Genomic DNA, 53,820 nt, shown 5'->3' with positions numbered 1-53,820 from the left:
TCAGAAGTGAAACGCAGTAACGCCGATGGTAGTGTGGGGTTTCCCCATGTGAGAGTAGGGCACCATCAGGGTTTTATACCAAAGAAAACCGCAAGTTAGAGATAGCTTGCGGTTTTTTGCGTTTGGAGAATGGGGATTTAATTGTTGTAGTATATAAATTAATTTGTTTTGTTATATTTATCACAAATTTATTAAAAAAATGTTACAAATATTTTTAAGCTGTATTATACTCATCTCCTATCAAGGAAAGTATAAAGAGTAATCACATGATTATGTTTTGGAGTATAGTGTCAGAAATTCTGATATAGTAAATATCTTTTTATATTATAGGAGTAACCTGATGTTTGGTTTTGATCCAACGACAACAACATTCCTGATTTATATTATTGGAATGGTCTTAATTGGCTTTATCGCCTATCGTTTTACGCATAATTTATCAGACTATATTTTAGGTGGCCGTCGATTAGGTAGTTTTGTGACTGGGCTATCAGCGGGTGCATCTGATATGTCTGGCTGGTTATTAATGGGGTTACCTGGTGCTGTCTATGCAGCCGGTTTAGTAGAAGGCTGGATTGCGATTGGTTTAACTATCGGAGCTTACTTAAACTGGTTATTTGTTGCTGGACGTTTACGTATGCATACTGAGTACAATGCAAATGCATTAACGTTGCCTGATTATTTCCACCACCGTTTTGGTGATAAAACCAAAATTCTAAAAATAGTCTCTGCAACGATTATTTTATTTTTCTTTGCAATTTATTGTGCATCAGGTGTTGTAGCTGGAGCAAGATTATTTGAAAATCTCTTTGGTGTTCCTTATGCAACCGCCTTATGGTACGGTGCTCTGGCAACTATTATCTATACTTTTATTGGTGGATTTCTTGCAGTAAGCTGGACAGATACTATTCAAGCAAGCTTGATGTTATTTGCGCTTTTCTTAACTCCTATTTTTGTCCTTATTCATTTAGGTGGCTTTGATGATACCCACGCGGTGATTGTTGCAGCAGGACAGGCGGCTAATAAAGATTTCACTGATTTATTTACTGGTACAACATTCATTGGTTTATTAAGTCTTTCTGCGTGGGGGCTTGGTTACTTTGGACAACCTCATATCCTTGCTCGCTTTATGGCTGCAGATAGTGTGAAATCAATTCCGAATGCACGTCGTGTAAGTATGATTTGGATGATTATCTGTCTATTTGGGGCTGTTGGTATTGGTTTCTTTGGTCAAGCCTATTTCTTTGCGAATCCAGAACAAGCAACAGTCGTAAACCAAAACCATGAGCAAGTATTCATTGAGCTTTCTCGTCTATTATTTAATCCTTGGATTGCAGGTATTCTCCTTTCTGCGATTTTAGCTGCGGTGATGAGTACCTTAAGTTGCCAATTATTGATCTGTTCTAGTGCGATTACGGAAGATTTCTATAAAGGGATGATCCGCCCTAATGCAAGCCAAAAAGAGTTGGTTTGGTTAGGTCGTCTTATGGTGCTTGCAATTTCAGTATTAGCGATTATGTTGGCACAAGATCCGAATAGTAAAGTGCTTGGTTTAGTTTCTTATGCTTGGGCTGGCTTTGGTTGTGCTTTTGGACCAGTGGTAATTTTATCTCTATTTTGGAAGCGTATGAATGCACAAGGAGCAATGGCTGGTATGCTCACTGGAGCATTAGTGGTTGTATTCTGGAATGATTTAGTACCAAATAGCGGTATTTATGAAATGATCCCAGGCTTTATTCTTGCCTTTATTGCGATTATTGTTGTGTCATTGATTACACCTGCGCCACGTGCTGAGTTAGTCGAGACATTTGAGAAAGCAGAAAAAGCATATGCTGATGCAATGAAAAAATAGTGAAAAAGACGGTAGCTTGTTTTGGCTACCGTCTTTTTTGTATTAACGGTGAATACAAGCGGCAAGATTTTCTCTATATTTTACGCCTGTATTTTTTGTTGATAACGATATTAAAGTGAGAACTTATCATGTCAAACACACAAACTTATCAATTATTTCCGCAAACAACAGGAGTTCGTCCATTACTTAGCGAACATTATCGTTATGATGAAGAGCCGCTTGTTAAACAGTTGATGGCTCAAGCTCGTGTAGATGAATGTGCAGATGACATCAAAAAACTAACGAAAAAATTAGTCGAAAAGGTTCGTGTTGCTCGTAAAAAAGCCAGTGGTGTAGATGCCTTAATGCATGAATTTTCTTTATCGAGTGAAGAAGGTGTTGCATTAATGTGTTTAGCGGAAGCACTCTTACGTATTCCTGATAAAGTTACAGCGGATAAATTAATTCGAGATAAAATTTCAAAAGGTGACTGGCGTTCCCATGTAGGTAACAGTCCATCACTTTTTGTAAATGCTGCAGCTTGGGGGTTAGTTGTTACAGGAAAACTAGTTTCAACCCATAGTGAAAAGAGTCTTTCTTCTTCTCTTTCCCGCTTGATTTCAAAAGGTGGGGAACCTTTAATTCGTAAAGGCGTGGATGTCGCCATGCGTTTACTGGGTAAACAGTTTATAACGGGTGAAACGATTCAAGAAGCGATTAAAAACGGCGAAAAACGTTTTGATATGGGGTATCGCTACAGCTACGATATGCTTGGTGAAGCGGCATTTACCGAAGAAGATGCTAAACGTTATTATGATGACTACGTTTCATCTATTCATGCCGTGGGTGCAACATCACGTGGCTTAGGTGTTTATAAGTCATCTGGTGTTTCCGTTAAACTTTCTGCAATTCATCCACGCTATAGCATTGCACAACATAAACGTGTAGTTGATGAGCTTTATCCACGACTCAAACAACTCTTTTTATTAGCAAAACAATATGATATCGGTTTAAATATTGACGCAGAAGAAGCTGATCGTTTAGAAATCTCTTTAGATTTAATGGATCGCCTATTAACCGACCCTGATTTAGCAGGCTTTAATGGCGTGGGTTTTGTGGTTCAAGCATATCAAAAACGTTGCCCGTATGTGATTGAATATTTAATTGAAAAAGCCCGTGCAAACAATCGTAAGTTGATGATTCGTTTAGTGAAAGGAGCTTATTGGGATACCGAAATTAAACGTGCGCAAACCGATGGTGCAGAAGGTTATCCTGTTTTCTCACGTAAAGTACATACAGACTTAAACTACATTGTGTGTGCGAAAAAATTATTAGCCGCACAAGATGTGATTTACCCGCAATTTGCGACCCACAATGCACAAACGCTTTCAACCATTTACCATTTAGCGCAAGGTAAACAGTTTGAGTTCCAATGCTTACACGGTATGGGTGAAACCTTATACGACCAAGTTGTTGGCACCAATAATCTCAATGTGCAATGCCGCATTTATGCGCCTGTTGGTTCTTACCAAACGTTATTAGCCTATTTGGTGCGTCGCTTATTGGAAAACGGGGCGAATAGCTCGTTTGTAAACCAAATTGTCGATGAAAATCTCAGTATTGATGATCTTGCTCGTGATCCAGTTGATAAAGCAAAAGAGACAGACGGCACAATGCATCCGAAAATTCCATTGCCTGTGAAGCTCTTTGGCGAACAACGTCAAAATTCGAAAGGCTATGATTTGAGTGATGCGATTCATCTGCGTGATTTAGAAGCTCAGTTGAATCAACTTGCGACAAAACAATATCGTGCAGAGCCACAAGTAGCGGGCTTAACGGCATTTAATGGCGAAGTGCGACAAATTCATAATCCTGCGAATGTGTTTGAGCTTGTAGGCGAAGTGGTTGATGCAACAGGAGCGGATGTGGCAAAAGCCTTTGATGTGGCTGAACAGTTCAAAGCACAATGGCAAAATACCTCACCGATTGTACGAGCGGAAGCATTAGAAAAAATGGCAGATTTAATGGAAGCCAATATACCACAGTTGTTCGATTTAGCGGTGCGTGAAGCGGGTAAAACCTTAAATAATGCGATTGCTGAAGTGCGTGAAGCGGTCGATTTCTGCCGTTATTATGCAAAAGAAGTGCGTCAAAATCCTGAAGGTTATCGCAATCCACGCGGTATTGTGGTGGCAATTAGCCCTTGGAACTTCCCACTGGCGATTTTTGTTGGTGAAGTCTCTTCGGCATTGGTGGCAGGTAATGTGGTGCTAGCGAAACCCGCTGAACAGACATCGTTAATGGCTCATTATGCGGTGAATTTATTCTATCAAGCAGGTATTCCAACCGAAGCCCTTCAATGCTTGCCGGGTAGTGGTAAAGTCGTGGGCGCATCTTTAGTTGCTGATCCAAGAGTAAATGGTGTGATCTTCACGGGTTCAACCGAGACAGCGAAAAACATCAACCGTAATTTACAAAAAAGTGAAAAAATCGTACCGCTTGTCGCCGAAACGGGCGGACAAAATGCGATGATTGTGGACAGCTCTGCCCTTGGAGAACAAGTGGTGGCTGATGTGTTGAACTCTGCCTTTGACTCTGCAGGACAACGTTGCTCTGCTCTTCGTGTGCTTTATCTACAACGTGATGTTGCCGATCATATTCTGACCATGCTAAAAGGGGCGATGGCGGAATTGAAAGTTGGCAAACCGCAATATCTCAATACCGATGTGGGGCCTGTGATTGATAAAGTCGCTCAAACACGCCTACTCAACCATATTGCTGAAATCAAAAAAGTGGCGAAATCGTGCTATCAAGTGCCGATTGATGCAGATGTTGAAAGAACAGGGATTTTTGTTCCACCAACGGTGTTGGAAATCGACAATATCAGCCAATTAAAACACGAAGTATTTGGACCAGTATTACACGTCATTCGCTTTGATGCGGATAGATTGCCGCAAGTGATGGCAGATATTAACTCCACAGGTTTTGGCTTAACTAGTGGCTTGCATAGCCGTATTGATGAAACTGTGGATTTATGGTTGGATAGCATTCATGCGGGCAACCTTTATGTAAATCGCAACACTGTTGGTGCGGTTGTTGGCGTTCAGCCATTTGGTGGAATGGGCTTATCAGGAACCGGACCAAAAGCGGGCGGACCGTTGTATTTACAACGTTTAGCCAATCGTACCGCTTGGACATTACCAAACTTAGAAGGTGGACAAGGTGTCGATACTAATGCATTAGTCAATGGCATTAAGCTGGTGTTACCTGGCACGGAACAACAAAATGCCCTTGATTTAGTGACAAGTTTATCTCGCCAATCACCATTAGGTAAAATCTTCAAAATGCAAGGGATTACGGGTGAAAGTAACTTTATGTGTTTAGAAGCTCGATCTGTAGTTGCGATTGGAAACGGCTCACTTTACCAACAAGTGCAAGCGTTAGTGGCAATTACCGTTTGTGGTGCTAAAGCCGTGGTAGAGCGTAGTAGTGAGTTAGCAAAACACGCTGTTCATTTTGATGGATTACTGATGGTTGTTGAAGATTTCAATAGCTTAGCGAATTTGAGCGTCTTAGTGGTGTTAGATCCGCTTTCTGTTGAGCAAAAACAACACCATGCAGAACGTTCAGGAGCAATTTTAACCTACATTGAGAATCTCGATTTAGCGTTGTCACTGTTCCCATTAGTGCATGAAAAAGCGATCAGTATCAATACAGCAGCAGCTGGCGGTAATGCAAGTTTGATGAGTGAAATGGACTAATCTTTTCCTAAAAAGTGATAAATAGGTGGGATTTTTGTAAAAAAGTAAGTAAATCTCACCACTTGTAAACCACTATATCTTGTGTTTGATGTTTGTTCAAAACACAAGATATAGTTTTTTATATGTAAAAAGATTTACAAAAAATTTTTCCTTTTAAAATCAAAGACTCCGACGGAGCAATCAGGGATAGCCATTTGTCAAGATCTTGTAGAATGAAAAAATATCACTAAAATACCATCCCACTGAATAACTACAATAGCTTGCCTAATCACTATGTCTCGCAATCTTTTTGAAAAACGCATTCAAATTAAACCATATGAGTATCCTGAGCTTCTTGAATTTAAAGATGCTATTCGTCACTCTTATTGGTTACATACAGAGTTCAACTTCACTGGGGATATTCAAGATTATCGAACAAATATTAACGATCATGAGCGTCATGTACTTACCCGTACGATGTTGGCGATTTCACAAATTGAAGTGAATGTGAAACGTTTCTGGGGCGATTTGTATCGTTATTTCCCAAAACCAGAAATTGATGATGTTGGTGGTACATTTGCTGAGTCTGAAGTTCGTCACAAAGATGCTTACTCATTTTTACTTGAGAAATTAGGTTTAAATGAAATGTTCTCTCAAATTACAGAAATCCAGCCATTGATGAATCGTATTCGTTATATGGAAGATTTCATGAGAGAAAAAGATGATGGTAAAGATCGCTTTGTTTTATCTTTGGTACTGTTTTCTTTATTTGTTGAGCATATTTCTTTGTTTGGACAGTTTCTTGTGATGATGTCATTTAATAAGCACCGTAACTTGTTCAAGGGGATTTCTAATGCTGTAGAAGCAACCTCTAAAGAGGAAGAAATTCATGGACGCTTTGGTATTGCTTTATATGAAATCTTACGTGAAGAACATTCAGAACTGTTCACACCAACATTCTATGAAGAGTTAAAAATGCTTTCAAACCAAGCACTTGAAGCAGAAAAGAGTATCTTGGATTGGATTTTTGAAGAAGGTGATCTCAGCTTCATTTCTCGTAAGACAGTAGAAAATTATATTATGAGCCGTTATAACAATTCATTGATGGCGCTTGGATTGGAACCTCCTTATAACGTGGACCCCGCGTTATTAAAAGAAACTGAGTGGTTTGATATTGAAATTCTGTCAACAAAAGAAACAGATTTCTTTAACAAACGTAGTACCGATTATAGTAAAAAAATGAAACAGATTACCGCAGATGACTTATTCTAATGATTATTACCAACCTAAGTTATTTCAACTAGGTTATACGGATGTAAACCGCCCCGACTTTGAATGGCTAAATGATGATAGTCGCCTTTTCTTACAACGTGGCTATTTACTTGAAGGAACAACAGCTTTAGAACGTATTCGTTTTATTGCAGAGCATGCCGAACGTAAATTAGGTATTGAGGGCTATGCAGACAAGTTCTATTACTACATGGGACGTGGCTATTTCTCCCTTTCTTCGCCAATTTGGTCAAATTTTGGTTTAGACCGTGGTCTACCAATTTCTTGCTTCGGTAGTTATATTGGTGACTCGATCCACGAAATTATGGTTACTACTGCAGAAGTTGGGATGATGAGTAAAATTGGTGGGGGTACCTCTGCTTATTTCGGTGATATTCGTCCGCGTGGTAGTGCGATTAAAAATAACGGAAAATCGGATGGTTCTTTTAACTTTAGTAAACTGTTTGATACCGTGATTGATGTAATTTCACAAGGGACATCTCGTAAAGGTCAATTCGCAGGTTATATTGATATTGAACACGGTGATATTGATGAATGGCTAGATATTCATACGGAAGGTAATCCGATTCAGTTGATGTATTACGGAGTCTGTGTCGGCCGTGAATGGCTAGAATCTATGAAAGCAGGAGATCCGTATAAGCGTCAACTTTGGGCGAAACTCTTACAACGTAAAACAGAAACGGGTATTCCTTATCTGTTTTTCAAAGATAATGCCAATGCAGGGCGTCCTGATGTGTATAAAGATAAGAATATGACCGTTCATGCATCTAATCTTTGTACTGAAATTATGTTGCCATCCAGTAACGACGAAAGTTTCGTATGTTGTCTTTCTTCCATGAATTTACTTCATTTTGATGAATGGAAAGATACAGATGCGCCAGAAGTATTAACCTACTTCTTAGATGTTGTGATGTCTGAATTTATTGAAAAAAGTGCGGATATGCCGTTCCTTGAGCGTGCAAATCGTTTTGCAAGACGACACCGTGCGTTAGGTATTGGTGTTTTAGGGTGGCATAGTTATTTACAAGCTAACAATATTGCGTTTGATAGCTTTGAAGCGATGCAGAAAAATAATCTGATCTTTAAAACGTTACAAGAGAAAACATTACAAGCATCTAAAGAGTTGGCAGAGCGTTTCGGTGAGCCTGAGATTTTAAAAGGTTATGGACGTCGTAATACAACATTGATGAGTATTGCTCCAACCAAATCGAGTAGTTTTATTTTAGGTAGTGTTTCACCTTCAGTAGAACCATTTAAATCGAATTATTATGTAAAAGATTTGGCAAAAATTAAGACAGTTTATAAAAATCCATTTTTGGAAAAATTGTTGAAAGAGAAAGGAATTGATACGGAAGAGATTTGGGAAAGTATTCTTCTAAATGATGGATCAGTTCAACATCTTGCAGAACTTTCAGAACATGAAAAAGAAGTATTTAAAACCTTCTCTGAGATCAGCCAATTAAGCGTGATTCAACAAGCGGCACAACGTCAAAAATATATTGACCAAGGGCAGAGCATTAACATTATGGTTCACCCAGCAACACCAGCAAGAGACTTGAACCAGCTCTATCTCACCGCCGAAGAACTAGGCTTGAAATCGATCTACTATCAATACTCAATGAGTGCGGCACAAGTGTTTAACCGCAACTTGTTAAGTTGTAGTAGTTGTGAAGCGTAATGTTTCTTTCCTGACAAAATAATTGAAAGCGATCTTCGGATCGCTTTTTTATCTCCGTTTAATAACTTTTAATAGCCAATTCGCCACAAAATCGCTATACTTCACCGCTTTTCAGCAAGAGAGATTTGCATCAAGCGGTCACTTTGTTGCCAAGCGTTGCAAATCAGATCAGGTACTTTTTATTAAGAGGATTTGAAGATTGGTTAAATTTGCTCAATCATTTTTAAAGAAATTTGCAGTGGCAAGCCTTGCCTTTGTTGCCATTACGGTACAAGCAGCCGAAAAGCTGTATGTGTATAACTGGACGGAATATGTGCCATCTTCGTTATTGGAACAGTTCACCAAAGAGACAGGCATTGAAGTCATCTATTCCACCTTTGAAAGTAACGAAGAGATGTACTCTAAGTTAAAATTAACCAACGGTACAGGTTACGATATCGTTTTCCCATCAAGCTACTATGTCGGCAAAATGGCGAAAGACGGAATGTTGGCAGAAATTGACCGTAGCAAATTAAGCAATTTTGATAATGTGAGCAAAGCCTTAATGGGCAAAGAGTTTGACCCTGAAAACAAATACTCACTACCTTATGTTTATGGTTTGACAGGAATCGGTGTGAATGCTGCCGAGATTGACCCGAATGGCATTACCAGTTGGGGCGATTTATGGAAACCTGAATTTAAAGGCAAAGTGTTGCTGATGAACGACTCTCGAGAAGTGTTTCATATGGCATTGTTGTTGGACGGCAAATCACCGAACACGCAAAATGCCGATGAAATTAAAACGGCTTACGAGCGTTTAACAAAACTGGTGCCAAATGTGCTTGTGTTTAATTCTGACTCCCCTGAAATGCCGTATCTACAAGGCGAAGTGGCGGTTGGAATGCAATGGACAGGTTCGGCATATCGAGCGAAAAGCGAAAATCCAGATCTCAAATTTATCTTCCCAAAAGAGGGAGCGGTGATTTGGATGGATAACTACGTGATTCCTAAAAATGCCAAAAATAAGGATGCAGCCCATAAATTTATTGATTTCTTGCTACGTCCTGAAAGTGCAAAAACCGTAATTGAAACAATGGGTTTCTCAATGCCAAACGAAAAAGTGAAAGCATTGTTACCTGCAGAAATGGTGCAAGATCCTTTGATTTTCCCACCGCTTGCAGAAATTGAAAAAGGTATTTTACAAAGTGATGTCGGTGATGCCGTCGAAACTTACGAAAAATACTGGAATTTACTTAGAACAAAACGTTAATTAGAGGTTAAAAAATGTCTGCTCACAATACAGCAACAGCAAATCCAGGTCCACTTGGTTTATGTGGTTTCGCATTAACAACGTGGCTATTAAGTTTAATCAACAACGGCACATTCGGCGGTGAAAATGTCGGCTTAGTGCTAGCAATGGGCTTCGCTTTTGGCGGTACTGCTCAAATGATCGCAGGTATGTTTGAATACTCAAAAGGCAACACTTTTGGTTTCACGGCATTCATCAGCTATGGTGCATTCTGGTGGTCATTTGCACTATTAAAAGTGTTCTTTGGTGCAACGGTTTCACCTGAATTTATCGGCTGGTACTTAGTGGTTTGGGGAACATTCACTCTAATGATGTTCTTCGGCACTTTAACTAAACCACGTGCATTACAAGCGATTTTCTTAGCATTAACCATTACTTTCTATTTACTTGCCGCAGGTGACTTTACTCACAATGCAACCATCACCCATATCGGCGGTAACTTCGGCTTATTAACCGCATTATTAGCGTTCTACTTAGCCGCTGCGGAAATCCTTAACGAAAGTTTTGGTCGTACCGTATTACCAATTGGTGCACCAAAAGCATAATTGGTATACTTACAAGCGGTAAGATTACAAAACTATTTTACAAATCCCCATAGATCACTCTATGGGGATTTTTTATAGCACTATTTTGCGAGTGCAGTTAATAATTTCTGATGAATCCCCCCAAATGCTCCATTGCTCATCACTAAAATATGATCAGTGGGTTTGGCTTCTGCCACAATCATTTCAACGAGTTCATCTAAATTCGCTGACCATTGTGCTGGTTGGCTTAGGGCATCGGTAATGGTGCTGACTTGCCACGGGATTGTGTCGGGTTGATAGACAAAAACCGCATCGGCATCTTTAAGAGACGGGGCAATATCGTCTTTGTGAACGCCCATTTTCATTGTGTTAGAACGTGGTTCTAACACGGCTAAAATGCGTTGATCTTTGCCGACTTTGCCACGAAGTGCATCGATTGTGGCGAAAATAGCGGTTGGGTGGTGGGCGAAATCATCATAGACGGTAATGCCATTGACTTCCCCTTTGATTTCTAAACGGCGGTTGGCATTAATAAAGCTGTTTAGCCCTAAGCAAGCCTGTTCAATGCTGACACCTGCGTGATGTGCTGCGGCAATCGCCATTAAGCCGTTGTGCATATTATGCGCTCCAAGCAAGTTCCATTTCACTTCGCCTGCTTTTTGTTGTTTATGATAAACGGCGAACTGGGCGTAATCTGCGGTGATCGCTTCGGCATGCCATTCTTGTGCGTTGCCGATTAATTGTTGTTCACTGTAACAGCCCATTTTTAAGGTACTTTGCACATTTTCGTCCGCTTGTGACGATAAAATACAGCCATTTTGTGGCATTGTGCGGATAAGATGATGAAACTGGCGTTGAATCGCTTTTAAGTCGTCAAAAATATCGGCGTGGTCAAAATCAATGTTGTTGATAATTAAGGTTTTCGGGTTGTAATGCACAAATTTAGAGCGTTTGTCAAAGAACGCTGAGTCGTACTCGTCAGCTTCAATCACAAAAAATTCGCTTGAACCTGCACGAGCCGAAATCCCGAAATTGCCAGCCACACCGCCGATCAAGAAACCTGTGTCGATCCCTGCTTGATCTAAGATCCAACTTAACATTCCCGTTGTGGTGGTTTTACCGTGCGTGCCTGAAACCGCTAACACCCAGCGATCTTTAAGCAGATGATCCCTTAACCATTGAGGGCCTGATGTGTATGGCAAGCGGTGGTTTAAGATATGTTCTACGCAAGGATTGCCACGACTAATCGCATTGCCGATAATGATCATATCTGGCACAGGGTCGAGCTGTGCAATGTCGTAATTGGGGATAATCTCGATACCGCTTTTGGCTAAAAAGGTACTCATCGGCGGATAAACATTTGTGTCTGAGCCTGTGACTTTATAGCCTAACTCTCTAGCAATAATTGCTACGCCCCCCATAAATGTACCGCAGATACCTAAAATATGAATATGTTGCTGTTTCATCGCTTTTCCTACATAAAAATTGTGAACAGTATCACAAAACAAAACTTTACTCGAAAACAGAGTTTCAATGGGCGAGTATAATAAAGCAAATAGAGTTGAATAGCTAATAGGAGACAGCAAATGAAAACGTTAGGCGAATTTATTGTGGAGCGCCAAGCCGAATATCCAGGGGCAACGGGGGAATTAAGTGGGATTTTGTCGTCTATTCGGTTGTCGGCAAAAATTATTCACCGCGATATTAACCGTGCAGGTTTAACCCAAGATATTTTGGGGGTATCGGGCGATGAAAACATTCAAGGCGAAACGCAGATGAAGTTAGATGTGTTTGCCAATGAAACGATGAAAAAAGCGTTGATCGCTCGTGGCGATGTGGCAGGCTTTGCATCAGAAGAAGATGATACTTTTGTTGCCTTTGATACAGAACGGGGTCGTAATGCAAAATATATCCTGATGACCGATCCCCTTGATGGTTCATCAAACATTGATGTGAATGTGTCTGTGGGGACGATTTTCTCGATCTATAAACGGGTTTCGCCTATCGGTTCGCCTGTCACAATGGACGATTTTTTACAACCTGGTCGTAAACAAGTGGCGGCTGGTTATGTGACTTATGGTTCATCAACGATGTTGGTCTACACTACGGGCAACGGCGTAAACGGCTTTACTTACGATCCGTCTTTGGGGCTCTTTATTCTTTCTCATCCGAATATGAAAATGCCATTTGATGGTAAATACTATTCGATCAACGAAGGGCAATATCTCAAATTCCCTGACGGTGTAAAAAAATTCATTAAATTCTGCCAAGAAGAAGATAAAGCGACAGGTCGCCCTTATTCTTCACGTTATATTGGCTCGTTGGTTTCAGACTTCCACCGCAACTTGCTCAAAGGCGGTATCTACATTTACCCAAGTACCAAAAGCCACCCGAACGGCAAATTACGCTTGCTTTATGAGGGCAACCCAATGGCATTTTTAGCAGAACAAGCAGGTGGTATGGCAACGGACGGCTTCAACCCGATTTTAGACATCAAGCCAATGGAGTTACATCAACGTGTGCCGTTTTTTGTGGGATCGACCGCAATGGTGCAAAAGGCGGGTGAATTGATGGAAGAGTATAAATAGTAAATCTTTATAGGAAACTCACCGCTTACGTTAATAAGTGGTGAGTTTTTTTATATCATTTTGTTATAAATCCCACATTTTTGTTCTTTACCTTATGCTGAATAATCGGTATCTTGCTTGCAATTTTTTCACTCTTTTATTGGAGATATTATGAAATTAAATACAAAATTTTCATTATTAGCCACGACATTATTTATATCTACTGTGGCACAAGCGGCAGATAAAACCTTTATTAACTGTGTTAGCCGTTCGCCATCAGGCTTTAGTCCAGCTCTAGTGATGGACGGTATTTCTTATAATGCAAGTTCACAGCAAGTCTATAACCGCCTTGTTGAGTTTAAACGTGGTTCAACCGATATTGAGCCAGCTCTTGCAGAAAGCTGGACGGTAAGTGATGACGGTTTAACTTACACCTTTAACTTGCGTAAAGGGGTGAAGTTCCACTCAAATAAAGAGTTTACGCCGAGCCGTGATTTTAATGCTGATGATGTGGTGTTCTCTTTCCAACGTCAGTTAGATCCAAATCACCCGTACCACAATGTGTCTAAAGCAACTTATCCGTACTTTAAAGCGATGAAATTCCCAACCTTGCTAAAAGCGGTGGAAAAAGTCGATGAGCATACGGTAAAAATTACTTTAAACCGTCAAGATGCGACTTTCCTAGCGAGTCTTGGGATGGACTTTATTTCAATCTACTCAGCGGAATATGCGGACAAAATGTTGGCTGCAGGCAAACCTGAAACCATTGATACTACACCGATTGGCACAGGTCCATTTGTGTTTGCAGGCTATCAAGTCGATCAAAAAAGCCGTTACTTTGCTCACAAAGAGTATTGGAAAGGAAAAGCCGATATTGACCGCTTGATCTTTGAAATTGTGCCTGATGCTACAGCTCGTTATGCAAAACTTCAGGCTGGGGCGTGCGATTTGATCGATTTCCCAAATGCAGCGGATCTTGAAAAAATGAAAACCGATCCGAAAATCAACTTACTTTCTCAAGAAGGTCTCAATATCGCTTATGTCGCATTCAATACCGAAAAAGCACCGTTTGATAATGTAAAAGTGCGTCAAGCGTTAAACTATGCGGTGGATAAAAATGCGATCATTGATGCCGTTTATCGTGGGGCAGGTGTGGCAGCGAAAAACCCATTACCACCAACCATTTGGGGCTATAACAACGAAATTACAGGCTATGAATACAACCCAGAAAAAGCAAAACAGCTCTTAAAAGAAGCAGGCTTTGAAAACGGTTTTGAAACAGACATTTGGGTACAGCCTGTGGTGCGTGCGTCAAATCCAAACCCACGTCGTATGGCAGAGTTAATTCAAAGCGACTGGGAAAAAGTGGGCGTGAAATCGAAATTAGTCAGCTATGAATGGGGCGATTACATCAAACGCACCAAAGCTGGCGAATTAACCGCAGGGACTTATGGTTGGTCTGGCGACAATGGCGACCCTGATAACTTCTTATCGCCACTGTTTGGCAGCGAAAACGTAGGTAACAGCAACTATGCTCGCTTCAAAAATGATGAATTAGATGCATTACTACAAAAAGCTGTGGGTTTATCTGATAAAGCAGAGCGTGCAAAAATCTATGAGCAAGCACAAGTGTTGTTAAAAGAGCAAGCTCCGTGGATTAATGTGGCTCACTCTATCAACTTCGCTCCAACCAGCAAACGTGTACAAGACTATAAACAAAGTCCGTTTGGTTATACTTATTTGTATGGAACGAAATTGGCGGATTAATCGACAAAGTAGTTGTTAACTTATTCGATACTATGTAGCAGTCGTACAAAACTCAGAAAAACTTATAGGGGCAGGGTTTAACCCGCCCCTATACTGTATTTGTGCAACTGCCACATAAAACCGAACTTATGGAGTACTTATTCTAATAACTACTATAAAATAAAAAGCGGTCAGGTTTTGCAAAAAATAATAGCAATCTGACCGCTTTCAATTTAAGGGATAAGTATTATTTTACTAACTGAACTAAAATACGGCGTACAGGCTCTGCCGCACCCCATAATAATTGGTCGCCGACAGTAAATGCAGCTAAGTATTCAGGGCCCATTGCCAGTTTGCGTAAACGACCGACTGGTACGGTTAATGTGCCTGTGACTTTCGCTGGGGTTAATTCGCGTAACGTGGTTTCGCGATCATTTGGAATCACTTTAACCCATTCATTGTGCGCTGCGATAATTTGTTCGATTTCCGCTAATGGTAAATCTTTTTTGAGTTTGATGGTAAATGCTTGGCTGTGGCAACGTAATGCACCGATACGCACACATAAACCGTCCACTGGAATTGGATTTGCACTTAATCCTAAAATTTTGTTAGTTTCTGCGTAGCCTTTCCACTCTTCTTTGGTTTGTCCTGTTTCTGGTAACAGTTTGTCAATCCAAGGAATTAAACTGCCTGCAAGTGGTGCGCCAAAGTTTGCCGTTGGGAAATCTTCTGAACGCATTTCAGCGGTGACTTTACGTTCGATTTCTAAAATAGAAGAAGCTGGATCTGCAAGCTCAGCTTTTACTGAATCTTCCAATTCGCCCATTTGCACGAGCAATTCACGCATATTTTTAGCACCAGCACCTGATGCCGCTTGGTAAGTTGCTACAGAAACCCATTCCACTAAATCTTTTTCAAATAAACCGCCAATAGCCATTAACATTAAGCTTACGGTACAGTTTCCACCGACAAAGGTTTTGATGCCTTGTTGTAAACCTTCAGTAATTACATGTTGGTTTACCGGGTCTAACACGATGATCGCATCGTCTTGCATACGCAGTGCAGAAGCTGCATCAATCCAGTAGCCGTTCCAACCTGTTGCTTTTAATTTCGGGTACACCTCGTTGGTGTAGTCGCCACCTTGACAAGTTACGATGATGTCTAATTTTTGTAATTCATCGATATCAAAGGCATTTTTTAATGTACCTGCATCTTTACCTGCAAAAACTGGGGCTTTTTGACCCGCTTGTGAAGTGGTGAAAAATACTGGGTTGATATTGGCAAAATCGTTCTCTTGAACCATACGATCCATTAGCACCGAGCCAACCATACCACGCCATCCGATAAAACCTACATTTTGCATTTTATGCTCCTAAAAGTTTAAAGTTGTGTTTGAAATGAAAAGTTTGATAAATACAGGATTTTTGTTATAAAAGCAATGACTATTGCCTACTACTTTGAAAAATAAATGTATTTGTCGGAACATTAATCGTATAAAAATTGATGCTACGCAAACGATTTACTTCAATGATTAAAATAAATACTAATAATTCATATTTAATTAGTTATTTAGCCTGTTTTATCGTGTTTTTCTTTAAGTTTTGTAGTAAAGTGTCTATCGTTTTTATAGAGAAGTAAATGGTACTTCTCAATATTTAGTCTTAGAAACAAAAAGAGGAACTTACTATGTACTCAAAAGAAATCACAATTACTGCACCAAATGGTTTGCATACTCGCCCTGCGGCTGAATTTGTCAAAGCAGCAAAAGGTTTTGCTTCTGATGTAACAGTTACTTCAGGTGGAAAAAGTGCGAGTGCAAAAAGCCTATTTAAACTTCAAACATTAGGCTTAACTCAAGGTACAGTTATCACAATCTCTGCAGAAGGTGAAGATGAGCAAAAAGCAGTAGATTTCTTAGTAGATTTAATTCCTACATTAGAGTAACTTTTGTATTTGTTATGCGACTTTATTACTCCATATTCGAGTAATAAGGTCGTTTTGTGCTATTTAGCATTTTCCCCACTATTTCACCCGAGGAATCATTTATGATCACAGGTATCGCTGCTTCACCAGGTATTGTATTTGGTAAAGCTCTCGTTTTAAAAGAAGAACCTATTGTTCTGAATACTCAAAAAATCACAGAAGCTCAAATTGACGCTGAAAAAGCGAAATTCTTTGCTGGGCGTGAAAAAGCTGCAGCTCAACTAACGGCGATTAAAGAAAAAGCAAGACGCACATTAGGCGAAGAAAAAGAAGCGATCTTTGAAGGTCACTTGATGATCTTAGAAGATGAAGAGCTTGAAGAAGAAATTCTTGGTTATGTTGAAGAGAATTTAGTTACAGCGGATGTTGCAGCGAGCAAAATTATTGATATGCAAGCATCAATGCTCGCAGAAATCGATGATGAATATCTGAAAGAACGAGCGGGTGATATCCGTGATATTGGAAACCGTTTGATTCGCAATATATTAGGAATGAATATTGTCGATCTTGGTGATATTCAAGAAGAATCCATTCTTGTTGCTTACGACTTGACTCCATCTGAAACGGCACAATTAAATCTAGATAAAGTACTCGGTTTTGTAACAGATATCGGTGGACGTACTTCTCACACTTCTATTATGGCCCGCTCTTTAGAGCTTCCTGCAGTGGTAGGTACCAACAACATTACTTCATTAGTCAATACAGGCGATACATTAATTCTTGATGCGATCAACAATGAAGTTCATATTAACCCTTCCGCAGAACAACTTGAAAAAGCAAAAGCGCTTCAAACTAAGATTACAGAAGAAAAAGCCGAATTAGCTAAATTAAAAGATTTACCAGCGGAAACGAAAGATGGTCATCGTATTGAAGTGGTAGGAAACATCGGTACTATTCGTGATGTCGATGGCGTATTGCGTAATGGTGGTGAAGGTGTTGGTTTATACCGTACTGAATTCTTATTTATGGATCGTAACCAGTTACCAGGTGAAGAAGAGCAGTTCCAAGCTTACAAAGAAATTGTAGAAGCGATGGAAGGAAAGTTAGTCGTTCTTCGTACAATGGATATCGGTGGTGATAAAGAGCTTCCATATTTAGAGCTACCAAAAGAGATGAACCCATTCTTAGGTTGGCGTGCGGTGCGTATCGGTTTAGTTCGCCGTGAAATTTTAGATACGCAATTACGTGCAGTATTACGTGCATCGGCCTTTGGTAAGCTAGCGGTGATGTTCCCGATGATCATTTCTGTGGAAGAAATTCGTGAGTTAAAAGGTATTATCGCAGAGCTTAAAGCAGAGCTTCACACTGAAGGTAAAGCCTTTGATAAAAATCTTCAAATCGGTGTGATGGTTGAAACACCATCTGCAGCTGTGAATGCGCGCCATCTTGCAAAAGAAGTTGATTTCTTCAGTATCGGAACTAACGACTTAACGCAATATACTTTAGCGGTGGATCGCGGTAATGAAATCATTGCTCATCTTTATAACCCATTAACGCCGTCAGTGTTGAATCTTATCAAACAAGTGATTGATGCATCACATGCTGAAGGTAAATGGACAGGTATGTGTGGTGAGTTAGCGGGCGATGTACGTGCAACAGCACTATTACTTGGTATGGGCTTAGATGAGTTCAGTATGAGTGCGATTTCTGTGCCTCATGTGAAGAAATTAGTTCGTAGTATCGACTATGCGGATGCCAAAGCACTTGCAGATAAAGCTCTTGAACAGCCGACCGCAGCAGATATTGAACGCTTAGTTGATGAGTTTTACCAAAAGCTTAACTAAAATTGAATACAAATATAAAATTCTCGTATAAAATGTGCGAGAATTTTGTTCATTTAATAATGGAGATTGAATATGGGATTTTTTGACAAACTATTTGGCGGCAAAAAAGAAGATGCTGCGAAAGAAGTAAAAATCTATGCACCACTTTCAGGTGAAATTGTAAATATTGAAGATGTACCCGATGTAGTATTTTCAGAGAAAATTGTTGGTGATGGTATTGCAATTCGTCCTACCGGAGATACTATTGTTTCACCTGTAAATGGAACAATCGGTAAAATCTTTGAAACAAATCATGCATTCTCAATTGAGTCGGACGAAGGTATTGAGTTATTTGTCCACTTTGGTATTGATACAGTTGAATTAAAAGGTGAAGGATTTACTCGCCTTGCTGAAGAAGGTCAAAAAGTGAAAGTGGGTGAACCAGTAATCAAATTTGATCTTGCGCTTCTTGAAGCCAAAGCAAAATCAGTATTAACACCTGTGGTTATTTCAAATATGGACGATATCACCAATTTACAAAAACTTTCTGGTGAAGTAGTGAAAGGTGAAACAGTTGTTCTTGCACTAACCAAATAATCATTTATCAATTGATTTTTCAGACCACAGGTTTTCCCTGTGGTTTTTTTATAGCTGTAAATTGCAAAATTTCTCCAATATCTGACCGCTTGTCACATGAATTTGTTATAGCCATAAAATACACAACAAGGTAAAATAGCTCAGGATTTTGCGTAAAGGAATGCCCTTTACGCTTTTATTTTCTTACTTACTGATTTATCTATTATTGAACAAAATGGCAAAATTACATATTACCACTTGGGGCTGTCAAATGAACGAGTACGACTCGTCAAAAATGGCAGACCTATTAAACAGCACCCACGGTTTAGAATTAACCGATAATCCAGAAGATGCAGATGTGTTACTGCTCAACACTTGCTCTATTCGTGAAAAAGCACAGGAAAAAGTGTTTTCACAATTAGGACGTTGGAAGAACTGGAAAAAAGATAAACCAAATTTAATCATTGGCGTAGGCGGCTGTGTGGCGTCACAAGAAGGGGAGCATATCCGTGAACGTGCACCTTTTGTGGATATTGTGTTCGGACCACAAACCTTACATCGTTTACCTGAAATGATTAACCAAATCCGTGGCGGTAAAAGCTCGGTGGTCGATATCAGTTTCCCTGAAATTGAAAAATTTGACCGCTTGCCAGAACCTAGAGCGGAAGGTCCGACTGCGTTTGTGTCGATTATGGAAGGCTGTAACAAGTACTGCTCGTTCTGCGTGGTGCCTTATACTCGTGGCGAAGAAGTGAGCCGTCCTGTTGATGATGTGTTATTTGAAATCGCACAACTTGCCGCTCAAGGCGTGCGTGAAGTGAACTTGCTCGGTCAAAACGTAAATGCGTACCGTGGCGAAACTTTTGACGGCGGTATTTGTACTTTTGCGGAGTTATTGCGTTTAGTGGCAGCAATTGACGGTATCGACCGCTTGCGTTACACCACTAGCCACCCGATTGAATTCACTGACGACATTATCGAAGTTTACAAAGACACTCCTGAATTGGTGAGCTTCTTGCACTTACCGATCCAAAGTGGTTCAGACCGTGTTTTAACGATGATGAAACGTAACCACACGGCATTAGAGTATAAAGCAACAATCCGCAAATTGCGTGAAGCTCGCCCTGATATTCAAATCAGCTCAGACTTTATTGTCGGTTTCCCAGGCGAAACGGCGGCGGATTTTGAGCAAACAATGAAAGTGATTGAGCAAGTTAATTTCGATATGAGCTTTAGTTTTATTTACTCTGCACGTCCAGGTACGCCAGCAGCGGATCTACCTGATGATGTCAGCGAAGAAGAGAAAAAAGACCGCTTGTACCGCTTACAACAACGTATCAATAACCAAGCGTTGCAATTTAGCCGTGCGATGTTGGGAACAGAACAGCGTATTTTGGTGGAAGGACCATCGAAAAAAGACATTATGGAATTAACGGGGCGTACAGAGAATAACCGTATCGTCAATTTCCAAGGTACTCCAGATATGATCGGCAAATTCGTTGATGTAAAAATCACCGATGTTTACACAAACTCTCTGCGTGGCGAAGTGGTGAGAACGGAAGATGAAATGGGCTTACGTGTGATCGAATCTGCCCAAAGCGTAATGAACCGTACCCGCAAAGAAGATGAGCTGGGTGTGGGGAAATATGTGGTGAATTTGTAAAAACTAAAGAGAAAAAGACCGCTTGTTGTTAAAATACAGGCGGTTTTGAATTTTAAGGTATGACTAATATTCTTCTCGTTTTGATTATTTGTTTTAGCTTGCTGTATGTTATATACGATCAGCTTATAATGGATAAATTAAAAGGTAAAACAATATTAACTATTCGATTAGCTCGCCAAGCGGGAATTGATTCGGGTATTCTGATTTTTCTAATTGTAGTAACTCTATTTCAAGGGTTACAAAATGGGATAGCTTCTTCAACAGTATTTTTACTGTTTGGCTGTATTGTTTTGGCTGTTTATTCTGCTTTTATTCGTTATCCAAGATTATTATTGAAAGAGCAAGGTTTTTTCTTCGGTAATATTTATTTTCTTTATAGTAATATTGCACAAATAAATTTGTCTGAACAGCGAGTACTTGTTATTGATTTGAAAAATAATAAGCGTTTATATGTTCGGATTCAAAAGGAAAATGATATTGAAAAAGTAGTTGCTTTTTTTGGAGGATATAAAGAGTGATTTTTAAATTAGTTGGACAATATCAACATTATGATTGGGGTGGTGAGAATTTCATTCCAAATTGGTTGAAACTAAAATCAAGAGAAAAGAAACCTTATGCTGAATATTGGCTAGGAGCGCATCGTTCAGCCCCTTCTATGATTGAATTTGAAGGGCAGTGGTTAGCCTTAGATCGTGTATTGGATAAAGCGCCGCAACTCTTAGGTGAAAGATCCCGTGAACAGTTTGGCGATGAATTACCTTATTTATTGAAAATTTTAGATGTAAAGTTACCGCTTTCAATTCAATTGCATCCAACAAAAAAAGAAGCTGAATATGGCTTTGAACGAGAAAATGCAGAAGGAATACCATTAAACGCTCCAAACCGTACTTATAAAGATCGTAACCATAAACCAGAAATGATGGTTGCATTGTCTGATTTTTGGTTATTACATGGTTTTAAATCAGAAGACGAGATCAAAGAGAGTTTATATAAACACCCTTCTTTACAACCTTTAGCGAAAGCAATTGATGAGCAGAGCTTATCGACCGTTTATGCACACGTTATGCAAGCTGACCAAGAACAGTTAGCAGAATGGCTTTTGCCGATTATTGAGAAACAACGAGAAGCCTATCAACAAGATAAATTAAAACTAGACGATCCTGATTATTGGGTGTTATTTACGCTAGATGCGATGAATATTTCTCTTGATAAATTAGATGCAGGGTTAGTTTGTTTTTACTTTTTCAATATTGTAAATGTTAAAAAAGGAGAAGGTATTTACCAAGGTGCAGGTTTACCACATGCCTATTTGCGTGGACAAAATATTGAACTAATGGCGGCATCTGATAATGTGATTCGCGGTGGTTTAACATCAAAATATGTTGATATTCCTGCATTGTTGCATACGATTGATTATCGTGCGATTAGCCCTAAAATTATTCCCGATGTTTTGGAAGATGAAAATTCGCCAATACACCATTATTCGACGCCTGATGCTCAAGATTTTGCGATGCAACGTTTAGAATTAAAGCCATTTGCAGAAGAGAATTTTTATGCAGATAGTGCGTCTATTTTGCTGGTTATGTCGGGAAGCTTGTATATTGATTTAGGGGAAGATTCTATTTATTTACAGCAAGGAGAGTCAGTTTTTATTGCATCTATGAGTCATGTTGAGATTGTAGGTGAAACTGATGGTTATGCTATTATTGCAACATTACCTTAATGACATGAATTAATTTAAAGATCTTTGGATTATTTTAATATAAACCTTTAGAATACTCGGGAAAATTTCATTCAATCGCTAAAATAAGGAGTTCAAAATGAAATTAATTAAATCTCTTATTGCATTCTCTTTAACAGCACTTTTGGCGTTGGTCGCTCATGCAGAGACAACTAAAATCGCACCTAAAGTAGAGGAAAAAAGTGTACAGAAAAATGCAGCACAAACGAAACTAGATCAAAATTTAAAACGCTTTTCAGACGCAATTACTGTTAAGTTCTTAGGTATTAATGTAACAAAAGATGATAAAAATCAGGCTATTCTTAATTTTAAATATTCGGTAGAGAATAAAAGTAAGAGAAATATTCGAACTGTTCATTGGGCGAGTAATTATATGGTTGGAGATAAAGTGATTTTGGTTCAAGATATGCCAGTATCATTTAAAAACAACTTAAAACGCGGAACAACAAGTGAGCTAGTATTCTCTGTACCATTTAACAATTTACCTAAAGAAACTCAAGCTATTCTAAGCCAGCCACAAGTTGCTATTAGTGCAAATTATCAAGCGAGAAGTATTGTGTTTTCTAATGGTTCAAAAATTATTGTTCAATAATTTTATGTAGTTGCCTGATAATGTTAAATAAAAAATGTTGAGAGTAATGGTAACTCTCAACATTTTTTAACAAGGCTGATAGAGCTATTTAATTTTATTATTCACTTTCTTCTAATACTGCCCAACCACTGTCTAACCAATCACAAAGCGTATCAAGTAACAACTCAAGTTCATCTTGATTCTCTACTCTAGAAGCCAGTTTGTTCCACGAAATCGCATCGCCGTTGGCAATTCTAATCAGTAAATTCGCTTCCGCTTCATTGAGTTCATCAATCCATTCGCCATTGACATAGACACGCAATGGGTTTTCCGTATAGAGAATTTTGACATTCGCATCTTGTTGCACCCAACCGCCCGCTTCTAGTACTTCTTGTACTTCGTCAGGGTAAAATTCGTTATCTTCGGTTAATTGCTCGTAGCGACGAGTACTCACCGCAGTGGCTACGCTGTGGGTGAAGATCTCATCGAACTGTGTTGAATTTTGTAGAAGGTCAATCAAACGATCTTTCAAGGTTGCGACCATTTTCGGATCGAGCAACGCATTCGGTTGTACATTCGGCGATAAGCGAAATGGGATCGCAAATTGTGAATTTGGTATAATTTCTCCTTGATGCTCAATGGTTTTGCACAGATTTTCGAGTAAATCTATCGCATTTGGGAAACGCAAACCAAAAGAGAAGGTCAAGCAATCATCTTGGGCAACGCCATAGTGAGAAAGGCGAGACGGCACATAAAGCACGTCGCCTGGGGCAAGCACTTCATCGAAAATCAGATCGCCCATATCGTCAAAAATGCGGATCGGCTGATTTGGCTTAAATTCGGTACTCGGATCGCACCATTTGCCGAGTTGCCAACGGCGATGACCGTAACCTTGCACAAGGAATACATCATATTCATCATAGTGTCTGCCAACAGAACCGCCTGCTGGTGCATAAGAGACCATAATATCATCACGTTGCCATTGCGGAATATAGCCAAAGGCTTGCCATAATGCCCCTAACTCTGGCGACCATTGTTCTAAATTTTGCACCAACACAGACCACTGCTCTGGCAAATTATCAAAATCGTCTGCAGATAATGGGCTACGTTTGAGCGACCATTTCTCACCATCTGCCGTTTGATGAGTTTGGATCAAACGAGAGGTGACATCTTCTTCCTGTGCCAGCTCAATGATGTCCTGTGGTTCAAAAAGCCCAACAATTTGTGGCAATCCATTACGAATTAATAGCGGTCGTTTTTGCCAATAATTTTGCAAAAAGTCTTCAGGGGTAATGTTTTCAGGTAAGCAGAACGGGATATTCATAGTCAGCTCCTTAAGCACGTAATTTAAAGTATCATTCTAGCAACTTAGCCGTAGATTGCCAAATAACTCGGTAACGTTATGCTTGCGTTTTGTTAGGTATGTCACATTTTATCGCTATTTCATTCAGCAATCGCTGGATTTTGTCCCAAATAGACTTACTGTTCATCTGTGCGAGTTGCTCACAAATGGCTTGTTCTTGCTTATATTCTGACGCATTTGGGGTATGTTTAACGACATATTGCTGATAAATAGGGGCTTGTAATTCAAAATGAACACCCGAAAGGAGAAATTTCCCTTTTCCATAATTCCCATAAACGATAGCAGGACGATCTCCTGAATACCAAGCAAAAACGTTATCTATCGAGGTAGATTCAGATAAAAAGGTGGGGCCGCCGTGATAATAAAATGCGGATTGATTGTCATCGTCAAAGGTTAATGTGGTAAAGGCTTTTGAGTCAGCTGTTTCACCATAATATTGTTGGTTTGTTAAATCTGGCAGTGATCCTACCGCTATCCCATCAAAAAATGCCAACTCACGTTGCTCAAACACCGAATAATCCTTCCCAGTGAACTCAATTTGTTTGGTGGCATAGTAAGCACCGGCACAAATACCGAGATAGAAGCCGCCATCTTGCACAAATTGTTGAATTTGCTGATTGCCTAGCCCATTTAACTTTGCACAATAAGGCCGATCTGCCCCGCCGGGTATAATCAGCATTTGGCAATGAGCTAATTTGCCCGCAATAATATCTGGTGCTTTAATCACTTTGGTAGGGAGATGAAGTTGTTCTTCTACAGCGACTTGTAGCGAGTGTACACCGACTTCACTGGTTCCTTCGTCAGCATAAATATAAACTGGTCTTACCATTCTTTTTCAACGTAAAATACTTCATTTCAAACAGAACTTTAGTATAATTTATCTTCTTTTTTAATCAAAGGAGACAGCATGTTTAGTGCACAACTTTCCCAAGCAAAAAAATGGCTAGAAGCAAATCAAGCACTTGCTTTTATTGCTAAATCTATTATTGGAGCAAATTTAATCGCTATCTTTGCTCAAATTTCTGTTCCGATGTATCCCGTGCCGATTACTGGACAAACGTTAGCATTAACCGTTGTCGGCTTCGCTTTAGGGCGTAAAGCTGCCGTTTCTGCGGTACTGCTTTATTTATTTGAAGGTGTGATTGGCTTACCTGTGTTTGCCAATGGCGGATCAGGTTTTCAATCTCTACTTGGTCCATCAGGCGGTTATTTGATCGGCTTTGTACCAACAGCGTATCTATTAGGCTATTTTAGCGACAAAGGTGTGCTTAACTCTTTCTGGAAAAGTGTTGCCGCCGCATTAGCTGCAACGGTCGTTACCTTTGCATTTGGCTTAGCTCAATTATCACTCTTTGTGCCAAGCGACAAAGTGCTTGAGTTCGGTTTATATCCATTTATTATCGGTGGTGTCATTAAAGCAGTCCTTGCAAGTGTACTTGTTATCCCATCTTATAAATTCTTCTCAAAACTGTAATTTATTAAGACCTTGTGATTGTCACAAGGTCTTTTTTCTTCACAAATTTTTGCAAAAAATTCCCACCATTTGACCGCTTGTCAGCTATAATACCGCACATTTTTGAATGAATTTTTAGGAAAAAGCATAATGACAGCGAAATTTAACGTAAAAACCTTTCAAGGTATGATTTTAGCCCTGCAAGATTACTGGGCAAGTCAAGGGGCAACGGTGGTTCAGCCGTTTGATATGGAAGTGGGTGCGGGTACATCTCACCCGATGACTTGCTTGCGTGCACTTGGCCCTGAGCCAATGGCGTTTGCCTATGTTCAGCCATCACGCCGCCCGACAGACGGTCGCTATGGCGAAAACCCAAATCGCTTACAGCACTATTACCAATTCCAAGTGGTGATCAAACCATCACCAGATAACATTCAAGAACTCTATCTTGATAGCCTTAAAATGTTAGGTTTCGACCCAACTCAAAACGACATTCGTTTTGTGGAAGATAACTGGGAAAACCCAACGCTAGGGGCGTGGGGCTTAGGTTGGGAAGTGTGGCTCAACGGTATGGAAGTGACCCAATTTACCTATTTCCAACAAGTCGGCGGCTTAGAATGTAAACCAGTCACTGGCGAAATCACCTACGGTTTAGAGCGTTTGGCGATGTACATTCAAGGCGTGGACAGCGTGTACGAGCTCGTTTGGTCGGACGGCCCACTCGGTAAAACCACTTACGGCGATGTGTTCCACCAAAACGAAGTAGAACAATCCACCTACAACTTTGAATATGCGAATACCGACTTCTTATTCTATTGCTTCGACCAATACGAAAAAGAAGCTCAAGAACTGTTAAACCTTGAAAAACCGTTGCCACTTCCAGCTTACGAACGCATCTTAAAGGCGGCTCACAGCTTCAACTTACTTGACGCACGCAAAGCGATTTCGGTCACCGAACGCCAACGCTATATTTTACGCATTCGTACCTTAACTAAAGGCGTTGCGGAAGCATATTATGCAAGCCGTGAAGCGTTAGGGTTTCCGGGGTGTAAAAAGTAAGTAATCAAAAAGGGGAAAGTCAATGAAACTTTGGTATTCGACAACAAGCTCGTTTGCACGTAAAACGGTGGCAACATTGAAATATCATCAACTTGAAGATCGAGTTGAGATGTTGCGGATCACTAATTCATTTGATCCCGATTCCCCGCACAATCAAGACAACCCGTTAGGGCGAATCCCCGCGTTACAAATGGAAGACGGAGAATGGCTGTTTGGCAGTTTTTTGATTAGCCAATATTTGGACGGCATTGGCACACAGCCGACTTTATTTCCAACCAATGAAAAGCAGTGGAAAGTATTGAGTTTGCATTCTTTAGTAGAAGGCATTTTAGAAAATACCACGCCAACGATTGTGACCGAACGCCGCTTTCGACCTGAGAATGAGTGGTGGAAAGTGCGCCACGAGCAGCTAATGAACCGCAATATCCGCAGTTTTAAACAGCTGGAAGAGAAGTTAGCCGAGTTTGGTGATGAGCTCAATATCGGCACATTAACGGCGGTTTGTCTGATTGATTGGTGGCAGTTCCGCCCTGATAACACAGGCTATGATTTAGCAAAAAATTTCCCTAATCTAACCGCTTGGACAGCGATGATGAATGAGAAATATCCAGCGCTGAAAGCAACGCAACCAAGTTTATAGGAAAAGATAATGACCAAACCGATTTTATATTTCGCCCATTGGTGTCCTGATACAGCGCCTTTTGTCGCCGAACTCCAACGTTTAGGCGTGGATTATGAAGCCGTGGATATTACCGCAAGCGGTGCGAACTTTAAGCCGTTTTTAAGATTGCGTGATCGCCATAAGGCTTTTGATAATGCCAAAGTAAATGGCTATATCGGTATTCCTGCGTTGCTGTTGGAAGATGATCGGGTTGTATTAGATTTGGCTGAATTAAAAGGGATTTTCGGCTAAAAGAGCGGTCAAATTTTTGTCCGATTTTGCAAAAGGAAACGATATGTCAAAGCAGCAAGCCATCACAAAAACTGAACATTCAATGGCATTTATCAGTGAAATCAGTCAGTTAATCCATTCATCTAAACAACGAATGGCGGTGGCGGTTAATGCTGAATTGACCTTGCTCTACTGGCATATCGGCAAGCGAATTAACGACTATATTTTGCAAGGGGAACGGGCGAAATATGGGGAAGAAATTGTCCACACTTTAGCGACGACCTTAACGGAGCAGTTTGGGAAAGGCTGGAGTAAGCGAAATCTAAATTATATGATGCAATTTGCGACAACGTTTCCGGATATTCAAATTGTGCACACACTGTGTGCACAATTGAGTTGGTCGCATTTTAAACAAATTCTTGTTATTGATGACCCGATTAAACGTGATTTCTATGCAACAATGGCAGCCCAAGAAAGATGGTCGGTGAGAACCCTTGACGAACGTATCGGCTCGCTACTATTTGAACGCACGGCGATTTCGAAAAAGCCTGATGAAACCATTGTGCAAGAACTCGCCTTGTTGAGAGAAAAAGGCGAATATAATCAATCGTTAATTTTAAAAGATCCTTATGTGTTGGATTTTCTTGATCTGAATGATCGCTATATGGAGAAAGATCTCGAAGATGCGATTTTGCGTGAGATCGAGCAGTTTTTACTGGAGTTAGGGGCAGGATTTACCTTTATTGCTCGCCAAAAACGCATTCAGATCGATAACGATGATTTTTATATCGACTTGCTGTTTTACAACCGTAAACTCAAACGTTTGATTGCGATAGAATTAAAAACCGAAGCCTTTAAACATTCGCACAAAAGCCAAATGGAACTTTATTTAGCGTGGCTGGCAAAATATGAGCAAGAAGAAGACGAAAACCCACCGCTTGGTATTATTCTTTGCACATCGAAAAAGCAAGAACAGGTGGAATTGCTGGATTTAAAACAGTCCGATATTCATATCGCCGAATATAAAACCGTGCTACCAAGTAAAGAAGTGTTGGAACAACGTTTACATTTGGCGGTGGAAAGGGCGAAGCAGAGATTTGGCAGAAGTGAAAACGGAGTGAGAGATTAATTCAACCAATAGCTTTCTAAGCTATATATTTTCTTTTGACATTTGGAGAACAACTATGAATAAAGTATTATTAAAATTAATTAGCTTAGGCGTAATAGGATTTATTTTAACTAGCTGTGAGTCAAGCCATAATACTTATAGTGGAGCTATTATTGAACAACCTAAACAAGAAGAAAATTGGACTAGGCAACCACTTGAAAATGCAAAATACCTAAAACAAGGAATGACTGAGACAGAAGTTATTCAAATTATGGGGGAGCCTGTCACAAGAGAATTCCAAGGAAGAAGATCTGCATTGCAATGGTGCTCAACTGGCACCATAGGAACTAATAATCCATATGATAGATTTCTTCTTGCTGCCTTTACTGATGAAAAACTAACTGAGATTAAAAATTTCTCTAATAAAGATGAATTTGCACAAATTTCAGCACAAGTAGAACAATATGGCGGTATTGATTGTTCAAGCCTAATTCAAAATGTACATTGGTTAGATCAACCAAATCAAATCATTGAGTATAGAACAAGAGATATGCATCAATATCAATAATTTATTACAATGAGATAAAACAATGACAACACAAAACTTCCTAGCCGAGATCGGCACTGAAGAGTTGCCGCCGAAGGCACTCAAAAAATTAGCGACCGCGTTTGCGGAGAATGTAGAAGCGGAGTTGAACCAAGCGGGTTTGGCGTTCGATAAAGTAGAATGGTTTGCGGCACCACGTCGTTTAGCCGTGAAAGCGTTAGGTTTGGCGACAAGTCAGCCGAGCAAAGAAGTGGAAAAACGTGGACCGGCAGTGTCGGCGGCGTTTGATGCGGAGGGCAAGCCGACCAAAGCGGCGGAAGGCTGGGCGAAAGGCTGCGGCATTTCCGTTGAACAGGCGGAGCGTATTGCCACCGACAAAGGCGAATGGCTGGTTCACCGTGCGGTGATTGAAGGTCAGCCGACCAAAAACTTGTTAGTCGGTATGATTAGCAACGCCTTGGCGAAATTGCCTATCCCGAAAACAATGCGTTGGGGCGATAAGGCGGAGCAGTTCGTGCGTCCTGTTCACACCGTGACCTTATTGTTGGGCGATGAGCTGATTGACGGCGAAATTTTAGGCGTGAAAAGCGGCACAACCATTCGTGGACACCGTTTCCTTGGCGAACGTGAATTCCAAATTTCTCACGCGGATCAATACCCTGCGTTGTTGAAAGAAAAAGGCTCAGTGATCGCCGATTTCAACGAACGTAAAGCGTTAATTTTGGCAAAATCGCAAGAAAAAGCGACCGCTTTAGGCGGCGTTGCGGACATTGAAGAAGACTTGTTAGACGAAGTCACGTCCCTTGTGGAATATCCGAACGTGTTGGCAGCGAAATTTGAAGAGCGTTTCCTTGCCGTGCCTGCGGAAGCCTTAGTTTACACAATGAAAGGCGACCAAAAATACTTCCCGATTTATGATAAAGACGGCAAATTGCTACCGCACTTTATTTTTGTTTCGAACATCAACCCTGAAGATCCAAGCAAAATCATCGAAGGGAACGAAAAAGTGGTTCGCCCACGTTTAACGGATGCGGAATTCTTCTTCAAAACCGACTTAAAACAGCGTTTGGAAGACCAATTACCACGCCTTGAAACCGTATTGTTCCAACAACAGCTCGGCACATTGCGTGACAAAACCGCTCGCATTGAACAGCTTGCTGGCGAAATTGCGAAACAAATTGGAGCAGACGAAACCAAAGCGAAACGTGCTGGCTTACTCTCAAAATGCGACTTAATGACCAATATGGTGTTTGAGTTTACCGACACACAAGGCGTAATGGGTATGCACTACGCTCGTCACGACGGCGAAGATGAAGAAGTGGCGGTGGCGTTGAACGAACAATATATGCCACGTTTTGCTGGCGATGAATTGCCGAAATCGCTGGTGGCAAGTGCCGTTGCGTTAGCGGACAAATTCGACACGCTTACGGGGATTTTCGGTATCGGTCAAGCACCAAAAGGCAGTGCCGACCCATTCGCTCTACGCCGTGCAGCATTAGGTGCGTTGCGTATTATTGTGGAGAAAAACTTACCGCTTGATCTTGCAGAAATCGTGAAAAAATCGACCGCTCTTTTCGGCGACAAACTAACCAACAGCAACGTGGTGGAAGAAGTCGTGGACTTTATGCTCGGACGTTTCCGTGCGTGGTATCAAGACGAAGGCATTGCAGTGGACGTAATCCAAGCGGTGCTCGCTCGCCGTCCAACTCGCCCAGCGGATTTTGATGCCCGTGTGCGTGCCGTGTCGCACTTCCGCACTTTAGACAGTGCCGAAGCCTTAGCAGCAGCGAACAAACGTGTGAGCAACATTTTGGCGAAAGCGGATATTGCAATCGGTGCAATCGATCTCACCGCTTGCATAGAGCCGGCGGAAAAAGCGTTGGCAGAAGCGGTGCTTACCCTTGAAAAAGAAGTTCAACCGTTAATCGCACAGGGTGATTACACCGCAGTGTTAGACAAGTTGGCAAGTTTACGCCAGCCAGTCGATAACTTCTTCGACAACGTAATGGTAAATGCAGACGATCAAAAACTGCGTCAAAACCGCTTAGCGATCTTAAATACGCTACAAAACTTGTTCTTACAAGTGGCGGATATTTCGTTGTTGCAATAATTTCAGCCGTTCAGACCGCTTGTACAAGCGGTCTTTTTTCAATAAAAAGATGCAAACACAGAGGTAAAAATGTCAGTAAAAAGCGAAGTTTTATTCAGCAATCAATGGGACGTGCGTATCAGCGATCCTGGTTTAGAAGGAGCGTTAAGTCATTATTTTGAAACGGTTTATTTGAAACTTGAAGCCCATATTGATAGCGAAAAAGTGAGCTATGAATTTACTCGCAAAGTCGAAAATGAAGTCCAAACCCATTGTATTTTCCACAATGCCGATGAGCTATTTAAATTCCTTGCGGAGTATCTCGGTCCTGTTGCGTTGGGCAATATCGGAGTGAAAATCGGTAAATTAGGTTTAGCATAATCTTCTATGGCAACACCCCTTTATCAGCAAACACAGCCTTATTGGGATTTTTTGCGGATTGAAAAACAAGCCAGCCCGCATACGTTAAGTAACTATCAACGGCAGCTACAAGCGGTCTGTGAAATGTTACAAAAAGCAGACGTAGCCCATTGGCAAGATGTTGATGCATCAACGATCCGATGGATTTTATCGCAAAGCCATAAACAAGGATTGAGAGCGAAAAGTATTGGCTTACGCTTAGTGGCGTTACGCCAATTTTTAGCATTTTTGGTGAAACAAGGGGAGTTAAAGGTCAACCCAACGTTGGGGATCAAATCCCCTAAAGCGAACAAACATCTTCCTAAAAATATTGACGCTGAGCAGATTGGGCAGTTGCTAAATATTGAGAGTAACGAACCGCTTGATCGACGAGATGTGGCAATGATGGAGCTCATGTACAGCTCTGGATTGCGTTTATCGGAATTACAGCAGTTAGATTTGGGTGATATGGATCTTGCCAGTGGCGAAGTTCGTTTATTGGGTAAAGGGAATAAAGAGCGGATTGTACCGATTGGCTCTAAAGCACTTGATGCAATACAGAAATGGCTTGCGGTGCGAGGGCAATTTCAGCCTAAAGATAATGCGGTATTTTTGAATCAACGTGGCGGGAGGCTCTCTCACCGCTCGATTCAGTTGGTGATGAAAAAATGGGGACAGAAACAAGCGTTAGATACGCATTTGCACCCCCATAAACTACGCCACTCTTTTGCGACCCATATGTTAGAAGCAAGCCAAGATTTAAGGGCGGTACAAGAGTTACTTGGACACAGTAGTTTATCGACCACACAAATTTATACACACCTTGATTTTCAACATTTGGCAAAAATTTATGATTCAGCCCATCCAAGAGCCAAAAGGAAAAAATAAGCTATAGCTTATCTGCATGGTGAATCAACACAAAGCGTTCCCAAAGTTGCTCATTGGTTTCAATGTGTTCAGGATCGGTAATAATACAATTGTTGATCGGGCAAACTTTTTGGCAAGTTGGTGTTTCGTAATGACCTACACATTCAGTACAAAGATCGGGATCGATAACATAGATTTCATCACCCATTGAGATCGCTTGATTTGGGCATTCGGGTTCGCACATATCGCAATTAGTACATTTGTGAGTGATCAATAAAGCCATTTTTCCGCCGTATCATATTCTAAAAGCTAGCGATTATACCTTTCCTAGTAAAAGTAGAAAGTCTTTATACATAATTTTGCAAATTTTTGTGTAAATCTCACCGCTTGACTATACATTTTTAAATGACAAAAAGTCAGATTTCGCCTATCATTCTGTCATTCATGCGAGGATAAACTTATGACTGATTTTGCTTACCTTCAACAAAAACGTAAACAGCTTAAATTAAAAGTAAATGATGTATGTGGACAAGCCGGTGTGACTAGGGCTTATTTTAATCAATTAGTCTCAGGAAAAATTAAAAATCCAAGTGCTACAAAGCTAAAAGCACTACATAAAGTACTGAGCATTGTTGAAGAAAATAACCAACGTGTTGGTGTCATTTTTGGTAAGTTTTATCCTGTACATACGGGTCATATTAATATGATCTACGAAGCGTTTAGTAAAGTTGATATGCTACACGTGATTGTTTGTACCGATACTGAACGTGACTTACAACTTTTCCGCGACAGCAAAATGAAGCGAATGCCAACTAATGAAGATCGTTTGCGTTGGATGCAGCAGATTTTTAAATATCAACAAAAACAGATTTTTATTCATCATTTAGTCGAAGATGGTATTCCGAGCTATCCAAATGGTTGGGAAGGCTGGGCAACTCGGGTGAAAGAGCTATTTGCAGAAAAACATATTCAGCCGACGTTAGTCTTTAGTAGCGAAGTTCAGGACAAAGAGCCTTATGAAAAATACCTAAATTTAGAAGTACATTTGGTTGATCCTGAGCGTAATTCCTTTAATGTTTCTGCAACTAAAATTCGTAATAATCCGTTCCAATATTGGCGGTTTATTCCGAAGGAAGTTCGTCCTTTCTTCGTTAAAACCATTGCGATTTTAGGTGGGGAGAGTAGTGGAAAAACAATGCTAGTAAGTAAACTAGCTAATGTATTTAACACAACATCTGCTTGGGAATATGGACGTGAGTTTGTGTTTGAACAACTTGGCGGTGATGAACAAGCGATGCAATATTCAGATTATCCACAAATGGCGCTAGGGCATAAACGTTATGTGGATTATGCAATGAAGCACGCTCACAAAGTGGCGATTATTGATACTGACTACATCACCACTCAAGCATTCTGTATTCAATATGAAGGTAAACCACATCCATTCTTAGATTCGATGATCAAAGAATATCCTTTTGATGTAACGATTTTACTTTCAAATAATACAAAATGGGTTGATGATGGATTACGGAGCTTAGGTTCACAAAAACAACGTCAGCGTTTCCAACAATTATTGAAAAAATTACTCGATAAATACAATGTACCTTATATTGAAATTGAATCGCCTAGCTATTTAGATCGCTATAACCAAACTAAAGAAGTTGTTGAAGCGATACTTAATGAAGAGTTTGAGTTAACGAATAAAACTAATCACGAGAAAAACGAATGATACTTTTTGCGGGTGACCCACATGGGAGCTACGCCCATCTTTATCCCTTTATTAAAGAACAGAAAAATGTTGCTTTAGTCATTTTGGGGGATTTGCAACTTACCACCACCGCAGAGTTGGATAAATTAGCCCAACACTGCGATATTTGGTTTATTCATGGTAACCACGACAGTAAAACTGTCGCTGCCTTTGATGCCATTTGGGGAAGTGAGTGGAAAGAACGTAACATTCATGGAAGAGTTGTTAATATTCAAGGCACAAAAATTGCAGGGCTAGGTGGCGTTTTTCGTGGGCATATTTGGATGCCGCCACACCGCCCGATGTTTTTTGATCCGATTCATTATTGTCAATATGCCCCACAAGAGAAAATTTGGCGAGGTGGTGTGCCGTTGCGTCATCGCACATCGATTTTTCCTTCTGATGTTGAAGGGCTTGAAACACAAAAAGCGGATATTTTGATTACCCACGAAGCCCCACGACCACACCCACAAGGCTTTGCGGTCATTAATCAACTTGCTCGTAAAATGGGGGCTCGGAAAATTTTCCACGGTCACCATCACGATAATTTCGATTATCGTCCGATTAATCGTAACAAGGCTTGCGAGATATTTAATATCGGCTTTCGTAGTTTAGCGGATATTGATGGGAATTATTTGTTGATCGGTGTTGATGATCGAGATAATAAATAGCCTAACATCCGAAAGAACCGCTTGCTAATATCAACAAGCGGTCTTTTTTTGTGAAAATTTTGCAAATACCCCGATAATCAGGGAAAATAGCGAGTTTTTTATTTCAGATTAGATAAATGAAGAGAACAGAATGTCATTAAACAACTACCCCCAAGAAGTGAATAAACGCAGAACCTTTGCGATTATTTCCCACCCTGACGCAGGTAAAACCACGATTACCGAAAAAGTGTTGCTTTACGGCAACGCCATTCAAACCGCAGGCTCGGTCAAAGGCAAAGGCTCGCAAGCTCACGCTAAATCGGACTGGATGGAGATGGAAAAACAGCGTGGGATTTCGATTACCACGTCCGTGATGCAATTCCCTTACAACGATTGCTTGGTCAATCTACTCGACACGCCGGGACACGAAGACTTCTCGGAAGATACGTACCGCACATTAACGGCGGTGGATAGCTGTTTGATGGTGATCGACAGTGCCAAAGGGGTTGAGGAACGTACCATTAAATTGATGGAAGTCACCCGCTTACGTGATACGCCAATTTTGACTTTTATGAACAAACTCGACCGTGATATTCGTGATCCGATGGAACTGTTGGACGAAGTGGAAAACGTGTTGAAGATCAACTGTGCACCGATCACTTGGCCTATCGGCTGTGGTAAGCTGTTCAAAGGCGTTTATCATCTTTATAAAGATGAAACCTATCTTTATCAAACAGGACAAGGGCATACCATTCAAGAGGTGCGAATTGTCAAAGGCTTGAACAATCCTGAACTGGACGCTGCTGTAGGCGATGATTTGGCTCAACAGTTGCGTGATGAGTTGGAACTGGTGCAAGGCGCAAGCCACGAGTTTGAACTTGAGGCTTTCCTAAACGGCGAATTAACCCCTGTTTTCTTCGGAACGGCGTTGGGTAACTTTGGTGTCGATCACTTCTTAGACGGCTTAACCGAATGGGCGCCAGCCCCACAAGCTCGTGAAGCGGATTTACGCAAAGTGGAAGCCAACGAAGAAAAGTTCAGCGGTTTTGTGTTTAAAATTCAAGCGAATATGGATCCCAAACACCGCGACCGCGTTGCCTTTATGCGAGTGGTATCGGGCAAATATGAAAAAGGAATGAAGCTCAAACACGTGCGTATCGGTAAAGACGTGATTATTTCCGATGCCTTAACCTTTATGGCAGGCGACCGCTCTCACGCCGAAGAGGCTTACGCGGGCGATATTATCGGCTTGCACAATCACGGCACGATCCAAATCGGCGATACCTTTACTCAAGGCGAAAACTTGAAATTCACAGGGATCCCGAACTTCGCCCCTGAGCTGTTCCGCCGTATTCGTTTGAAAGATCCGCTCAAACAGAAACAGCTACTCAAAGGCTTGGTGCAACTCTCTGAAGAAGGTGCTGTGCAAGTATTCCGCCCATTGATGAACAACGATTTAATCGTGGGAGCAGTCGGTGTGTTACAGTTTGATGTGGTTGTTTCTCGCTTAAAGACTGAATATAACGTGGAAGCGATTTACGAAACTGTAAACGTTGCCACAGCCCGTTGGGTTGAATGTAGCGATGCGAAAAAATTTGAAGAATTTAAACGCAAAAATGAGCAAAACTTAGCCCTAGACGGCGGAGATAATCTCACCTATATCGCACCGACAATGGTAAACCTGAATTTAGCTCAAGAGCGTTATCCTGATGTGGCGTTCTTTAAAACGAGAGAGCATTAGTTTTACTCTCTCCCGCTTGCGGGAGAGAGACAGCGAAAAATTGCGTAAGGCAATTTTTTGCAGAGAGAGGGCTACAAGCGGTCAAAATCCACATATATTTTGCATTCAAAGAACATTTCCCCCTTTGAAAAAGGGGGGAACTGATAAAATTTAAATAAACATAGTTAAACCAATATCTTACATTATGAGCGAACAAATCTACGGTATTCACGCCGTGAAATCCTTTTTAGCTGTCGCACCTGAACGATTAATCGAGGTGTTTGCATTAAAAGGACGTGAAGATAAACGTCTCACCCCACTGCTAGACGAATTACAAGGTCTTGGCATTCGGGTGCAACAGGTAAACCGCCAAACCTTAGACAATAAGGCACAAGGCGAAGTACATCAAGGGATTATTGCCAAAGTAATCCCTGCCAAAGAGCTAAACGAAGCAGATCTCGATCAGATCTTAGCCAACAAAACTAACCCGTTTTTGCTGATTTTAGACGGTGTTACCGATCCACATAATTTAGGGGCTTGTTTGCGTACCGCTGATGCGGCTGGGGTTGATGCAGTAATTGTACCAAAAGACAAATCAGCACAGCTGACTTCAACGGCTCGCAAAGTGGCTTGTGGTGCGGCAGAAACTGTGCCATTAATCCGAGTGACCAATTTAGCCCGCACAATGCGTGAGCTACAAGAGCGAAACATTTGGATTATCGGCACTGCTGGTGAAGCTACCGAAAATTTATATCAAGTAAAACTGACAGGCTCCATAGCATTAGTAATGGGAGCAGAAGGTGAGGGAATGCGTCGCTTAACCCGTGAACATTGCGATCAATTAGTGAGTATTCCGATGGCGGGTTCAGTTTCATCTCTTAATGTATCTGTCGCAACGGGCGTATGCTTATTTGAGATCGTCAGACAAAAAGCATTTTCATAAAAGAAGATTATATGTAAATGGAAGGTTTCCCTTCCATTTACGTTCTAGCATTATTACTGATGTAACTCCTGCACTGAATAAACCCCAAACTCGTTGATATGTGCCACCGCATAAGAAATGGCATCAGCACCAGCAATAGTGGTGTAAACAGGGACACGTTGTTGCAAGGCGGTTCGGCGGATTGAGTGGCTGTCGGCGATGACTTCCGGTTCGCCGTTTACGGTGTTGATCACCATTGCGATTTCGCCGTTTTTGATCGCATCGACAATATGCGGTCTGCCTTCACGCACTTTATTGACGATTTGAGCCGCCACGCCGTTTTCACGCAGGAATTTCGCTGTACCGAGCGTTGCACATAAGCCGTAGCCTTGTTCTTGCAAGCGTTTTGCCACATCTAACAAACGTGATTTGTCGTTGTTGTCCACCGACAAGAACACTTTGCCGGTTCTTGGAATGCGTTCGCCTGCCCCTAATTGTGCTTTGAAGAACGCTTCGGCAAAGGTTTCGCCCACGCCCATCACTTCCCCTGTGGAACGCATTTCAGGGCCTAAAATGGTATCTACACCCGGGAATTTGATGAATGGGAACACCGCTTCTTTTACGAAGTATTTATGTGGGATCACTTCTTCAAGGGCGTTGAGTTCCGCCAAACTTTCCCCTGCCATTACTCGAGCAGCGATTTTCGCTAACGGTTGTCCTGTCGCTTTGCTGACAAACGGCACAGTACGGCTAGCTCGTGGATTAACTTCAAGCACATAAACCACATCATTTTGTACGGCAAATTGGACGTTCATCAAGCCTTTCACGCCAAGAGCAAACGCCATTTCTTTGGTTTGTCTGCGAATTTCATCAAGGATCTCACCGCTTAACGAGTAGGCTGGTAAGGAACACGCCGAGTCGCCACTGTGGATCCCTGCCTGTTCAACGTGTTGCATAATGCCACCAATTACTACGTTTTCGCCGTCACAAATGCAATCCACATCGACTTCAATCGCATTGTTCAAGAAGTGGTCGAGCAAAATCGGGCTGTCGTTGGAAACAGACACCGCCTCACGCATATATTTGTTCAATTCTTCATCGTTATAGACGATCTGCATTGCTCGTCCGCCCAACACATAAGACGGACGCACCACCAACGGATAGCCCACTTCATTTGCCAATGCAACGGCTTCGTGGGTGTTGCGAGCAGTACGGTTCGCTGGCTGTTTTAAGTTGAGTTCGTGCAAAATTTGTTGGAAACGCTCACGGTCTTCCGCTGCATCAATGCTGTCCGCCGATGTACCGATGATATTCACGCCGTTCTCGTGCAAGGCATTTGCCAGTTTCAACGGCGTTTGACCGCCATAATGCACAATCACGCCCCACGGTTTTTCAACACGCACCACTTCCAACACATCTTCAAGGGTCAATGGCTCAAAATACAAGCGGTCTGATGTGTCAAAATCGGTGGAAACGGTTTCAGGGTTACAGTTCACCATAATGGTTTCGTAGCCTGCTTCACGCAAGGCAAGGGAAGCGTGAACACAGCAGTAGTCGAACTCGATCCCTTGTCCGATACGGTTCGGACCGCCGCCTAAAATCATCACTTTTTTACGCTCGGACGGGTTCGCTTCGCACTCTTCTTCATAGGTCGAATAAAGGTAAGCAGTGTCAGACGAAAACTCCGCCGCACAGGTATCGACACGTTTATACACAGGCAAAATGTTCAGGGCGTGGCGATAATCACGCACCGCTTTTTCGCTCACTTTGGTGAGTTGGGCGATACGTTTATCAGCAAAGCCTTTACGTTTTAAACGGCGTAATTCGTCTGCGTCTAAATCGCTTAACTGTTTCTTCTCAAGGGCAAGCTCTTCTTGCACCAAATCTTGAATTTGCACCAAGAACCACGGGTCGATTTTGGAATAGTGGTGTACTTCGTCTAAGCTAAAACCTGCCCCGAATGCGTCCGCCACATATAAAATGCGGTTCGGGCCCGGGTTAGCAAGCTCACGGCGGATTTTTTCAGGCTCTTCAGAAAGCAAGTTGAAACCGCAAATGCCCGTTTCTAAACCACGCAACGCTTTTTGCAAGCTCTCTTGGAAGGTTCTGCCCATTGCCATTACTTCACCCACAGATTTCATTTGGGTCGTCAAGCGGTCGTCTGCGTTGGCAAATTTCTCAAAGGCAAAACGTGGGATTTTGGTCACCACATAGTCAAGCGTTGGCTCAAAGGACGCAGGGATCAAACCGCCCGTAATGTCGTTACGCAGTTCGTTTAGCGTATAACCAACCGCCAATTTCGCCGCCACTTTGGCAATCGGGAAACCTGTCGCTTTAGACGCTAACGCAGAAGAACGGCTTACACGTGGGTTCATCTCGATTACGATCATTTCGCCATTTTCAGGGTTGATCGCAAATTGCACGTTCGATCCGCCCGTATCCACCCCGATCTCACGCAACACCGCCAATGACGCATTACGCATAATTTGGTACTCTTTATCGGTCAGTGTTTGAGCAGGGGCAACAGTGATACTATCGCCCGTATGCACGCCCATTGGGTCAAAGTTCTCAATCGAACAGACGATAATGCAGTTGTCCGCTTTATCACGCACCACTTCCATTTCGTACTCTTTCCAGCCAAGCACCGACTGCTCAATCAACAATTCGTGGGTTGGTGACGCTTCAAAACCACGCTCACAAATCGCCAAAAATTCATCACGGTTATAGGCAATGCCGCCGCCCGAACCGCCCATTGTAAAGGATGGACGGATAAGGGTCGGAAAGCCCACCGCTTCCTGTGCTTTCAAGGCTTCTTCAAGGGTATGTGCAATAAAAGATTTCGGGCAAGACAAGCCGATTTTTTCCATCGCCTGTTTAAAACGCCCACGGTCTTCCGCTTTATCAATCGCATCTTCCGTTGCCCCAATCAGCTCAACATTGAACTGCTTCAACACGCCGTTGCGAGACAGATCCAACGCACAATTCAACGCTGTTTGTCCGCCCATTGTCGGCAAAATCGCATCTGGACGCTCTTTTTCGATGATTTTCGCCACCGTTCGCCACTCAATCGGCTCAATATAGGTCACGTCCGCCATATTCGGATCGGTCATAATGGTCGCTGGGTTTGAGTTCACCAACACCACCTTATACCCTTCTTCACGCAACGCCTTACACGCCTGCGCCCCCGAGTAGTCAAACTCACACGCCTGCCCGATTACAATCGGACCAGCCCCGATGATTAAAATGGTTTTTATGTCTGTACGTTTTGGCATAGTTTTTTCTCTAAATTCAATAAGATAGGAATTATTTATTTGAGTTGAATATATTTTTAAAATTCTGTATTGTATTTTTAATTGACGACTCTATACTTTCCAAGTCAAACAGCTTCTTATTCATATTCCATAATACTAATATTAATGAATAATAGGAGTAAATCATTAAAAAATAAGGAAGAGAAAATGTTTCTAATTTTGCAGAGCTCCTTCTAAAAGGTGGTGAAACATCTCCATGAGCTCTTTCATTACGATATTGAGTACATATAATTAAAGAAAAAAACTCCTCTCTTTTCTTTATATAAAATTCATGTCCACCCAATTTTATTTTTTCTCCATGTATTAACTTTTGTAATAATCTAGCTGAATCTCTTAAAGATTCTGAAGTAGGATTAGTTTCATGATTACTATCTATAGAAGAAAAAAACTTACTATAAAATAATTCAATAAAACGTTTATCTGATATGCAATTTACTAATCTACCTTCAAATGTTTTTGCCTGTCGATCGTTATTTTTTCTAAAAGATTTATGGTGTTCAAAAATTCTTTTTGATATAAATTTACAACTTGTTAAGGTAATTGCCTTTGACATTTCCGATATAAGATTTTTGAATATTTTCTCACTTTCACTATCACTATTTATATCATGATATATCAATTTTATTCTAGCTTCCTTATATTCTAATCCATTTCGTTTTTGGTAATCTTCTTTCATTGCATCAGATATAGAATCAAGGATTTTCCAAATAAAATCAAAGCCATTATCTGGTCTTAAAGGCAGACAATCAAGCATTTCTAATATATAACTTATACTTGTTGATTCTATATCCTTATCTATTTCATTGTTAATAATTACAGGGTCTATAATTTGCCTTTTCTCTAAAGAATGTAATTTTTCAATTAATTCCTTTTCACTTTCAAAAAGAAAGCGTTCATTAGACAGCCATTTATTATTATATTGAATACGTAGTTCATTAAATTCAGAAACACTTTTGCTCATTTTTAACTCCTAATATTGGATTTTATAAATAATTACTTGTTTATGCAGTATATGTTGCTATTTTTCAATCAATATATTGATGTATATTTAACTTGATAATTATCTGTGTTTTAGCTAGGTGAAAACATCTATCGGCCCCATATATATTCCTATCTTTTACAAGCAACCACTTTTCATAAAATTTTCAACAAAATTGCTCCGGCTGTTATGGCAATCTAAACACCCCTTCGCCAACTTCAATCACCTGTCCACCCACATAGATCGTTTGATTATCGTCTAATCTTAGCGTAAGACGGTTTGGTCTGCCCATTTGGTCGCCCTGATGAATTTGACGAGCAAGGGGAAATTTGCCTTGTGAAAGGAAATAAGCCCCTAAATTTGCTGCAGCAGAACCTGTGCCGCTATCTTCAAACAGTGTTTTGTTTGTGACATAAAATAGACGAGAGAAAATCATCTCATTTTCTTCACACCACAGGTAAATCACAGTTCTATCTTCATCTTGCTGACAAATACTGCTAAGAGCTGCAATATCAATAGCAACATCATCAAGGGTAGTTATTTTGTTAAGCTGCAACAACAGCTGTGGCGAGCCACTATTTAGCCAGTAGGCTGTCTCGGCAATGGCTGTTTCACTTAACCCTGTTGCTTTGGCGAGTTGCTGGTGGGTTGCTGTGCTTGGCTGTATTGAGTAGCCATCAATCGCAAGCTCCATTTTGGCATTTTTTCCACATAATCTGACCGCTTTCGCTTTGGTGTTGAGCGTAAAGCGTTCGGGCAAATGGCGTTGCTGTTGCAACACATAGGCACAGCCGAGCGTTGGGTGTCCTGCCAGTGGCAATTCATAGGCAGGGGTGAAAATGCGTAAATCCGCCACCGCAGTTTGCGATGAAAACGCAAAAACGGTTTCGCTTAAATTGAACTGTTTGGCGATCTGTTGCATTTCGTCGTCCGTCAAGCTGTCCGCTTCGGGAAACACCGCAAGGGGATTTCCGCCGAAGTGCTGTTCGGCAAAGACATTGACGAGTTTAAAGGGGTAGGTACGCATTTTTTCTCTTTACGTTGTAGGGTGGGTCTTGACCCACCATAAAAATTGATTTTGTTTGTGGTGGGTCAAGACCCACCCTACGATTTATTTTTACAAGCGGTCACTTTTGTCTAAAATTTTGCAAATTTTCCGCAAAATCTTACCGTTTGTTATCCCTTCACCTTTCTTAATTCATCAATAAAACGGTCGAACAAATACGCCACGTCGTGTGGGCCGGGGCTGGCTTCGGGGTGGCCTTGGAATGAAAAGGCGGATTGATCGGTAAGTTCAATGCCTTGCACCGTGCCGTCAAATAATGAGCGGTGGGTCACACGCACGTTGGCTGGTAGGCTGGCTTCGTCCACTTCAAAACCGTGGTTTTGGCTGGTGATTAGCACTTTTTGGCTGTCTAAATCTTGCACAGGGTGGTTGGTACCGTGATGTCCGAATGCCATTTTTTTGGTTTTTCCGCCTGCTGCTAAGCCTAGTAATTGATGTCCTAAACAGATGCCAAAGATCGGTTTTTTGGTGGCTAATAATTTTTGGATTGCGGTAATCGCATAGGTGCAAGGCTCTGGGTCGCCAGGTCCGTTGGAAAGGAAAATACCGTCTGGGTTTAGAGCAAGCACCGCTTCTGCTGATGTGGTAGCAGGGACAACGGTAATGCGACAGCCACGTTCGGCAAGCATTCTTAAAATATTGCGTTTTACGCCAAAATCATAAGCGACAACGTGAAACTCTGGATTTGTTTGTGGCACATAGCCTTTGCCTAATTGCCATTCGCCTTCTGTCCATTGATAGAGTTCCTTGCAGGTGACTTCTTTGGCTAAATCTTGCCCTGCCATTGAGCCGAAACTATTGGCAAGTTCCAATGCTTTTGCCACATCATCGCCTACATAAATACAGCCTGCTTGAGCGCCTTTATCACGCAAAATACGGGTTAAACGGCGAGTATCAATATCGGCAATGGCGACAATGCGATGTTTTACGAGATAGTCAGAAAGGGAAGAATTGGAACGGAAATTGCTATGCAATAAAGGAAGATCACGAATAATTAAACCTGCGGCATACACTTTGTGGGCTTCTTCATCTTCGCCATTCGTCCCTGTGTTGCCAATGTGGGGATAAGTCAGGGTTACAATTTGGTTGGTGTATGATGGATCGGTGAGAATTTCTTGGTAGCCCGTCATTGCGGTATTAAACACCACTTCGCCAATGGTATGTCCTTGATAACCAATGGATTTTCCGTGGAAAACAGAACCGTCTGCAAGAACGAGAATGGCAGGTTCGAACATATATTTTTTACTCCTAATGTGAATTTGGTAACACGCCTTCTTAGGAAGTAGGCGGCTGAGTTTATCAAAGCAACCGTTTGCGTTCAAGCTAAACTTTTTTATAGATGAAAATCAACGGCTTTAAAATGATTATTTATGCTTTTATTTTGCATTTTTATTCAATTTAATGCAAGCATTAAAAAATCTATTTTTCAATAAGCGACAAGCGGTTAGAATAGGGAAAATTTTTGCAAAAGAGAGAAGAGAATGAATAAATTTGAATTTGCTGATCAGTTAATCGCCATTGTGCGAAAAGATGTTGCTCCTGCGTTGGGGTGTACTGAGCCGATTTCGTTGGCGTTGGCTTCAGCGATTGCGAAGTCGCATTTGGGCTGTGAGCCTGTGCAAATTCAAGCGAAAGTGTCGCCGAATTTGATGAAAAACGGTATGGGCGTAACGGTGCCGGGAACAGGAATGGTCGGCTTACCGATTGCCGCTGCGGTGGGGGCGATTGCGGGCGATGGCTCGGCTGGTTTGGAAGTGTTAAAGCATATTCAGCCCGATGATGTGGCAAGAGCCAAAGCGATGTTGGCGGCAAATCAGGTGAGCGTGGATATCGCCAATGTGGATTATCCGCTCTATTCGGAAGCCTTGTTGTTGGGCGAAAGTGGCTGGGTTAAGGTTTGTATTCAAGACAGCCATACCAATGTGGTGTTGATTGAGAAAAACGGCGAAGTGTTGTTCCAACAACAAGCGATAGCAACGGAAAGCCACGATGATTACCAATTCTTCCATTCCCTTTCCGCACAACAGATTTATCAGTTTGCAATGGAAGCTCCCCTTGAGCGAATTGCGTTTATTGCGGAAGCGGCGAAGCTCAATTCTGCCTTATCAAAAGAAGGGTTGGAGAAAGAGTATGGTTTGCATATCGGGCGAACTTTGAAGAAACAGATTGAAATGGGCTTGATGTCGGACGATCTGCTCTCTCGCATTGTGATTGAAACCACTGCAGCGTCTGACGCTCGAATGGGCGGGGCGTTGTTGCCTGCGATGAGCAATTCAGGCTCGGGCAATCAGGGGATTGCGGCGACAATGCCGTCCGTGATTGTGGCTCGCTTTGTCAATGCGGACGATGAACAGCTTATCCGTGCCTTGTTTTTGTCGCATACCATTGCCATTTATATTCACAGCAAATTACCGAAACTGTCGGCTCTTTGTGCGGTAACCACGGCGGCAATGGGCAGTGCGGCAGGTATGGCGTATCTGCTCAAGGGTAATTTTAATGCGATCAGTATGGCGATTTGCAGTATGATTGGCGACATCAGTGGCGTGCTGTGTGACGGGGCGGCAAACAGCTGTGCGATGAAAGTCTCTACAGGGGTGTCGTCTGCCTATAAAGCGGTATTAATGGCGTTGGACAACAGCCGAGTGACTGGCAACGAAGGCATTGTTGAGCATAGTGTGGATAAATCGATCAACAATTTATGTGCGATTGCCACCAAAAGTATGGTCTATATGGACAGACAAATTATCGAGATTATGAGTGCGAAAGAGCAAGATTGTTAAACTGGAAATAAGGAGATGAAATTATGGCGACACATTCCCATTCCCCTTTGCCAATTTGGTCGGTGATCTTACCGCTTGTGGCGTGGGCGATCTACTTTGTTGGCGTAAAGGATAATGTTTGGCTTCAAATAGGGGGCGGTGCTTTGCTGATTGGTAGCGTGCTTTCAGCGGTTCACCACGCCGAAGTGGTGGCTCACAAAGTGGGCGAACCGTTCGGAACCATTATTCTTGCCTTAGCTATTACCATTATTGAAGTGGCGTTGATTGTGTCATTAATGATCGCTGGGGGCGAAAATGCGGCTTATTTAGCAAGAGATACAGTATTTGCGGCGATCATGCTGATTTTGACAGGGATCTTGGGGGGATGTTTATTGATTGGAGGTATTAAGCATAAGGTACAATTCTTCCATAAGAAATCATTAAGCACCGCATTAGTTACCTTGATGTCTATCTTGGTGTTAACCATGATTTTGCCTAATTTTACGACAAGTTCTGAAGCGGGTACTTATACCGATTCACAGCTTATCTTTGTGGCAGTTGCCGCCTTGGTACTCTATTTCTCTTTTATTTTGATGCAAACTGTGCGTCACCGAGACTACTTTTTAGCCGACGATGACGATCCAAACCATCATGCAGAGCCACCATCAACCAAAGTTGCTCTCATTAGCTTATTGCTGTTAGTGATCTGTTTAGGCATTGTGGTTATGTTAGCGAAAGGGTTATCCCCCGCTATTGAAGCCATGGTGGTGGGAGCAGGCGCGCCTTTATCGTTAGTCGGGGTGATCATAGCTGCAGTGGTATTAATGCCTGAAGGTTTAGCTGCACTCACTGCAGCGAGTCGCAACCGCTTGCAAACTAGCGTGAATTTGGCATTAGGTTCAGCTTTAGCAAGTATAGGCTTAACAATCCCCGCGGTTGTTATCGTCTGTTTAATCTATGATATTAATGTGGTTTTGGGGCTAGATTGGAAGTCGATGATTTTGTTGGCTTTAGCCGCATTTACGGTGATGGTCTCACTCAATCATGGCAAATCTAATATGCTTTATGGCGTGGTTTTATTAGTGAACTTGGCGGCCTATGTCTTTACGGTGATTGTGCCGTAGGGTGATAAAAAAGGGAGAAATTGCTTTCTCCCTTTTATTTATGCCTTTTTCAGAAATTCTGATTTCAGTAAAAGCTTGCCACAATCGACATTATGATCGCCCGCAACTAAACGGATACCTTTATATTTCGTACCTTTCTTTAATACTTCTGATGAACCTTTCAGTTTTAAATCTTTGATTAAGATAACATCATCACCATCAGCTAATAAGTTCCCATTGCTATCTTTCACGATAAGTTGATCTTCATCGACTTCAACTTCGTTACCTGTCCACTCGTTTCCACAATCAGGGCAAACAAATTGAATTGAGTCGTGGTAAGTATTTTCGCCTTTACAAGCAGGGCAAATTGGATAATCCATATATATTCCTTCATCTATTTTTTAAAAGGACGCTATTCTACTACAAGCGGTGAGATTTGCGTGATTTTTTGTAAATGGAGATGCTATTTATCTGTTCTTATTCTACAATAAGTTGCAAAACGTGGCTTACCGCTTTCGGTTAAACCCCTATATTTATAGCTAATCAGCGTGCCTATTGCTGGAGGATTTTCCCGCTCTTTATCGGAAAAACCTGAACCAATACGAAAACGTCCACGGTGATTTTCGCAAGTCACCGCACCGAGCTTATCGGCATATTTCCCCTTGCCTTTATGGTGTGCAACAACGGTACACTCTTCATCAAGTACGGTTTTTAACTTTAAAATTTGGGCAGAACGCCCGTGAATATAAGGCGAGTGAGGATTTCGTACCACCACACCTTCACCACCCAGTTGTTGCACCTGTTCAAAAAATTGAGTGAGATGGGCTTTATCTTTAACGGGAATTTGCTCAATAATCTCAATATAAGGCGTTGGATGTTGAGCTAAATATGCTTTTAAAACAGACAACCGTTCAAACAGATCGCCTTTTGCATCGGGGACATCAAATACATACAGTTTCAACTTATACCAACCTTTTGGCGAAGCAGAACGTACGGTTGCGGAAATTTCTTCAAACTTCCCCCGTTCGCTAAACAGCTCACCATCTATCGAAAAAGGCGGAAAACCTTTAACAAAATAATCAGGTGGCAAAAATGGATAACCTTGACGGCTAATCAGTTGCTGACCATTCCAGAAACCACGTACACCATCAAGCTTCTCACTCATCACCCAACCAGTGACATCTTGGTCTTTATACTGCTCCAACAACATCAAATTTAACGGCTGAGCCAGTGCAGATGAACTTAAAAATAGAAAAACAAATCGCCACATATTTTCTCCCAATATAAGAAAATTGTGGCAACTATACGAAAAGTGAGCGTAAAAATCTGATTGAAGATCGATTTTTTCGATCTGTGTCGAAAAATTTGCAAAAAATTCCGATTATCTGACCGCTTGTATCAATGCGGAAATCCCTTCTGCAAATTGTTCTTTCTCTGCCATTTCGGTAATTTGTTGATGAGTGTGCTGTGTAGCATCGTAAACGACCACGATACTGGTATCGCCCACTTGCAAGAAATTATGTTCGCCAAATTCGGTATAGCGAGTTGCGCCGATACTGATGATCGCTTTGTTTGGATAATTTGCTTGAGCGAGAAGATCGGCGATGTCGTTCATCGGATCTTGATCGGGCTGATTGTTCATGCGGTCGATGATCCAATCTAAAAGTTTTTGGTGGAAATAACTGTAGCCGACCGTTGGGCTGTCAATGCCGTATTCGGTGAGTTTGCCGTTTCGTTTGTGGAAACAAGCGATGTGATAACGGTCTAAATTTCCGCCTTGTTCAAATTTATCAAGGGCGATTTGGGTGGCGGAAATGCCTTTTGAATTGGCTCCCCAGTTTTTCTTTTCACAGATTTTGCGAGCGTTTGGACGGCGGATTGAGCAGTCGTTATAAGCTGCAAAGTGGGTTGGTTTTAACGCAACAACTTTATTGTTTTGGTATTCAATTTCACAAATTAAAGCAACTTCAGGTTCAATCTGTAAATTGTCGGCATCTTGGGGAAAGTTGATGGTGTCATGGGAAAGGGGATAATTGGCAAGAAAGCGGTCGGATTCAGCTAAATTTTTACTAGGAACGTAAAAAGGGAAAATCGCTTTAGGCTGAATAGCTTCTGTCGTTTGAACTTTAACAAAATCAGCCGCTTCGCCAGCTTGTTCTAAATGTCCTGCGAAATTGCCAGCCACGCCTAAGCCTATATAGTGTGTTGTAAGCATCTTAATTCTCCTGAGTATAGTAGTTTTATCGTTTACTGTTTCTATCTGTAAATCGTGATATACATATCTTTATAAAATTATAACAAATAGTTAGTTTTATATGATTTCTTTTTAGTCTTTTTCAGATTATCCTAGAGCAATTTTTTATGTTAAAGAGTATTTTTATGAAAACAATAACATTACGTATTACGGGTCATGGTAAGACAGAAAATATCATTATCAGTAAAGGGAAAACAACGGTTAAGCTAGCAGATACTAGCACTAAATATCAAATTCTTGATGAGAATGGTAAGCTGATTTCGAATGTAAAAGCAAAAACGAAGGGCAATGATTTAGAAGTTTTTATTGAAGATGCAGAACAGCCAAGCTTGATCCTTCAAGAGTATACAACACATTTCCCTATTGAAAATGCACAGTATTTGGCAGATAACAATGCTTCTTTTGCTACTGCGGAAAGTGCTGTTGCTGCAGCTGAGTTGTCTACAGCAGCAACGAGTATTGAGACGACATTAAGTACAGCTAAACTTGCAGGTATTGCAGTAGGTTCAGTTGCATTAGCGGCCGCAGGTATTAGTGTTATAGGTCATAGTAAAGGTGGGAAAGGTACTTCAGCATCATCTGAGCCAGTAGCTCCAGTTGAGCCAGTAGCCCCGGTTGAGCCAGTAACTCCAGTTGAGCCAGTAACCCCAGTTGAGCCAGTAGCTCCAGTTCAACCAGTAACGCCTGTAGAACCAGTAAAACCAACCTTAACATTGGATGTAGTGACCACTGATAATATTATTAATATTGCTGAATCTCAGGGAAATGTAGATTTAACAGGTACCGTTGAAAATGCATTAGATGGTTCGATTGTAACGATCTTGATTGGTGGTCAGAAATTTACGACACAAGTTGTGGCTGGGAAATTTACTCTTCCTGTAAGCGGTGACTTATTAGCTAAAAATACACAGATTGAAGCGGTTGTCACGACATCTGAAGGTGTGAGTTCTGATACTGTTACTCATCTTTATCAAGTAGATGTTCAGGCACCTAATGTGGTTATTTCTTTCGATCCAATTGCAACAGACGACATCATTGATTTATTAGAAGCACAGGTTGCGACAACGACAGTATCTGGTTCCGTGGAAAATGCGAAAGATGGCGATAAAGTAGTGCTGACGATTGGTGATGCAACATTTGAAGCGATTGTGAAAGATGGCAAGTTTAGTGCTGATGTTGATACTAAAACCTTAGTCGTTCATCAAGAGATTACAGCGTCTTTAACAACAGAAGATGATGTAGGTAATTCGGCGAGTGCAACAGCAACAAAACCTTATACCCTTGATAAAGTGAAATATATACCGAAGGTCACGATTGATCAGATTACATCGGATAACACAATAAATATTAATGAATCAGCACAGATGTTAACTGTACAAGGAAGTGCGACAGATTCTCCAAATGGCTCGACTGTACGTTTAGTTATTGGTGATAAAACCTTTGATGCAGTTGTGACTGATGGCAAATTTAGTTTTTCTGTAAGCGGTGAGTTATTGGCAAAAAATCGCGAATTATCTGCGACAGTAACAACACCACAAAATTTAACGGGAGAAACGACACATTCGTATGAGATTGATCTAGATGCTCCTACGCCAAAGATCAATTTAAACCCAATTGCCGGCGATAATCATATTTCTACTACAGAATCAAAAAATGAGTTCACCACAGTTACAGGAACTGTTGAAGGTGCAAGTGAAGGTGATGAAGTTGTTGTTTCTTGCGGTTGTGCAACTTGTTCAGGTACGCAATGGGTTGACATGGTAACGACAGTTAAAAATGGCGGTTTTAGTGTTGATTTCAAAACGGTGGACTTGTTAAAAGCAAACTACAATATTGTTAAAGCAACGGTCACTACGAAAGATAATGCAGAAAATAGCGCAACGGCAACAGACAGTGAAACGTACACAAAACCAGAACCATTGCAGATCGATATTACTAAGATTGATGATTTTAGCTTTAATGTGGGTGATATCGATCCGCTTGTGCGTATTAAAGGCTCTGTAGAGTTTGCTGATAGTGATCCTTATAATTTAGGGATAAATCAAAAACGTTTACACCAAATTAATGTGCAAATAGGCGATAAAACCTATAAAGCAGGTTTCCATGATAAACAGTTCTTTATTGATATACCGAGTAGTGAATTAGAGACATTAAATAGTAAAGATGTGTCATTTAGTTTTTCTGTGGCAACAGGGAATATTACTAATCAAGATATTCACAATCATTTATATGTCCTTGATACTAAAGCAGATGGTTCGTATGAGTTACGGAGAACTAACTTTGTTAGAACACCAGAACTGAAAAGTGTTACCCTAGAAAGTCCGTATGTAGAAAAAACGGCAGACACGAAATATAAAGTTAATTATCAACCGGAAAACACTGTTGAAATTAGTGGTACTGTGACTTCTTCTGACGATGTAACGGTAAAAGTTGGCGATAAAATTGTGGTTAAAGTGGGTGATCAGAATTATGAAACAACGGTGAAAGTGGGGAATATCTTCTCGGTAGCAGTAGATAAAGCTGTTTTAGCGAAAACCAATAAGGTAACTGCAACTTTAACTACAACAGATTCGACAGGTAAAGAGATTCAAGCTTATGATGTTGAGAATATAATTAGCTCAGGAACTGTAAGTGGAAATCATGTGATTACCCAATCGCAACCACCTGCGGCAATTAATAATGATCATTCTACGGAAGGCTATAACTTCCCTTATTTTGTTGAAAAATTGGGCGGTGTGCGTTCTGCAGTAAAAACAGATTTAGGTGGAAAAGATACACCGTTAATCTATACCTATCATTTCTTGACAGAAGAAGAGTTAGCAGAAGGTGTAAATACAGCTGAATTGACGATTAAAGCAGGTACATTTGTAGAGCCTGATAAATATCATACTAATTTTAAAACAGACTTACGTAATGCCTACAAAGAGATTGAACAATATATTAATGTAAAATTTGTCGAAGTAGGTACAAAAGCAGAAGCTTATACAAATATTTATGTAGGGGAGTTTGGTGGTGGTCTTTCAGGTTCTGCTGCTTATGCGTGGGCTGGGGGTAACTTAGCATGGAATAGTGGTAAAGCATATAATGCATCAGGAAATAATTTCCCATTCTATACAGCGCTACATGAAATTGGGCATACATTAGGAATGGGGCATTCTTCTCCAACGTTTAAAGACGTGTTTCTAAAAGAAGAAACGTTAGAATTTACTAATATGTCTTATAAATATAATGTTCATAATGGTCTTTATTTCAACCTGAAAACATTACGAGTGTTCGATCTTGCGTATTTACATCACCAATTTGGCGTAAATAAAGAAGCGCGAGCAGGTAATGATACTTATAGTTTTAAAGCCTACAACTCTTACTCAGCAGATGGTGATATTTATATTTGGGATGGTGCAGGCGTAGATACGTTCGATGCATCTAAAGAAGAAAAAGGCGTGAATGTTAATCTGACCCCAGGTTCATGGATTTATGTGGGGGAAGAGCGTGAACAAACGTTGATTGTCAAAGAACAAAAAGTCTATACGGTCAAAGATTATTTTGATTTACCTGATGATGCTGTTGTTAATGTGAGAGGCGGTAGTTGGTGGAATAGTTTACAAGTAGGTCAAGAAAGCACTTTTAACGAATATACCAAAGGTCAAGCCTTTATCGGTTTTGGTACCCAGATCGAGAATCTTGTTGGTTCTGCTTATGATGATAAATTAACGGGTAACGTAGCGGATAATAATATTTATGGCGGTGCCGGTAATGATACGATTGACGGTGGCGCAGGTGATGACTACCTTGATGGTGGTTTAGGTGCGGATATCTTAGTTGGCGGACTAGGTGATGATGTTTTTGTGTTAGATGAAGCAACAGATGCAGTATTAGAACTAGCCGATGAAGGTAACGATACGATATATAGCTTAGCGGATATAAGCTTAGAAAAAGCCGAACACGTTGAAAATGTTATCTTAATAGGTACTTCTGCAACAGAAGCTACAGGTAATGCATTAAATAACAAATTAGTTGCAAACAATATAGGGAATACATTAACTGGTGGTGCTGGTGATGACAAACTCATTGGAGGGTTTGGTGCAGATATCTTAGTGGGGGGAGATGGTGCTGATACTTTTGTCTTCAATAGTGCATTGAATGGCAAAATCGATACTATTGATTTAACTGCTGAAGATAAAATTGAACTTTCACAGGAAGTATTTAGTGCAATTTCAGCAGGAAGTAACGCCTTAGATTTTATCACCTTAACAGATGGGAAACTTTATTATGATGATAAATCAGGCGCAGCACCAATTCATTTTGCAACATTAAGTAGCCAGTTATCTGCTTTAGAAAATAATATAGTTGTAGTTGCATAATATAATCCTAAGCTGTGGTTTGTATAAAGTCGGTAAAAACTAACCGCTTGTAGATATAAAATCGTTCGGATTGAATTGTTTTTCAACAAGCGGAAAGAATTTTCAAATTTTTTACAAAAAACACTTGCACGTATTTCTAAAATCTCTATAATGCGCACCACACAACGACGCACTGTTGTGAAGCAGTTAAGATTACAGTGCGTCGTTCTTTTT

43 protein-coding genes are annotated in these 53,820 nt (G+C 41.0%); 31 read left to right on the top strand and 12 right to left on the bottom strand.

Annotated features, from left to right (window positions below; genetic code table 11):
* Positions 1–340: 340 nt before the first annotated feature.
* The 6 genes from putP to C5N92_RS05825 all read left to right on the top strand — a co-directional run bounded on the left by putP (position 341) and on the right by C5N92_RS05825 (position 10,369).
* Positions 341–1,849, top strand: a complete 1,509-nt coding sequence (gene putP, locus C5N92_RS05850; protein WP_111749921.1) for a sodium/proline symporter PutP — start codon at positions 341–343, stop codon at positions 1,847–1,849.
* Positions 1,850–1,977: 128 nt separating this feature from the next.
* Positions 1,978–5,589 (top strand): bifunctional proline dehydrogenase/L-glutamate gamma-semialdehyde dehydrogenase PutA, encoded by a 3,612-nt coding sequence (gene putA, locus C5N92_RS05845; RefSeq protein ID WP_111749920.1) that lies wholly within the window; start codon positions 1,978–1,980, stop codon positions 5,587–5,589.
* Between the two features lie 273 nt (positions 5,590–5,862).
* Positions 5,863–6,840, top strand: a complete 978-nt coding sequence (locus tag C5N92_RS05840) for a ribonucleotide-diphosphate reductase subunit beta (RefSeq protein WP_111749919.1) — start codon at positions 5,863–5,865, stop codon at positions 6,838–6,840.
* Complete coding sequence (locus tag C5N92_RS05835) at positions 6,827–8,536, top strand: ribonucleoside-diphosphate reductase subunit alpha (protein ID WP_111749918.1); 1,710 nt, start codon at positions 6,827–6,829, stop codon at positions 8,534–8,536. Before C5N92_RS05840 ends, C5N92_RS05835 begins: the two co-directional genes overlap by 14 nt.
* Before the next feature lie 199 nt (positions 8,537–8,735).
* Positions 8,736–9,785 carry an extracellular solute-binding protein gene (locus tag C5N92_RS05830; protein WP_111749917.1) on the top strand — a complete coding sequence of 350 codons (1,050 nt, stop codon included), beginning with the start codon at positions 8,736–8,738 and terminating at the stop codon, positions 9,783–9,785.
* 14 nt (positions 9,786–9,799) lie between these two features.
* Positions 9,800–10,369 carry an acetate uptake transporter gene (locus C5N92_RS05825; RefSeq protein ID WP_111749916.1) on the top strand — a complete coding sequence of 190 codons (570 nt, stop codon included), beginning with the start codon at positions 9,800–9,802 and terminating at the stop codon, positions 10,367–10,369.
* An 80-nt stretch (positions 10,370–10,449) separates the two neighbouring features.
* Here the strand turns inward: C5N92_RS05825 and mpl are convergent, their stop codons facing one another.
* Positions 10,450–11,814 carry a UDP-N-acetylmuramate:L-alanyl-gamma-D-glutamyl-meso-diaminopimelate ligase gene (gene mpl / locus C5N92_RS05820; protein WP_111749915.1) on the bottom strand — a complete coding sequence of 455 codons (1,365 nt, stop codon included), beginning with the start codon at positions 11,812–11,814 and terminating at the stop codon, positions 10,450–10,452.
* A gap of 120 nt (positions 11,815–11,934) precedes the next feature.
* Here mpl and fbp point away from each other — a divergent pair, with 120 nt between their 5' ends.
* Both fbp and C5N92_RS05810 read left to right on the top strand, forming a co-directional pair.
* Positions 11,935–12,936 (top strand): class 1 fructose-bisphosphatase, encoded by a 1,002-nt coding sequence (gene fbp, locus C5N92_RS05815; RefSeq protein ID WP_111749914.1) that lies wholly within the window; start codon positions 11,935–11,937, stop codon positions 12,934–12,936.
* Positions 12,937–13,086: 150 nt separating this feature from the next.
* Positions 13,087–14,682, top strand: coding sequence for an ABC transporter substrate-binding protein (locus C5N92_RS05810; RefSeq protein WP_111749913.1), 1,596 nt, complete (start codon positions 13,087–13,089; stop codon positions 14,680–14,682).
* 226 nt (positions 14,683–14,908) lie between these two features.
* Here the strand turns inward: C5N92_RS05810 and asd are convergent, their stop codons facing one another.
* Positions 14,909–16,024, bottom strand: coding sequence for an aspartate-semialdehyde dehydrogenase (gene asd, locus C5N92_RS05805; protein WP_111749912.1), 1,116 nt, complete (start codon positions 16,022–16,024; stop codon positions 14,909–14,911).
* A 323-nt stretch (positions 16,025–16,347) separates the two neighbouring features.
* Between asd and ptsH the strand changes: the two genes are divergently transcribed.
* The 7 genes from ptsH to C5N92_RS05770 all read left to right on the top strand — a co-directional run bounded on the left by ptsH (position 16,348) and on the right by C5N92_RS05770 (position 22,979).
* Entirely contained in the window at positions 16,348–16,605 is a 258-nt protein-coding gene (gene ptsH, locus C5N92_RS05800; protein ID WP_111749911.1) for a phosphocarrier protein Hpr, read from the top strand.
* Between the two features lie 101 nt (positions 16,606–16,706).
* Positions 16,707–18,428 (top strand): phosphoenolpyruvate-protein phosphotransferase PtsI, encoded by a 1,722-nt coding sequence (gene ptsI, locus C5N92_RS05795; protein WP_111749910.1) that lies wholly within the window; start codon positions 16,707–16,709, stop codon positions 18,426–18,428.
* 72 nt (positions 18,429–18,500) lie between these two features.
* Complete coding sequence (gene crr, locus C5N92_RS05790) at positions 18,501–19,004, top strand: PTS glucose transporter subunit IIA (RefSeq protein WP_111749909.1); 504 nt, start codon at positions 18,501–18,503, stop codon at positions 19,002–19,004.
* Between the two features lie 214 nt (positions 19,005–19,218).
* On the top strand, positions 19,219–20,646 hold the full coding sequence (miaB, locus tag C5N92_RS05785) for a tRNA (N6-isopentenyl adenosine(37)-C2)-methylthiotransferase MiaB (protein WP_111749922.1): 1,428 nt from the start codon (positions 19,219–19,221) through the stop codon (positions 20,644–20,646).
* A 59-nt stretch (positions 20,647–20,705) separates the two neighbouring features.
* The gene (locus C5N92_RS05780) at positions 20,706–21,164 is read left to right on the top strand and encodes a DUF986 family protein (RefSeq protein ID WP_111749908.1); all 459 of its coding nucleotides are present in this window, start codon (positions 20,706–20,708) and stop codon (positions 21,162–21,164) included.
* On the top strand, positions 21,161–22,369 hold the full coding sequence (manA, locus tag C5N92_RS05775; RefSeq protein WP_111749907.1) for a mannose-6-phosphate isomerase, class I: 1,209 nt from the start codon (positions 21,161–21,163) through the stop codon (positions 22,367–22,369). Before C5N92_RS05780 ends, manA begins: the two co-directional genes overlap by 4 nt.
* Before the next feature lie 97 nt (positions 22,370–22,466).
* Positions 22,467–22,979, top strand: coding sequence for a hypothetical protein (locus C5N92_RS05770; protein ID WP_111749906.1), 513 nt, complete (start codon positions 22,467–22,469; stop codon positions 22,977–22,979).
* A gap of 97 nt (positions 22,980–23,076) precedes the next feature.
* Here the strand turns inward: C5N92_RS05770 and C5N92_RS05765 are convergent, their stop codons facing one another.
* Both C5N92_RS05765 and C5N92_RS05760 read right to left on the bottom strand, forming a co-directional pair.
* Complete coding sequence (locus C5N92_RS05765; RefSeq protein WP_111749905.1) at positions 23,077–24,282, bottom strand: ribosomal protein uL16 3-hydroxylase; 1,206 nt, start codon at positions 24,280–24,282, stop codon at positions 23,077–23,079.
* Positions 24,283–24,358: 76 nt separating this feature from the next.
* Positions 24,359–25,150 (bottom strand): BPL-N domain-containing protein, encoded by a 792-nt coding sequence (locus C5N92_RS05760; protein WP_111749904.1) that lies wholly within the window; start codon positions 25,148–25,150, stop codon positions 24,359–24,361.
* Between the two features lie 78 nt (positions 25,151–25,228).
* Between C5N92_RS05760 and C5N92_RS05755 the strand changes: the two genes are divergently transcribed.
* The 9 genes from C5N92_RS05755 to xerC all read left to right on the top strand — a co-directional run bounded on the left by C5N92_RS05755 (position 25,229) and on the right by xerC (position 32,756).
* Positions 25,229–25,795 (top strand): biotin transporter BioY, encoded by a 567-nt coding sequence (locus C5N92_RS05755; protein ID WP_111749903.1) that lies wholly within the window; start codon positions 25,229–25,231, stop codon positions 25,793–25,795.
* Positions 25,796–25,924: 129 nt separating this feature from the next.
* Positions 25,925–26,833 carry a glycine--tRNA ligase subunit alpha gene (glyQ, locus tag C5N92_RS05750; RefSeq protein ID WP_111749902.1) on the top strand — a complete coding sequence of 303 codons (909 nt, stop codon included), beginning with the start codon at positions 25,925–25,927 and terminating at the stop codon, positions 26,831–26,833.
* A 22-nt stretch (positions 26,834–26,855) separates the two neighbouring features.
* Entirely contained in the window at positions 26,856–27,473 is a 618-nt protein-coding gene (locus tag C5N92_RS05745; RefSeq protein WP_111749901.1) for a glutathione S-transferase, read from the top strand.
* A gap of 9 nt (positions 27,474–27,482) precedes the next feature.
* Positions 27,483–27,746, top strand: a complete 264-nt coding sequence (locus tag C5N92_RS05740) for a hypothetical protein (RefSeq protein ID WP_111749900.1) — start codon at positions 27,483–27,485, stop codon at positions 27,744–27,746.
* Between the two features lie 43 nt (positions 27,747–27,789).
* On the top strand, positions 27,790–28,854 hold the full coding sequence (locus C5N92_RS05735; protein ID WP_111749899.1) for a PDDEXK nuclease domain-containing protein: 1,065 nt from the start codon (positions 27,790–27,792) through the stop codon (positions 28,852–28,854).
* A gap of 55 nt (positions 28,855–28,909) precedes the next feature.
* Positions 28,910–29,401: a hypothetical protein gene (locus C5N92_RS05730; protein WP_111749898.1), complete on the top strand. Its 492-nt coding sequence runs from the start codon at positions 28,910–28,912 to the stop codon at positions 29,399–29,401.
* 22 nt (positions 29,402–29,423) lie between these two features.
* Positions 29,424–31,490, top strand: coding sequence for a glycine--tRNA ligase subunit beta (gene glyS, locus C5N92_RS05725; RefSeq protein ID WP_111749897.1), 2,067 nt, complete (start codon positions 29,424–29,426; stop codon positions 31,488–31,490).
* 69 nt (positions 31,491–31,559) lie between these two features.
* Positions 31,560–31,850 carry a DUF5377 family protein gene (locus C5N92_RS05720; RefSeq protein WP_111749896.1) on the top strand — a complete coding sequence of 97 codons (291 nt, stop codon included), beginning with the start codon at positions 31,560–31,562 and terminating at the stop codon, positions 31,848–31,850.
* 6 nt (positions 31,851–31,856) lie between these two features.
* Positions 31,857–32,756 (top strand): tyrosine recombinase XerC, encoded by a 900-nt coding sequence (gene xerC, locus C5N92_RS05715; protein WP_111749895.1) that lies wholly within the window; start codon positions 31,857–31,859, stop codon positions 32,754–32,756.
* Position 32,757: 1 nt separating this feature from the next.
* On the opposite strand, the gene C5N92_RS05710 is transcribed toward xerC, so the two are convergent.
* The gene (locus C5N92_RS05710) at positions 32,758–33,018 is read right to left on the bottom strand and encodes a YfhL family 4Fe-4S dicluster ferredoxin (RefSeq protein ID WP_111749894.1); all 261 of its coding nucleotides are present in this window, start codon (positions 33,016–33,018) and stop codon (positions 32,758–32,760) included.
* 177 nt (positions 33,019–33,195) lie between these two features.
* On the opposite strand from C5N92_RS05710, the gene nadR reads away from it, so the two are divergent.
* The 4 genes from nadR (at position 33,196) to rlmB (ending at position 37,795) form a co-directional block, all read left to right on the top strand.
* Positions 33,196–34,464 carry a multifunctional transcriptional regulator/nicotinamide-nucleotide adenylyltransferase/ribosylnicotinamide kinase NadR gene (gene nadR / locus C5N92_RS05705; protein ID WP_111749893.1) on the top strand — a complete coding sequence of 423 codons (1,269 nt, stop codon included), beginning with the start codon at positions 33,196–33,198 and terminating at the stop codon, positions 34,462–34,464.
* Positions 34,461–35,153, top strand: coding sequence for a metallophosphoesterase family protein (locus C5N92_RS05700; RefSeq protein WP_111749892.1), 693 nt, complete (start codon positions 34,461–34,463; stop codon positions 35,151–35,153). The genes nadR and C5N92_RS05700 overlap by 4 nt, the downstream gene beginning before the upstream one ends.
* A 130-nt stretch (positions 35,154–35,283) precedes the next feature.
* Complete coding sequence (gene prfC / locus C5N92_RS05695; protein WP_111749891.1) at positions 35,284–36,873, top strand: peptide chain release factor 3; 1,590 nt, start codon at positions 35,284–35,286, stop codon at positions 36,871–36,873.
* Between the two features lie 184 nt (positions 36,874–37,057).
* Entirely contained in the window at positions 37,058–37,795 is a 738-nt protein-coding gene (gene rlmB, locus C5N92_RS05690; protein WP_111749890.1) for a 23S rRNA (guanosine(2251)-2'-O)-methyltransferase RlmB, read from the top strand.
* Positions 37,796–37,848: 53 nt separating this feature from the next.
* Here rlmB and carB read toward each other — a convergent pair whose 3' ends face one another.
* The 4 genes from carB to carA form a co-directional block, all read right to left on the bottom strand.
* Complete coding sequence (carB, locus tag C5N92_RS05685) at positions 37,849–41,046, bottom strand: carbamoyl-phosphate synthase large subunit (RefSeq protein WP_111749889.1); 3,198 nt, start codon at positions 41,044–41,046, stop codon at positions 37,849–37,851.
* Between the two features lie 31 nt (positions 41,047–41,077).
* Positions 41,078–42,046, bottom strand: a complete 969-nt coding sequence (locus C5N92_RS05680) for a hypothetical protein (protein ID WP_111749888.1) — start codon at positions 42,044–42,046, stop codon at positions 41,078–41,080.
* Positions 42,047–42,251: 205 nt separating this feature from the next.
* On the bottom strand, positions 42,252–43,091 hold the full coding sequence (locus C5N92_RS05675) for a PhzF family phenazine biosynthesis protein (RefSeq protein WP_111749887.1): 840 nt from the start codon (positions 43,089–43,091) through the stop codon (positions 42,252–42,254).
* A gap of 149 nt (positions 43,092–43,240) precedes the next feature.
* Positions 43,241–44,365, bottom strand: a complete 1,125-nt coding sequence (carA, locus tag C5N92_RS05670) for a glutamine-hydrolyzing carbamoyl-phosphate synthase small subunit (RefSeq protein WP_111749886.1) — start codon at positions 44,363–44,365, stop codon at positions 43,241–43,243.
* Between the two features lie 246 nt (positions 44,366–44,611).
* On the opposite strand from carA, the gene C5N92_RS05665 reads away from it, so the two are divergent.
* Positions 44,612–45,910: an L-cysteine desulfidase family protein gene (locus tag C5N92_RS05665; RefSeq protein WP_111749885.1), complete on the top strand. Its 1,299-nt coding sequence runs from the start codon at positions 44,612–44,614 to the stop codon at positions 45,908–45,910.
* Positions 45,911–45,933: 23 nt separating this feature from the next.
* Positions 45,934–47,013, top strand: a complete 1,080-nt coding sequence (locus C5N92_RS05660; RefSeq protein WP_111749884.1) for a calcium:cation antiporter — start codon at positions 45,934–45,936, stop codon at positions 47,011–47,013.
* 38 nt (positions 47,014–47,051) lie between these two features.
* On the opposite strand, the gene C5N92_RS05655 is transcribed toward C5N92_RS05660, so the two are convergent.
* From C5N92_RS05655 to C5N92_RS05645, 3 genes are all read right to left on the bottom strand, one after another.
* Positions 47,052–47,372: a zinc ribbon domain-containing protein YjdM gene (locus C5N92_RS05655; protein ID WP_111749883.1), complete on the bottom strand. Its 321-nt coding sequence runs from the start codon at positions 47,370–47,372 to the stop codon at positions 47,052–47,054.
* An 83-nt stretch (positions 47,373–47,455) separates the two neighbouring features.
* Positions 47,456–48,262 (bottom strand): DNA ligase, encoded by an 807-nt coding sequence (locus tag C5N92_RS05650; protein ID WP_111749882.1) that lies wholly within the window; start codon positions 48,260–48,262, stop codon positions 47,456–47,458.
* A 111-nt stretch (positions 48,263–48,373) separates the two neighbouring features.
* Positions 48,374–49,207, bottom strand: a complete 834-nt coding sequence (locus C5N92_RS05645; RefSeq protein WP_111749881.1) for a DUF5718 family protein — start codon at positions 49,205–49,207, stop codon at positions 48,374–48,376.
* Positions 49,208–49,371: 164 nt separating this feature from the next.
* Here C5N92_RS05645 and C5N92_RS05640 point away from each other — a divergent pair, with 164 nt between their 5' ends.
* Complete coding sequence (locus C5N92_RS05640; RefSeq protein WP_181015875.1) at positions 49,372–53,607, top strand: Ig-like domain-containing protein; 4,236 nt, start codon at positions 49,372–49,374, stop codon at positions 53,605–53,607.
* Positions 53,608–53,820 lie beyond the last annotated feature (213 nt).

This window comes from Glaesserella australis (assembly GCF_003260095.1).
Lineage (GTDB): Bacteria > Pseudomonadota > Gammaproteobacteria > Enterobacterales > Pasteurellaceae > Glaesserella > Glaesserella australis.
This window is presented reverse-complemented; position numbering and strand designations above follow the sequence as displayed.

Coding starts and splice junctions, on each gene's coding strand:
- putP (WP_111749921.1), top strand. CDS start 341: ATGTTTGGTTTTGATCCAACGACAACAACATTCCTGATTTATATTATT.
- putA (WP_111749920.1), top strand. CDS start 1,978: ATGTCAAACACACAAACTTATCAATTATTTCCGCAAACAACAGGAGTT.
- C5N92_RS05840 (WP_111749919.1), top strand. CDS start 5,863: ATGTCTCGCAATCTTTTTGAAAAACGCATTCAAATTAAACCATATGAG.
- C5N92_RS05835 (WP_111749918.1), top strand. CDS start 6,827: ATGACTTATTCTAATGATTATTACCAACCTAAGTTATTTCAACTAGGT.
- C5N92_RS05825 (WP_111749916.1), top strand. CDS start 9,800: ATGTCTGCTCACAATACAGCAACAGCAAATCCAGGTCCACTTGGTTTA.
- mpl (WP_111749915.1), bottom strand. CDS start 11,814: ATGAAACAGCAACATATTCATATTTTAGGTATCTGCGGTACATTTATG.
- fbp (WP_111749914.1), top strand. CDS start 11,935: ATGAAAACGTTAGGCGAATTTATTGTGGAGCGCCAAGCCGAATATCCA.
- C5N92_RS05810 (WP_111749913.1), top strand. CDS start 13,087: ATGAAATTAAATACAAAATTTTCATTATTAGCCACGACATTATTTATA.
- asd (WP_111749912.1), bottom strand. CDS start 16,024: ATGCAAAATGTAGGTTTTATCGGATGGCGTGGTATGGTTGGCTCGGTG.
- ptsH (WP_111749911.1), top strand. CDS start 16,348: ATGTACTCAAAAGAAATCACAATTACTGCACCAAATGGTTTGCATACT.
- ptsI (WP_111749910.1), top strand. CDS start 16,707: ATGATCACAGGTATCGCTGCTTCACCAGGTATTGTATTTGGTAAAGCT.
- crr (WP_111749909.1), top strand. CDS start 18,501: ATGGGATTTTTTGACAAACTATTTGGCGGCAAAAAAGAAGATGCTGCG.
- miaB (WP_111749922.1), top strand. CDS start 19,219: ATGGCAAAATTACATATTACCACTTGGGGCTGTCAAATGAACGAGTAC.
- C5N92_RS05780 (WP_111749908.1), top strand. CDS start 20,706: ATGACTAATATTCTTCTCGTTTTGATTATTTGTTTTAGCTTGCTGTAT.
- C5N92_RS05770 (WP_111749906.1), top strand. CDS start 22,467: ATGAAATTAATTAAATCTCTTATTGCATTCTCTTTAACAGCACTTTTG.
- C5N92_RS05765 (WP_111749905.1), bottom strand. CDS start 24,282: ATGAATATCCCGTTCTGCTTACCTGAAAACATTACCCCTGAAGACTTT.
- C5N92_RS05760 (WP_111749904.1), bottom strand. CDS start 25,150: ATGGTAAGACCAGTTTATATTTATGCTGACGAAGGAACCAGTGAAGTC.
- C5N92_RS05755 (WP_111749903.1), top strand. CDS start 25,229: ATGTTTAGTGCACAACTTTCCCAAGCAAAAAAATGGCTAGAAGCAAAT.
- glyQ (WP_111749902.1), top strand. CDS start 25,925: ATGACAGCGAAATTTAACGTAAAAACCTTTCAAGGTATGATTTTAGCC.
- C5N92_RS05745 (WP_111749901.1), top strand. CDS start 26,856: ATGAAACTTTGGTATTCGACAACAAGCTCGTTTGCACGTAAAACGGTG.
- C5N92_RS05740 (WP_111749900.1), top strand. CDS start 27,483: ATGACCAAACCGATTTTATATTTCGCCCATTGGTGTCCTGATACAGCG.
- C5N92_RS05735 (WP_111749899.1), top strand. CDS start 27,790: ATGTCAAAGCAGCAAGCCATCACAAAAACTGAACATTCAATGGCATTT.
- C5N92_RS05730 (WP_111749898.1), top strand. CDS start 28,910: ATGAATAAAGTATTATTAAAATTAATTAGCTTAGGCGTAATAGGATTT.
- glyS (WP_111749897.1), top strand. CDS start 29,424: ATGACAACACAAAACTTCCTAGCCGAGATCGGCACTGAAGAGTTGCCG.
- C5N92_RS05720 (WP_111749896.1), top strand. CDS start 31,560: ATGTCAGTAAAAAGCGAAGTTTTATTCAGCAATCAATGGGACGTGCGT.
- xerC (WP_111749895.1), top strand. CDS start 31,857: ATGGCAACACCCCTTTATCAGCAAACACAGCCTTATTGGGATTTTTTG.
- C5N92_RS05710 (WP_111749894.1), bottom strand. CDS start 33,018: ATGGCTTTATTGATCACTCACAAATGTACTAATTGCGATATGTGCGAA.
- nadR (WP_111749893.1), top strand. CDS start 33,196: ATGACTGATTTTGCTTACCTTCAACAAAAACGTAAACAGCTTAAATTA.
- C5N92_RS05700 (WP_111749892.1), top strand. CDS start 34,461: ATGATACTTTTTGCGGGTGACCCACATGGGAGCTACGCCCATCTTTAT.
- prfC (WP_111749891.1), top strand. CDS start 35,284: ATGTCATTAAACAACTACCCCCAAGAAGTGAATAAACGCAGAACCTTT.
- rlmB (WP_111749890.1), top strand. CDS start 37,058: ATGAGCGAACAAATCTACGGTATTCACGCCGTGAAATCCTTTTTAGCT.
- carB (WP_111749889.1), bottom strand. CDS start 41,046: ATGCCAAAACGTACAGACATAAAAACCATTTTAATCATCGGGGCTGGT.
- C5N92_RS05680 (WP_111749888.1), bottom strand. CDS start 42,046: ATGAGCAAAAGTGTTTCTGAATTTAATGAACTACGTATTCAATATAAT.
- C5N92_RS05675 (WP_111749887.1), bottom strand. CDS start 43,091: ATGCGTACCTACCCCTTTAAACTCGTCAATGTCTTTGCCGAACAGCAC.
- carA (WP_111749886.1), bottom strand. CDS start 44,365: ATGTTCGAACCTGCCATTCTCGTTCTTGCAGACGGTTCTGTTTTCCAC.
- C5N92_RS05665 (WP_111749885.1), top strand. CDS start 44,612: ATGAATAAATTTGAATTTGCTGATCAGTTAATCGCCATTGTGCGAAAA.
- C5N92_RS05660 (WP_111749884.1), top strand. CDS start 45,934: ATGGCGACACATTCCCATTCCCCTTTGCCAATTTGGTCGGTGATCTTA.
- C5N92_RS05655 (WP_111749883.1), bottom strand. CDS start 47,372: ATGGATTATCCAATTTGCCCTGCTTGTAAAGGCGAAAATACTTACCAC.
- C5N92_RS05650 (WP_111749882.1), bottom strand. CDS start 48,262: ATGTGGCGATTTGTTTTTCTATTTTTAAGTTCATCTGCACTGGCTCAG.
- C5N92_RS05645 (WP_111749881.1), bottom strand. CDS start 49,207: ATGCTTACAACACACTATATAGGCTTAGGCGTGGCTGGCAATTTCGCA.
- C5N92_RS05640 (WP_181015875.1), top strand. CDS start 49,372: ATGAAAACAATAACATTACGTATTACGGGTCATGGTAAGACAGAAAAT.